This window comes from Candidatus Hydrogenedentota bacterium (genome assembly GCA_013359265.1).
Lineage (GTDB): Bacteria > Hydrogenedentota > Hydrogenedentia > Hydrogenedentales > SLHB01 > JABWCD01.
Genome location: JABWCD010000019.1, coordinates 1 through 57,671, shown reverse-complemented (window position 1 = coordinate 57,671; position 57,671 = coordinate 1). Strand labels below are relative to the sequence as shown.

General features: G+C 59.3%; 53 protein-coding genes (1 of these 53 running past the window's edge). 38 read left to right on the top strand and 15 right to left on the bottom strand.

The features are described from left to right. From leuC to HUU46_16610, 7 genes are all read left to right on the top strand, one after another. A protein-coding gene (leuC, locus tag HUU46_16640) for a 3-isopropylmalate dehydratase large subunit (GenBank protein ID NUM55275.1) crosses the window boundary here: on the top strand, positions 1–760 show its 3' portion. Its footprint begins 647 nt before the window's first position; only the last 760 of its 1,407 coding nucleotides appear in the window; the start codon falls outside the window, past its left edge; it ends in the stop codon at positions 758–760. Then, a complete protein-coding gene (locus tag HUU46_16635) occupies positions 732–1,127 on the top strand; it encodes a twin-arginine translocase TatA/TatE family subunit (GenBank protein NUM55274.1) in 396 nt (131 codons plus the stop codon). The genes leuC and HUU46_16635 overlap by 29 nt, the downstream gene beginning before the upstream one ends. A 189-nt stretch (positions 1,128–1,316) precedes the next feature. Beyond that, complete coding sequence (locus tag HUU46_16630) at positions 1,317–1,799, top strand: nucleotidyltransferase (protein ID NUM55273.1); 483 nt, start codon at positions 1,317–1,319, stop codon at positions 1,797–1,799. Beyond that, positions 1,796–2,110: a nucleotidyltransferase domain-containing protein gene (locus HUU46_16625; GenBank protein ID NUM55272.1), complete on the top strand. Its 315-nt coding sequence runs from the start codon at positions 1,796–1,798 to the stop codon at positions 2,108–2,110. The genes HUU46_16630 and HUU46_16625 overlap by 4 nt, the downstream gene beginning before the upstream one ends. Beyond that, the gene (locus HUU46_16620) at positions 2,107–2,424 is read left to right on the top strand and encodes a HEPN domain-containing protein (protein ID NUM55271.1); all 318 of its coding nucleotides are present in this window, start codon (positions 2,107–2,109) and stop codon (positions 2,422–2,424) included. Before HUU46_16625 ends, HUU46_16620 begins: the two co-directional genes overlap by 4 nt. Positions 2,425–2,526: 102 nt before the next feature. Beyond that, positions 2,527–3,120: a 3-isopropylmalate dehydratase small subunit gene (gene leuD, locus HUU46_16615; protein NUM55270.1), complete on the top strand. Its 594-nt coding sequence runs from the start codon at positions 2,527–2,529 to the stop codon at positions 3,118–3,120. Positions 3,121–3,185: 65 nt separating this feature from the next. Then, positions 3,186–3,521: a VOC family protein gene (locus tag HUU46_16610; GenBank protein NUM55269.1), complete on the top strand. Its 336-nt coding sequence runs from the start codon at positions 3,186–3,188 to the stop codon at positions 3,519–3,521. A gap of 7 nt (positions 3,522–3,528) precedes the next feature. On the opposite strand, the gene HUU46_16605 is transcribed toward HUU46_16610, so the two are convergent. The 3 genes from HUU46_16605 to HUU46_16595 are packed head-to-tail and all read right to left on the bottom strand — an operon-like array spanning position 3,529 to position 5,610. Continuing rightward, the gene (locus tag HUU46_16605; GenBank protein NUM55268.1) at positions 3,529–3,843 is read right to left on the bottom strand and encodes a hypothetical protein; all 315 of its coding nucleotides are present in this window, start codon (positions 3,841–3,843) and stop codon (positions 3,529–3,531) included. 51 nt (positions 3,844–3,894) lie between these two features. Then, the gene (locus HUU46_16600) at positions 3,895–4,524 is read right to left on the bottom strand and encodes a hypothetical protein (protein ID NUM55267.1); all 630 of its coding nucleotides are present in this window, start codon (positions 4,522–4,524) and stop codon (positions 3,895–3,897) included. Positions 4,525–4,536: 12 nt separating this feature from the next. Further along, the gene (locus HUU46_16595; GenBank protein ID NUM55266.1) at positions 4,537–5,610 is read right to left on the bottom strand and encodes a 3-deoxy-7-phosphoheptulonate synthase; all 1,074 of its coding nucleotides are present in this window, start codon (positions 5,608–5,610) and stop codon (positions 4,537–4,539) included. A 159-nt stretch (positions 5,611–5,769) separates the two neighbouring features. Here HUU46_16595 and HUU46_16590 point away from each other — a divergent pair, with 159 nt between their 5' ends. The 4 genes from HUU46_16590 to HUU46_16575 all read left to right on the top strand — a co-directional run bounded on the left by HUU46_16590 (position 5,770) and on the right by HUU46_16575 (position 12,759). After that, positions 5,770–7,425, top strand: coding sequence for a hypothetical protein (locus HUU46_16590; protein ID NUM55265.1), 1,656 nt, complete (start codon positions 5,770–5,772; stop codon positions 7,423–7,425). A 129-nt stretch (positions 7,426–7,554) separates the two neighbouring features. Next, positions 7,555–9,237 (top strand): exo-alpha-sialidase, encoded by a 1,683-nt coding sequence (locus HUU46_16585; protein NUM55264.1) that lies wholly within the window; start codon positions 7,555–7,557, stop codon positions 9,235–9,237. A gap of 227 nt (positions 9,238–9,464) precedes the next feature. Further along, positions 9,465–11,051 (top strand): hypothetical protein, encoded by a 1,587-nt coding sequence (locus tag HUU46_16580; protein NUM55263.1) that lies wholly within the window; start codon positions 9,465–9,467, stop codon positions 11,049–11,051. A gap of 31 nt (positions 11,052–11,082) precedes the next feature. Continuing rightward, entirely contained in the window at positions 11,083–12,759 is a 1,677-nt protein-coding gene (locus HUU46_16575) for an exo-alpha-sialidase (GenBank protein ID NUM55262.1), read from the top strand. Between the two features lie 97 nt (positions 12,760–12,856). Here the strand turns inward: HUU46_16575 and HUU46_16570 are convergent, their stop codons facing one another. After that, on the bottom strand, positions 12,857–13,420 hold the full coding sequence (locus HUU46_16570; protein NUM55261.1) for a hypothetical protein: 564 nt from the start codon (positions 13,418–13,420) through the stop codon (positions 12,857–12,859). 674 nt (positions 13,421–14,094) lie between these two features. Between HUU46_16570 and HUU46_16565 the strand changes: the two genes are divergently transcribed. From HUU46_16565 to HUU46_16490, 16 genes are all read left to right on the top strand, one after another. After that, entirely contained in the window at positions 14,095–15,051 is a 957-nt protein-coding gene (locus HUU46_16565; GenBank protein NUM55260.1) for a hypothetical protein, read from the top strand. Positions 15,052–15,123: 72 nt separating this feature from the next. Next, on the top strand, positions 15,124–16,131 hold the full coding sequence (locus HUU46_16560) for a PilZ domain-containing protein (protein ID NUM55259.1): 1,008 nt from the start codon (positions 15,124–15,126) through the stop codon (positions 16,129–16,131). 65 nt (positions 16,132–16,196) lie between these two features. Beyond that, positions 16,197–17,126 carry an HAD family phosphatase gene (locus HUU46_16555; GenBank protein NUM55258.1) on the top strand — a complete coding sequence of 310 codons (930 nt, stop codon included), beginning with the start codon at positions 16,197–16,199 and terminating at the stop codon, positions 17,124–17,126. 143 nt (positions 17,127–17,269) lie between these two features. Beyond that, a complete protein-coding gene (locus HUU46_16550) occupies positions 17,270–18,343 on the top strand; it encodes a PilT/PilU family type 4a pilus ATPase (GenBank protein ID NUM55257.1) in 1,074 nt (357 codons plus the stop codon). 277 nt (positions 18,344–18,620) lie between these two features. Further along, on the top strand, positions 18,621–18,857 hold the full coding sequence (locus HUU46_16545) for a DUF2283 domain-containing protein (GenBank protein NUM55256.1): 237 nt from the start codon (positions 18,621–18,623) through the stop codon (positions 18,855–18,857). A gap of 40 nt (positions 18,858–18,897) precedes the next feature. After that, positions 18,898–19,158: a hypothetical protein gene (locus HUU46_16540; protein NUM55255.1), complete on the top strand. Its 261-nt coding sequence runs from the start codon at positions 18,898–18,900 to the stop codon at positions 19,156–19,158. A gap of 118 nt (positions 19,159–19,276) precedes the next feature. Further along, complete coding sequence (gene ispG, locus HUU46_16535; protein NUM55254.1) at positions 19,277–20,521, top strand: flavodoxin-dependent (E)-4-hydroxy-3-methylbut-2-enyl-diphosphate synthase; 1,245 nt, start codon at positions 19,277–19,279, stop codon at positions 20,519–20,521. Between the two features lie 38 nt (positions 20,522–20,559). Next, positions 20,560–20,808 (top strand): type II toxin-antitoxin system prevent-host-death family antitoxin, encoded by a 249-nt coding sequence (locus HUU46_16530; GenBank protein ID NUM55253.1) that lies wholly within the window; start codon positions 20,560–20,562, stop codon positions 20,806–20,808. Continuing rightward, positions 20,805–21,257, top strand: a complete 453-nt coding sequence (locus HUU46_16525) for a type II toxin-antitoxin system VapC family toxin (GenBank protein NUM55252.1) — start codon at positions 20,805–20,807, stop codon at positions 21,255–21,257. The genes HUU46_16530 and HUU46_16525 overlap by 4 nt, the downstream gene beginning before the upstream one ends. Before the next feature lie 46 nt (positions 21,258–21,303). After that, positions 21,304–21,534, top strand: a complete 231-nt coding sequence (locus HUU46_16520) for a hypothetical protein (GenBank protein ID NUM55251.1) — start codon at positions 21,304–21,306, stop codon at positions 21,532–21,534. Between the two features lie 246 nt (positions 21,535–21,780). Beyond that, entirely contained in the window at positions 21,781–23,283 is a 1,503-nt protein-coding gene (locus HUU46_16515) for an aldehyde dehydrogenase family protein (protein ID NUM55250.1), read from the top strand. 144 nt (positions 23,284–23,427) lie between these two features. Beyond that, positions 23,428–24,180 carry a hypothetical protein gene (locus HUU46_16510; protein NUM55249.1) on the top strand — a complete coding sequence of 251 codons (753 nt, stop codon included), beginning with the start codon at positions 23,428–23,430 and terminating at the stop codon, positions 24,178–24,180. A 96-nt stretch (positions 24,181–24,276) separates the two neighbouring features. Next, complete coding sequence (locus tag HUU46_16505; GenBank protein ID NUM55248.1) at positions 24,277–24,558, top strand: hypothetical protein; 282 nt, start codon at positions 24,277–24,279, stop codon at positions 24,556–24,558. 3 nt (positions 24,559–24,561) lie between these two features. Next, on the top strand, positions 24,562–24,942 hold the full coding sequence (locus HUU46_16500) for a type II toxin-antitoxin system VapC family toxin (protein NUM55247.1): 381 nt from the start codon (positions 24,562–24,564) through the stop codon (positions 24,940–24,942). After that, entirely contained in the window at positions 24,942–26,297 is a 1,356-nt protein-coding gene (locus HUU46_16495; protein NUM55246.1) for an exodeoxyribonuclease VII large subunit, read from the top strand. Before HUU46_16500 ends, HUU46_16495 begins: the two co-directional genes overlap by 1 nt. Further along, positions 26,290–26,601: an exodeoxyribonuclease VII small subunit gene (locus tag HUU46_16490; protein ID NUM55245.1), complete on the top strand. Its 312-nt coding sequence runs from the start codon at positions 26,290–26,292 to the stop codon at positions 26,599–26,601. Before HUU46_16495 ends, HUU46_16490 begins: the two co-directional genes overlap by 8 nt. Before the next feature lie 192 nt (positions 26,602–26,793). Here HUU46_16490 and HUU46_16485 read toward each other — a convergent pair whose 3' ends face one another. Together HUU46_16485 and HUU46_16480 are read right to left on the bottom strand one after the other, a co-directional pair. Further along, complete coding sequence (locus HUU46_16485) at positions 26,794–27,561, bottom strand: DKNYY domain-containing protein (protein NUM55244.1); 768 nt, start codon at positions 27,559–27,561, stop codon at positions 26,794–26,796. Positions 27,562–27,808: 247 nt separating this feature from the next. Continuing rightward, a complete protein-coding gene (locus HUU46_16480) occupies positions 27,809–29,056 on the bottom strand; it encodes a glycosyltransferase family 4 protein (protein NUM55243.1) in 1,248 nt (415 codons plus the stop codon). 240 nt (positions 29,057–29,296) lie between these two features. On the opposite strand from HUU46_16480, the gene HUU46_16475 reads away from it, so the two are divergent. The 4 genes from HUU46_16475 to HUU46_16460 all read left to right on the top strand — a co-directional run bounded on the left by HUU46_16475 (position 29,297) and on the right by HUU46_16460 (position 37,717). Further along, complete coding sequence (locus tag HUU46_16475; protein NUM55242.1) at positions 29,297–33,589, top strand: hypothetical protein; 4,293 nt, start codon at positions 29,297–29,299, stop codon at positions 33,587–33,589. A 17-nt stretch (positions 33,590–33,606) separates the two neighbouring features. Further along, positions 33,607–34,356, top strand: a complete 750-nt coding sequence (locus HUU46_16470; GenBank protein NUM55241.1) for a hypothetical protein — start codon at positions 33,607–33,609, stop codon at positions 34,354–34,356. Between the two features lie 177 nt (positions 34,357–34,533). Further along, positions 34,534–35,685, top strand: a complete 1,152-nt coding sequence (locus HUU46_16465; GenBank protein NUM55240.1) for a glycosyltransferase family 4 protein — start codon at positions 34,534–34,536, stop codon at positions 35,683–35,685. A gap of 136 nt (positions 35,686–35,821) precedes the next feature. Further along, on the top strand, positions 35,822–37,717 hold the full coding sequence (locus tag HUU46_16460; GenBank protein NUM55239.1) for a DUF4914 family protein: 1,896 nt from the start codon (positions 35,822–35,824) through the stop codon (positions 37,715–37,717). Between the two features lie 20 nt (positions 37,718–37,737). Here HUU46_16460 and HUU46_16455 read toward each other — a convergent pair whose 3' ends face one another. Together HUU46_16455 and HUU46_16450 are read right to left on the bottom strand one after the other, a co-directional pair. Further along, entirely contained in the window at positions 37,738–37,980 is a 243-nt protein-coding gene (locus tag HUU46_16455; protein ID NUM55238.1) for a hypothetical protein, read from the bottom strand. 213 nt (positions 37,981–38,193) lie between these two features. After that, on the bottom strand, positions 38,194–41,364 hold the full coding sequence (locus tag HUU46_16450) for a carboxypeptidase regulatory-like domain-containing protein (GenBank protein ID NUM55237.1): 3,171 nt from the start codon (positions 41,362–41,364) through the stop codon (positions 38,194–38,196). A 665-nt stretch (positions 41,365–42,029) separates the two neighbouring features. On the opposite strand from HUU46_16450, the gene HUU46_16445 reads away from it, so the two are divergent. Continuing rightward, entirely contained in the window at positions 42,030–42,875 is an 846-nt protein-coding gene (locus HUU46_16445) for a tetratricopeptide repeat protein (protein NUM55236.1), read from the top strand. Positions 42,876–42,878: 3 nt separating this feature from the next. Continuing rightward, the gene (locus HUU46_16440) at positions 42,879–43,658 is read left to right on the top strand and encodes a class I SAM-dependent methyltransferase (GenBank protein ID NUM55235.1); all 780 of its coding nucleotides are present in this window, start codon (positions 42,879–42,881) and stop codon (positions 43,656–43,658) included. 107 nt (positions 43,659–43,765) lie between these two features. Here HUU46_16440 and HUU46_16435 read toward each other — a convergent pair whose 3' ends face one another. Further along, positions 43,766–44,419 carry a bifunctional 4-hydroxy-2-oxoglutarate aldolase/2-dehydro-3-deoxy-phosphogluconate aldolase gene (locus HUU46_16435; GenBank protein ID NUM55234.1) on the bottom strand — a complete coding sequence of 218 codons (654 nt, stop codon included), beginning with the start codon at positions 44,417–44,419 and terminating at the stop codon, positions 43,766–43,768. Positions 44,420–44,602: 183 nt separating this feature from the next. Then, complete coding sequence (locus HUU46_16430; GenBank protein ID NUM55233.1) at positions 44,603–46,273, bottom strand: SUMF1/EgtB/PvdO family nonheme iron enzyme; 1,671 nt, start codon at positions 46,271–46,273, stop codon at positions 44,603–44,605. Positions 46,274–46,493: 220 nt separating this feature from the next. Between HUU46_16430 and HUU46_16425 the strand changes: the two genes are divergently transcribed. Further along, positions 46,494–47,324 (top strand): DNA adenine methylase, encoded by an 831-nt coding sequence (locus tag HUU46_16425; GenBank protein ID NUM55232.1) that lies wholly within the window; start codon positions 46,494–46,496, stop codon positions 47,322–47,324. After that, positions 47,243–48,424 carry a restriction endonuclease, SacI family gene (locus HUU46_16420; protein NUM55231.1) on the top strand — a complete coding sequence of 394 codons (1,182 nt, stop codon included), beginning with the start codon at positions 47,243–47,245 and terminating at the stop codon, positions 48,422–48,424. Before HUU46_16425 ends, HUU46_16420 begins: the two co-directional genes overlap by 82 nt. Before the next feature lie 6 nt (positions 48,425–48,430). Here HUU46_16420 and HUU46_16415 read toward each other — a convergent pair whose 3' ends face one another. Beyond that, on the bottom strand, positions 48,431–49,519 hold the full coding sequence (locus tag HUU46_16415; protein ID NUM55230.1) for a type IV pilus twitching motility protein PilT: 1,089 nt from the start codon (positions 49,517–49,519) through the stop codon (positions 48,431–48,433). Positions 49,520–49,996: 477 nt separating this feature from the next. Here HUU46_16415 and HUU46_16410 point away from each other — a divergent pair, with 477 nt between their 5' ends. Next, entirely contained in the window at positions 49,997–50,911 is a 915-nt protein-coding gene (locus HUU46_16410; protein ID NUM55229.1) for a hypothetical protein, read from the top strand. A 32-nt stretch (positions 50,912–50,943) separates the two neighbouring features. On the opposite strand, the gene HUU46_16405 is transcribed toward HUU46_16410, so the two are convergent. The 3 genes from HUU46_16405 to HUU46_16395 form a co-directional block, all read right to left on the bottom strand. Further along, the gene (locus HUU46_16405; GenBank protein ID NUM55228.1) at positions 50,944–51,855 is read right to left on the bottom strand and encodes a sugar phosphate isomerase/epimerase; all 912 of its coding nucleotides are present in this window, start codon (positions 51,853–51,855) and stop codon (positions 50,944–50,946) included. Beyond that, on the bottom strand, positions 51,843–52,799 hold the full coding sequence (locus HUU46_16400) for a hypothetical protein (protein ID NUM55227.1): 957 nt from the start codon (positions 52,797–52,799) through the stop codon (positions 51,843–51,845). The genes HUU46_16405 and HUU46_16400 overlap by 13 nt, the downstream gene beginning before the upstream one ends. A 916-nt stretch (positions 52,800–53,715) precedes the next feature. Next, entirely contained in the window at positions 53,716–54,558 is an 843-nt protein-coding gene (locus HUU46_16395; GenBank protein NUM55226.1) for a sugar phosphate isomerase/epimerase, read from the bottom strand. A 256-nt stretch (positions 54,559–54,814) separates the two neighbouring features. Between HUU46_16395 and HUU46_16390 the strand changes: the two genes are divergently transcribed. Both HUU46_16390 and HUU46_16385 read left to right on the top strand, forming a co-directional pair. Beyond that, positions 54,815–55,054: a hypothetical protein gene (locus tag HUU46_16390; protein NUM55225.1), complete on the top strand. Its 240-nt coding sequence runs from the start codon at positions 54,815–54,817 to the stop codon at positions 55,052–55,054. Positions 55,055–55,359: 305 nt separating this feature from the next. Next, on the top strand, positions 55,360–56,889 hold the full coding sequence (locus HUU46_16385) for a hypothetical protein (protein ID NUM55224.1): 1,530 nt from the start codon (positions 55,360–55,362) through the stop codon (positions 56,887–56,889). A gap of 315 nt (positions 56,890–57,204) precedes the next feature. Here the strand turns inward: HUU46_16385 and HUU46_16380 are convergent, their stop codons facing one another. Beyond that, entirely contained in the window at positions 57,205–57,636 is a 432-nt protein-coding gene (locus HUU46_16380; protein NUM55223.1) for a methyltransferase domain-containing protein, read from the bottom strand. Between the last annotated feature and the right edge of the window lie 35 nt (positions 57,637–57,671).

Sequence of the window (57,671 nt, the reverse complement as noted above, 5' to 3'; positions counted from 1 at the left end):
GATGACGGTGTGCAACATGTCAATCGAAGGCGGCGCGCGCGCCGGGCTTATTTCGCCGGACGAGAAAACGTTCGCGTACCTGAAAGGGCGCGAGTACTTGAATGGCCGGCCGCATGAAAAGCTGGTCGAGAAATGGGCGCAATGGGCGTCCGATCCCGGATGCGCATACGACACAGTCATCGAACTGCACGCCAAAGACATCGAGCCGCAGGTCACGTGGGGCACATCGCCGGGTATGGTCGCGGGTGTGTCCGGCAAGACGCCGGTGTTGCACGAGATTAACGACGCGAACACGCGCCTGTCCGCTGAGAAGGCCCTTCAATACATGGGCCTCGATGAAGGCGTGCCGCTGACGGCGGTGACGATTAACAAGATGTTTTTCGGTTCGTGCACGAACGGGCGCTTGGAGGATCTGCGCGCGGCGGCGAAGGTGGTGAAGGGCTACAAGGTCGCGCCCAGCATCGATCAGGCGCTGGTCGTGCCCGGTTCGCATCAGGTGAAGGAAGAGGCAGAGAAGGAAGGCCTCGACCAGGTGTTCAAGGAAGCGGGATTCGAGTGGCGCGAGGCAGGCTGTTCGATGTGCCTCGCGATGAACGACGACCGATTGAACCCCGGCGACCGTTGCGCGTCTACGTCGAACCGCAACTTCGAAGGTAGACAGGGCAAGGGCGGGCGCACGCATCTGGTCAGTCCCGCCATGGCCGTCGCGGCGGCGATCACAGGGCATTTTGTTGACATTCGGAATTGGAAATATAACTAAGAAATTCTACACAGAAGACACCAATATCCTATCGACGGTGGAGAATGCGATGAACGTACGCAGAGCAATGGGCGCGTTGATTGGCGTCTTTTCCGGGCTGGTATTGGCAATCGTTGCAACTGGACCATGGCAAATATTGCCAGATCGGACGGAGCCGAAGTTACTCTACATACTTGCCGCAGTGCTCGTCGTTTTTGGCGGGAATCGATTACCCGATCTTGCGAGATCTATCTGGGAAGCGATTTATAATAACGTGCATGGCGATTCCGGCGGTTTTGGACCGCCAGGCGTGCCGGTTGAATCCGCGTTGTGTGTTCCGGTTCCGCCCAAGAGAGAAGCGCCGGACCCGCCGCTGCCGCCGTTGTAGGCGGGAGGCCATCAATGCCCAAAAACATTCAGCATATAGAACGAAATGGTCGAACGTGGACGATTCAACAAGTCTCATGGGACGAAATGGAAGAGGAAGACTTCCGTTATTGGTACTCCATGAGCCCGGACGATCGGCTCAAGGCAACAGAAGAAGCACTGGAAGTTTGCCTTAGAATTCGAGGGATGAATGGCATTCCGCGACTACGAAGAGTTCATCGCATCGTTAAACGCAAACGGCGTTCGGTATCTCATCGTGGGAGCGCACGCGCTGGCAAAGCACGTTCGTCCACGCGCAACAGAAGACCTTGATATTTGGATTGACCGCACCGAACCGAATGCACGAAAAGTTTTGGCGGCGCTGAGGCAATTCTACAAAGGAGTGGACGTATCGTATCCGGTTGAGAAGTTCATGGATCCGGAGAATATCCTGCGTTTAGGCTTCCGGCCGCGTTGTATCGAAGTATTCACCGATCTCGTAAGCCAATTGACGTTTAGACAAGCTTGGCGCAACCGAGTCGTCGGAAAACTAGATTCCGTGAACGCCAATTTCGTTGGACTTGAAGATTTGATTCAGTTGAAGACGGACAGCGGAAGGCCCCAGGACCTGGTGGACGTAGAGAAGCTTAATCGAGCACTTCGGGAAGTAAAGAAGAGCGAGAAAAGGAAATGACGCGCGAACAATTGCTGCAGCGTGTGAAGGACGCCGTGCTTGCCTTCGATGCGCATGCGAAGGTGGTCTTGTACGGCAGCCGCGCACGGGGCAATGCGGAGCCCGACTCGGATTGGGATTTCCTCGTTTTGTTGAGTGTTCCAGTGGACTGGCGGGTGAAGCGCGAGTTGCGGTGGCGCTTGTACGAACTTGAGCTAGAAGTGGGCGAAGTCATATCGACCGTGATCCATAACGAAAATGATTGGAACGACCCGCTTCGGCGCGCGATGCCGTTCCATGAGAACGTAACGCGGGAAGGCATCGCGATTTGACTGCCGAGAAGAAGGCCATTATCGAGTACCGGCTTGAGCGTGCACACGCGACGCTCGACGAAGCGCGTGTGCTCGTGGAGAACAAGAGTTGGGCAGGTTGTTTGAACCGTACTTACTATGCGTGCTTCTACGCGGTGAATGCTTTGCTGTTAGCGCACGGGCTTTCGTCCGCGAAGCACTCCGGCGTTCGCTCTTTGTTCAACAGAGATTTTGTCAATACGGGCATAGTGCCGAGAGAATGTGGCGCGCTTTACAACCATCTTTCTGCAAATCGTATGGATAGCGACTACGAAGATTTAATTGTGGTCGATTAAGAGAACGTAACAACAACCTTCCAGTCGGCGGCCGGGTTTCTTGAAGAGATTGAAAGGCTGACGCGACAAACGCTGGAAGCAGAATGAATCGGAGATAAGAGAATGCAGTCGCTTGTGAAATTAACCGGAATTGTCGCGCCGCTGGAGGCGCTGAACGTGGATACGGACCAGATCATTCCGAAGCAGTTTTTGAAGCGCATCGGACGGACGGGGTTTGACGACGCGCTGTTTTTCGATTGGCGGTTCAATGCGGACGGTTCATTGAATCCCGGCTTCGAGATGAACGCGCCGCGGTACAAGGGCGCGAGCATCTTGCTGGCGAAAGACAACTTCGGGTGCGGGTCGTCGCGCGAGCACGCGCCATGGGCGCTGCTCGACTATGGTATCCGTTGCATCCTGGCGCCGTCGTTCGCGGACATCTTCTACAACAATTGTTTCAACAACGGCATGCTGCCAATCCGGTTGCCGGAAGCGACGATCGAGCAGTTGTTCAAGGACGTGCGCGCCACGGAGGGATACCAACTCACGATCGATCTACCTAACAATAGGATCGTGACGCCGGACGGGGCGACGATTGCGTTTGAACTCGACGCGTTCAAGAAGGAATGCCTGTTGAACGGATGGGACACCGTCGGCCTCACGCTGCGCCACGAAGACAAAATCGCGGCGTATGAGAAGGAGCACGCGATCGCGTGAGCAACGCGCCGTCGAACCGCGCCGTTCTCGGCGTCGATCACGTCCAGATCACCATCCCAAAAGGTATGGAGGCGGATGGCATCGCGTTCTATTGCGGTATCCTGGGTTTGCCGCAAATTGAAAAGCCCGACGCGTTGAAGCCACGCGGCGGCTTCTGGCTCCGGGTTGGCGACCGGCAAGTTCACGTGGGGACAGAAAACGGCGTCGACCGTAGGGCGACCAAGGCGCACGTCGCCTATCGCGTCAGCAATCTGGATTACTGGCGAGAATACCTACCGAAGCACGGCGTCACGGTCGAGGAACAGGTTCCGATTCCCGGATGCAGGCGCTTCGAGTTTCGCGATCCGTTCGGGAACCGCGTTGAACTCATGCAACCCGAAGGTGCGTGTTCCACCCCATAGCGCCTGATCACGACTGAAGCGCGTGTTCCGCCATCATCGTCACGCGGAACGGAAACAACTCGCCCGTCATGATTCCCTGCCAGACGGCCGGGTCCTTGTTCATGATGTCGCGCGCAACGGGTTCCGACGGCGCTTCGATGACGCACAACGCGAACGCGCGCTCGTCCTCCAGCGTCGTGTGCCCCGCCAAAAGGACAATGCCGCGCCGGTTGAGTTCCTCCTGGTAGCGGAAGTGTTCCTCAATGACGGCTTCTTCCGCCGGTGTGGGACGGTGGAGCGCGATTTCCGCGCGGGCAGGCTTCAGTACATACACATACTGCATAGCAGCATCCCCCCAGACGCGTTACGCCACAATTGTACCATGCGCCGCCTGCTACTGGGGAGTCGTACCGGCCGTCGGCAGCAGACTGAAACGCTTCTGCCACAACGCTTCCGAATCGACCGGAAGCCAGTTATTTGCGCCCGGCGTTTTCGAGTTGCACCGCGCCAGGACGATAGTAACTTCGCCGTCATACAGAATCCCCGGCAGTTGCGTTTCGCACGTCAACGTGCCTATCCACTTTGGCTCGACCGTCCAAATGAAATGTGTCGTCGCCTGCTTCGGCGCGGCCTCGCCGGACTGCCCACTGCTCGTCGTGCACTGGATGCCGAGCAGTGCCGATTGATCGCCCGAGTTCTCCGCGTCCACCTCGATGCGTACCTGCTGCTGTTCCGGGTTCGGTACGCGCAAAGCGGTTACACGCAGCGTGCCGGACTTGTCCGCGATGCCGGACAATACCTCGTCAATAGGCGAAAATTGAGGAACAACATAGGGCCGAAAAAACGTCTGCATGCCAGCAAGCGCGACGATCAGCGCGCTGCACGTGACCCAAATCATCGGATAGCGCTTGTCCTTGGTTTTGACCCAAAGAATATATGCGGGAACGAAGGTGAGCGCACTCACGCATAGGATGAGTAGCGCAAAAAACGTAAGCAGTACAAGCAGGAGTCCGGGCGAGTACATCTCTACGGCTCGCTACTTGCTCAGCGCGGCGACTCCGCCCGCGGTGGCGAGGTTTGCGCAGGCATCGTCGAGAAGGGCTTCGGTTTGTTCCCAGCCGATGCACGAATCGGTAATGGACACGCCATATCTCAACGCGGACGGATCGCTGCCAAGCGGCTGGCTGCCCTCATTGAGGTTGCTCTCGATCATGAGACCGAGGATGTCGCCGTTTCCGTCGATGCGCTGCTGCACGACATCACGCATTACAGCGGGTTGGTTTCGATAATCCTTGTTCGAATTCGCATGGCTGCAATCCACAAGGATGTGCGGCTCGAGGTTCCGTTTCACCAGCATTGCGCGCGCCTCGGCGATGTGTTCGGGGCTGTAATTCGGACCGGAACGCCCGCCGCGCAGAATGAGTTGCCCATCCGGGTTACCCTTCGTGTTGACGATACATGTCTGCCCGTCGGCATCGATGCCCAGAAAAGCGTGCGGATGCCGCGCCGCTTCCATCGCGTCGATCGCGACCTGCAGGTTTCCATCCGTACCGTTCTTGAAGCCCACCGGCATCGAAAGACCGCTGGCCATCTGCCGGTGCGTTTGCGATTCCGTCGTGCGCGCGCCGAGCGATGCCCATGTCACTAGGTCCGCAGTGTATTGGGGCGTAATAGGGTCGAGCATTTCGGTGGCGCACGGCATGCCCATCTCGTTGATGCGCAACAGGATCTCCCGCGCCTTGTGGATGCCCGCGCTCACGTCGAATGTGCCGTCAAGATGGGGATCGTTGATGAGGCCCTTCCACCCGATTGTCGTGCGCGGCTTCTCGAAGTACACGCGCATCACAACAAGAATGCGTTCGCTGACGCGCTTCGCCACGGCCGCCAAGCGCATCGCGTACTCGATCGCGGCCTGCTCGTTGTGAATCGAACACGGTCCCACGACCGCCAACAGCCGCGTGTCTTCCCTCCGATGGATCGCGCGAATGGCCTCGCGCCCGCTCACAACGGTGTCGCACGCCTTCTCCGTCAGCGGCAGAAACTCCTTCATCTCCCGCGGCGAAATCAGGGGGGTCAGGTACCGTACATTGATGTCCTGTGTCCGTTCCATCTTGAATCCTTTTGTAAACCGTTATTATGCCATAACTTGGCGCTTTCGCTCAATTTCTGCGTGAATCCGGCTAGCCGTGCTGCCGTCGGTGCCGAGATTCACGAAATGCACAAAGGTGGTATAGTGTCGCGGGCACTGGACCGTATCTTGGAGTTTGTAATGCTGTTGTCGCGCCGTCTTGGCGTTTATGCGGGTTCCATCCTGGCTTTGATCACTCCCCCCTGTGCGCATGCCGGTCTCGGGTTCACTCCGCCGCTTCCAATCGAACTTGCGGACGACCGAGCCGACGGCGGTCCCCGGCTGGAGTACAGTCCGACCGGCACGTGGATCGCCTCCTGGCACAAGGGCGACCTCGCCGTCGAAACCGATGTGGTTCTTTCCCGATCCACGGACAACGGCGCAACCTGGTCTGAACCGCTTGCGCCGAACGCGAATCCCGATTCCGACTCGGTTGCGGATTACAGTATCCGCGTCGCCACGGATGGCGCTGGAAACTGGGTCGCCATTTGGGTGGTTGACCTCGGATTCGCGAACAACATCGCCGACGCATCCATTATGGTGTCCCGCTCGTCCGACGACGGCGTGACGTGGACCGCCCCCGCCGTGCTCAGCGCCAAGGCGGACATCTATTCGACCTTCGCATTGCTGTTCGCCGCGGGCACGCCCCTCCCCTGGCTCTCGACCGACAGAGCAGGCAACTGGCTTGCGACGTGGCGCGCTTCTGTTCCTGTGAGCGCGAGTGGCGACATCGACATCCTCGCATCCGTCTCGACGGACAACGGCGCGACGTGGAGCAATCCGGTTTCGGTCAGTCCCGCCGGAGACGATCAAGACGATGGCGGCCCGCGCGTCGCCAGCGTGGGCGTCGGAAAGTGGATGATCGTGTGGAATTATTGGGGCTTCCTTGTTTCCGAGGGGCTGGTCGCCGCGCGCTCGAACGACAACGGCGCAACCTGGGGCGCTCCGAAAACGATTATCGAGTACGACAACGCCGACGACGTCCGCCACAGCATTTCCCGCATCGAGACAGACGGCGACGGAACGTGGCTCGGAATCGGCGATTACACCTCGTGGGACTTCAGCGGCACTTTTCCGGTCAACACCACCGACAGCGACCTGTTCATCATCCGCTCGGAAGACAACGGAAAGACATGGACAGTTCCCAAGGCGCTTAATCCCGACGCGGCAATCGATACGCGCAACGACGCGTTACCCGTCCTCACGACCGACCAAAACGGCAATTGGCTCGCCGCGTGGACGTCCGGCGAACCCGCCAAAGCGGAACCGGACTCGGACATCACCGCGTGCTTCTCTACCGACAATGGGGAGACTTGGACTCCCGTCGTCGCGCTCAACACCAACGCGCACAAGGACAGCGTGAACGACGCGTTTCCCGGTATCAAAACAGACGGGAACGGCAATTGGGTCGCGGTTTGGCTGTCCAACTACGTTTTGCCGGGCGAACCCGGCGAAGAGAATTCGGACATCTACTTCGCGACAAGCACGCTCACCATCGGCGACAATATTATCGTGCTCTCACCCAATGGCGGCGAGCGGTACAACGCCGGCGACAACGTCCCCATCCATTGGCTCTCGATCGGGAACACCGGCGGCGCTGTCCACATTAACCTCGTTCAAGACGGCAAATCGGTCGCGAAAATAAAACGTAACGCCCTGAACGACGGATTGTACCGGTGGAACATTCCGTCAACTATCGACCCCGGCAAGGGTTACAAAATCAAGATCAAGTCGGTCGACACTCCATCGATGAAAGACTCGAGCGACAGTCGTTTCCGGGTAGACGCGCCCGAGTAGCTGCAAAAAGTACGGAACCCGCAACGCTATCCTATTGACGCGCCGCACCCACAATGCTATAAGGTACCCGCTGTCTTGGTGCGCGGCGGTTCATGCGGGGTTCGCGGATTCTCTTGGGGGGAGGTCAGCATGCTCGGTCGGCCCCGCAACGTGCACGTCCTTGTGCTCATCCCATTCGTCACATTCGGAGGATTCCCGCAACAGGCTCTCGCCGTGCTCGGTTTCTCCGAACCCGTGGCGCTCAACTCGACCGCTGGCGGCGATGGCACTGCCGCCGACAACACACCCGATATCGCATCCGACGGGAACGGGAATTGGGTCGCGGTGTGGAGTTCATTTAATTCGCTCGGCAACACAATCGGAACCGATTCGGATATTTTGGTGAGCACGTCAACCGACAACGGCTCGACTTGGTCCGCGACAGAGCCATTGAACTCGAACGCAGCCGATGACGCCGGCAGCGACAGCAATCCCGTTGTCGCAACCAATGGGGCCGGCGTGTGGATCGCAACCTGGGTGACAACGGACAGCTTTGAAGACACGATAGGCACCGACGGGAATATTCTATTCTCGCGTTCCCTGGACAACGGCGCCACCTGGAGCGAGGTCGAGTTCCTCAATTCGAACGCAGACTCCGACACCGGCGCGGACGCCATGCCGTGCATCGCAAACGATGGTGGCTTGAACTGGATCATTGCCTGGCATTCAAACGATACCCTGGGCAACACCGTCGGACCGGACAACGACATCCTCTTCTCGCGATCGTCCGACGGCGGCGTGACGTGGACAAACGTCGCCACGCTGAATTCCAACGCGGGTACGGACATCGGGCTCGACGCGAACGTAAGCGTCGCGACCGACAAGGCCGGCAATTGGATTGCCGTGTGGGAAACGAACGATCCCTTCGGCAACACTGTCGGCACCGACTACGACATCTTTTTCGCACGCTCGAGCAATAACGGCCAAACATGGAGCGCGATGGCGCCGCTGAACTCAAACGCGGCCGGCGATACGGGTAACGACCGGTCCCCGCGCGTCGCCGCCGACACGGCGGGAAACTGCGTCGCCGTGTGGCACTCGAACGACACACTCGGCGGAACCGTGGGCTCGGACAACGACATCTTTACCACGTCGTCGAGCGACAGCGGCGCGACCTGGGAGCCCGTCAAAGCGCTCAACCCGAACGCGGATGCCGACACCGTCGCCGACCTGAATGCAAGTGTAGTAAGCGATAATGCAGGCAACTGGCTTGTCGTGTGGCACGGACTACAAACCGCGCGCGGCGGCGATTACGATGTCTTCGCGTCGGCGTCATCGAATGATGGAGCGGCGTGGAGCGAAGTAGCGGTGCTCTACCAGGGCGCGGAAGCGGACATTGGAAACGACCGCTTTGCGCGCACCGCGACCGACGGCGCGGGCAATTGGGCCGTGGTTTGGGAGTCGACCAACTCCCTGGGCAACACCATCGGCGCGGACAACGACATCCTCATTTCGATTAGCGACGCCGTCTCCGTAAATGGCCTTACCCTGCTCGCGCCCAATGGCGGCGAACGATGGAAGCACGATACGAAGCGGAAGATCCTGTGGTCGACGACGGGAAACGTCGGCGAGCGGGTCCAACTCATTCTCCTCCGCAATGGACTCTTCGTGTCCCAAATCAAGGCAAAGACCAAGAACGACGGAAAACTGAACTGGCTGGTTCCCGCCAACGCCGCCCCGGGTAGTGGATACCAGATACGCATCGTCTCGAAGGACGACCCAAACATCTCCGACGAGAGCGACGCATCCTTCCGGATCAAATCCGCCGAATAGTTCCCGACAAGTACATCAATATAGACCATAGACACGACTCCGTCTGTGGCACAAATTGCGGGATTGTGTGTTAAACTCCCGGTGCGCCTTTCCCAAGGGGTTGGGGTGCGGCTGCAAGCTTCGCCGGGATGCACGGCAATCTGGTTGTAATCCGTAGTGCAACAAAGGAGTGGATATCCATGTGTCGTCGTTTCTCGCATTCTCAATGTGTGCTTTGGTGCCTGATAGTGATAGCCTTTTGCCCACCCGGCACACCCGCCTTCGCCGATTCCTCGTTTGGCGACCCCGCCCCGGTGAACACGAACGCCGACTCCGACGTTGAACTGGACGGAAACCCGTCCGTGGCGAGCGACGGCGCGGGCAACCTCGTCACTGTGTGGACGTCAGTCAACCTGCAGGATAACGGCATCGGAAACGATGGCGACATCTTTGCGGCGTACTCATCCGACGGCGGCGCGAATTGGAGCGACCCCATCGCCATTACCACGGACGATGCGGCCGACCAAGGCCCCGCTGTTGCAACCGACGGAGCGGGCAACTGGGTCGTCGCCTGGTCATCGGACAATGACCTGGGCGGAGTCATCGGAATCGACTACGATATTCTCTTTTCGCGATCGACTGATAACGGCCAGACGTGGTCCGCGCCCACGTTCCTGAACTCGCTCGCTCCAACCAGCAACGCGGGTGACTTCGATATCACCGTTGTAGCAGGCGGTCCCGACTTGTTCATCGCGGCGTGGAGTTCCAACGCAAATGTAGGCACAGGCACCGACAACGAAATTCACTACTCCCGCTCAAAAAACGGCGGCGGCTCGTGGAGCGACGAAGCTGCGCTCAATCCCGATGCCAGTTCCGACGCTACGAAATACGACCAAATGCCGGCCCTCGCATCGGATGGCGCCGGCAACTGGGTCGCGCTTTGGCTTGGCGATGGGCAGGACTCCATCTACGACGTGCTTTCGGCGCGTTCGACAAACGACGGCAAGTCATGGAAAAACCAGACAACTGCCGGTTCCGGCTCGGGCAAACCAAGTATCACCACTGACGAACTCGGAAACTGGGCCGCCGTGTGGCACCTGCTTGATCCGGCAAAAGGGCTCGCCGACGACGACAACGACATTGTCGTCGCGCGCTCCACGGACAACGGCGATTCGTGGTCTACACCGGACTTCGTCAACTCCGAAGCCGATTCCGACGCGCACAACGACTACAAGCCATCCATCGCGACGGACGCGAACGGCAGATGGATTGCCGTATGGGCATCGACGAATCCCTTGAACGGCGACCCCGCCGCAGACTTCGATATCCACACCGCCCGTTCCACGGACAACGGCGCGACCTGGACCAATACCAAGCAACTGCACAACAACGCGGCGACCGACCTCGGCTCTGACACCAACCCCGTTATCGTGAATAAGGGTGACGACGACTGGTTTGTCGGCTGGGAGTCGTACGAACCGTTCACCGATCTCGGCAGTGACGCGGACATCCTATCCGTACGCGCGTTCCCGTCCACCTACACCATTACAAACCCGAACGGCGGCGAAGAATGGAAGATCGGTAAGAAAGGCACCATCCAGTGGGATTCGTCGGAGAGCCTCGGCAAGGTGAAACTCATCCTGCTGAAGGGTGGCGTCGAGATCACGACCATCAAGAGCAAGACCAAGGATAAGGGCGAATTCAAGTGGGAAGTTCCCGCCGGAGTCGGCACGGGCAACAACTTCCGCGTCCGCATCGAGCAAAAAAACGATAGCAACAACGCAGACGAAAGTGATGCCAATTTCACTATCAAATCTGGCAAGTCAGCGAAATAGCGCGCTCATGCCACGAAGGAGTCCCAAAACTATGAAGGTACTATCCGGAAGGTTTCGGACATTATGTCTGATATCCGGCATTTGTGCGCTCCTCGCGCCGCACGCTATCGCCGCGTTCGGTTTCTCTCCTTCTGCGCCGCTCAATTCCGACGCCGCAACCGACGACAATGCCGCCGACGAGGAGGTGTCGATTGCCGCTGACGGTAGCGGCACGTGGATTGCCGTTTGGAATTCGAATCACACGCTGGGCGGCACAATCGATGACCTTTACCACATCTTCTTCGCGCGCTCGACGGACAACGGCGCCAACTGGAGCGACAATGCACTGCTCAACAGTGCGGATGGCGGCGCCCGAGTCGTCGGTTTTCAACCGCGGGTCGCCGGCGATGGCAAAGGCAACTGGGTGTGCGTGTGGTACGCCGGTAAGAACATTGCAGGCAACGGAACGGACAACGATATTTTTGCCGCCTATTCGACGGATGACGGACAGACCTGGTCCGATACCGTCATTGTCAACTCGAACGCGACGACCGACGGCAGTTCCAAAGACGAATACGTGTCCGTTGTCACGGACGGCAAGGGGCATTGGACTTGCGTTTGGCATTCCAACAACGATCTCGGCACGGACGAAATCGGTGATTACGACATCCTGACGTCCCGATCGTCCGACAACGGCGCGACATGGAGTGCTGTGCAGGCGCTCAACAGCGACGCCGCGACGGATACCACGTACGACCAGGATCCACGCATCGAAACCGATCGTGCAGGGACATGGATCGCCGTCTGGGAATCCGAAAACGAACTAGATGACAAGGTCGGCGGTGACGGCGACCTGCTCTACGCCATTTCCACGAACAATGGCCAGACGTGGACCGAAAACGCGGCCTTAAACGCCGATGCCGCAGTCGACTTTGGATACGAAACGTTCCCATCCATCGCAACCGACCGGCTCGGCAATTGGGTCGTCGTTTGGGAAGGCAACATTACGATCGGCGGTATGGCGAGTTCGGACTACGAGGCCATGTCCGCCTACTCAACCGATAATGGCGCCACGTGGTCCATGCCAACCGCCATCAATAACGACGCCCTCACTGACGACAACTACGACAGCGAGCCGAAAGTGCAAACCGACGGTTTCGGGACATGGATCGCTGTGTGGCGCAAGGACGGCGATGATGAAAGCCCCTTTGGAGACGACCAGGATATCGTTGCGTCCAAATCTACCGACAACGGCAAGACCTGGACTGACTTCGACGCGCTGAATGCGAGTATGACAACCGACACCGGTGGCGACGTCTTCAGCGTTCTGGATACCGACCGCGACGGTCATTGGATCGCGGCATGGCGCTCCAACGACTCCTTGGGCGATACGATCGGCACCGATTCCGACATTCTCACGGCCAACCTCACCATTGATGTCCCAACGATTATGGTCACCAAACCCAACGGCGGCGAAAGGTGGAATATCGGCGACAAAGAAACCGTCGAGTGGGAATCCACCGGCGACGCCGGCAACAAGGTCGTCATCGAGTTGCTCAAGGGATCGAACGTCGTCGAGACGATCGACAACAGCACGAAAAACGACGGCAAACAAAAGTGGACCGTGCCAAAATCGGTCGACACGGGCAACGGCTACAAGGTCCGCGTCTACTCGAAATCCAACTCGAATATCTCCGACGAAAGCGACGACAAATTCAAGATAAAATGACCGAAAAGCGCGGCAGGCGCGCCTCGCGCCCAAGATTGGGTCCGGGGCGCGCCTACATGCGACAACTACTGGTATCCGAAATTCGGCAGTCCAGTGCTCACGGTCCAGCGAAGACGTTCTGCTCGATATACGGCAGCAACAGCATCGGCGCGGAGGGATCCGACGGATCGACCTGCAAGGTCGCCAGTACCGAGCGAAATTCCGGCATTCGAATGTCCTGGACGGCAGGCAGCTTCAACTGGATGATGATCCCGAGCATCGCCATATTGCCCACTGGTTCCCCGATTATCTCGCGTCCCGCGCCGTCGTCGAAGACGATTTCCGTGTCAGTTATCGCAATGTCGAAGAACACATCAAAAAAGGAGCTTGCCTTGGCCGAGGCCGTGGTTGGGGCCTCGTAGTTCTTTCTAAAGAGCACCTTGCCGTCTCCGCCAACGATCGTGACGCGCGCCGCTGCCCGCTGCACGGCAGGAAGCAGCAACATCGACGATGCGGTGTCACCGGTCATCAATGTGATCGGGCCGTTGCTGATGACACGAACGCTTCCATCCCCAAATGCCGCCTCTGTTCGCTGGCCCGGCCAGAACAGCGGCAGCGCCGATGCCGCAACAACGACGCAAACCCCAAATCCCAGACTACTTCGCTTTGCGTACCCTGCCATGTTCACGTCCTCCCTAAGTTCACCCTTGCGGTTGCGCGTCACACCGCGCGGAAATCGAAAAACCTCGCATTGGCAATCGATACGAATTCCACCAGCAGACTACTTACCGACTCGAAGATTAGACATTTCTTGCGTAGATTCGTTACCCGGTTACAGCAGACCGGTTAAATCGCTCAACACGCCCAATTCGTACGAGAGGACTTGAAACGAGTAGTAGACCGTAAAAACAGTGTACACCAGTATTCCCGCTGTGTACGCGAATTTCATCGCTCGGTTCATTCTCGCCGAATACCAAACCAACGGAAGGGCGAAGGGGCCCAATACGAACAGGGCCAGGATCGCAACCCAGACCGGGTCGTGATACCAGGCGAGGCCGAGTTTCTGACGGTTTCCGCAATAGGGGCAGTACGCGAACGCAGGATCGATGTGCCGCCCGCATTTTCGGCATAGCGCGATTCTTGGCCTCGCCGCAGCCGATGGGACCGGGGGCGGTGAACTCCCGGTACTGGTGTTACCGTCCAAATTGGGTTTCCTCGAACGCCGGTGGTCTCGCGCACATTCTCGACACGCCGCAGTTCGTGTTCAAATGTTCGTGCGATCCGCCCGAAATATGACAAGGTCTTGTGTCCTTCAAACCCAGTGCGCTACACTCGCGGCGACGGAGGGAACACACGATGAAGAAGGCACTCGCCGTTGTTACGCTGGGGTTAATCGTTATGCCGGGTTGTGCTCGCCATGTGGGCCGCGTGCCCCACGGCGCCATTGCGGTCATCGGCCACCGCGGCGCCGCTGCCTATGCGCCGGAAAACACCATGGCCTCGTTCATGAAGGCGGAGGAGGCGAACGCCGACTGGTTCGAGCTTGACGTCCGCCTGTCGAACGACGGCGAAGTCGTCGTCATGCACGACGAAACCGTGAACCGCACCACGAACGGCACGGGCTATGTCCGCGACCTGAAACTCTACGATCTGAAACAACTCGACGCCGGCGCGTGGAAAGCGCCTGAGTTCGCGGGCGAACGGATTCCCACGCTCGGGCAATGCCTCGACTACGCAAAGTACAAAATCGGCGTCTACGTCGAAATCAAGAGCTGCGACGACGACTCGGAACTCCTCGCGAACGTGCTGCAACGCGCTGAAGGGTTGAAGGAGGCCGACGACGCATTCTACCGCGACCTTATCGAAATGGCGGAAAAGGACGAGACGCAAAATCTCGTCCTCGCGCGCAAGGTCATCAATCTCGTGCGGCGAAAGATCATGCGCAAGCACGTGACTATTCAATCGTTCTCGCCGCTCGTGTGCGGCTTTGTCCGCGCCGAAGCGCCGGAACTCCGCGTCGAACTCCTGGCCCACGTGGATCAGGACAGCGAGATGACCTGGGAAGAGTGCGAGCGTTGGGCCTTCCTGATGCGCGTCCACGGGTTCAACCCGAACTTCCAGGCGCTCACCGAAGGCCGCCTCGAATCGCTCCAGGAAGCCGGGCTTACCGTGAGCACCTACACCGTGAACGAACTCGAAGACATGAAACGGCTCGTCGCGTGGGGAGTCGACGGCATTATCTCCGACAAGCCCGACCTCGCGCTCAGCCAATCCAAAACGGTCAATCGCGCCGGCGGCCCAAAGAAACAGTAGTCGAACGAGGTGTCCCGTCGTCACACCGATGGGTTTACGTTCGCACGATGATTGGGACAAGTTTTGCCGGATTTGGACGACATAGAACGCTGCCTCGAAGTGGGCCGGCCCGCCGTCCTTTCCATCACTGCGTGGCGCGGCGGCGAACGGTCCGCCCGCGCGATTATCCGTGGATGGCAGCGTGGTTCCTATGTGCTGCTCGATATCCCGGACGAATCCGGACTGGGTGTCGGTCCACGCGTAGGCGATCCGTGCAAGCTGCGCTTCCTCGCTGACGGCGATGCCTGCGGCCTCGATGCGACAATGATCGACCTCGGCAGCGGCAGCCACTTCAGCTACGTGAAGGTCGCGTGGCCCCACGCTGTAACAATGACGCGCGTGCGCAAACACCAACGCGTCCACGTCCACATCCCATGCAAAGTGCAGGTTGAGACCGGACTCCCACTGGAAGGTGAAATCCACGACATGAGTGCGGGCGGCTGCCGTGTCGCGCTTGATCGGCCATTGCCGCAACACACGAACGTCACCATCGAGTTCGTTCTTCCCGGCAACGCGTCTCCGATCGCTGCAAAGGCGGAAACCTGCGCCGTCGGCGCCTTCCCTGGCGGCGCATGGCTCGGCTGCAAGTTCGTCGACATTGCGGATGATGTGCGCTACGCTATCGATTTCTTCGTCGCGACCTCCGCAGCGAACCTCCGCATTGGCTCACAGCTTTCGAATCGAATTCTGCTGATTTACCCCGACCTCGCGCAGGCGGCCCCGCTCAAACAGGCTCTGGCATCCCAGGGCTACGACGTGACCTCCGCTCCCAACTTGATTGACGGCTTCTTCTGGTTGCGCGCGAGTTCGCCGTCACTCCTTCTAATGCACGCGGAACCTATGCCGTTTCGCGGACTCGATGCAGTAAAGTCGATTCGCGCAATTCCCGCATTCGAAAACCTGCCCATAATCTTGTTCGGCGGTTCACAAAACGACCGGAACGAGGCAATGCACGCGGGCGTTACGCAATACCTGCCGTCCTCGGCACAGGTGCAAGAATTGGTGACCGCAGTGACCTCCGCACTGGCCGTCTCGACGTAAAGCGCTTCCACGTGTCGAACCCGATTGTGCTACCCGGTATCGGTCCGTGCGCCGCGGATTCCGGCATGGTCCCGTTACAGCGCTGCAGCGACGGATTGTTCGTCACTGGAAATGACGGTGTCACAACGATCGCCGCGACCGGCGATCGCAAGGTCGAATTCATTGCGTTCGCGGACCGGACCATCGCGTACGTAAAGTCCGCGCTCGGCTACCCCGCCTACTACCCCGTCTACCCCGTCCGCATCGATACGCCCGTCCGCGCGGTACTCATGGACCTCGACGGCACAAGCGTCCATAGCGAGTCGTTTTGGGTTTGGATTATCCAGCTCAGCATCGCCAGCTTGCTGGGAAACCCGCGGTTTGAACTGGAAGAATCCGATCTCCCCCACGTCTCCGGCCACAGTGTTTCCGAACACCTCCAGTACTGCATCGATAAGTACTGCCCGGGATTGACCGTGGAAAACGCGCGCCGGTTCTACTTCGAGCACACCGATCGCGAGATGCAAGCCATACTCGAAGGCCGCGGTAAAGAAGGCGCATTCACTCCGACCCCCGGACTGAAGGAATTCCTCCTCGAACTCAAAGCCCGCAACATCAAGATCGGCCTCGTCACCTCCGGTCTGTATCAAAAGGCGTGGCCGGAAATCGTCTCTGCGTTTCAAACACTTGACCTCGGTGACCCCAAGGAATTCTACGACGCGATAGTCACTGCCGGCTTCGCCATCCGCAAAGGCGAAGTAGGCACGCTCGGCGAATTGTCTCCCAAGCCGCATCCCTGGCTCTATGCCGAAGCCGCGCGCGTCGGACTCGGCATCGACTTCGCGCAGCGCCACCACGTCGTCGGAATCGAAGACAGCGGCGCGGGCGTATGCTCAATCCGTCTCGCGGGCTTCGCTCCCATCGGCGTCGCCGGCGGAAACATCAACGAAAGCGGTACCCGGGCCCTCTGCACACATTTCGCCGAACGCTTCGACGACGTTTTGTCCTTTCTCTAAATCGTACGGTACGCGTCCTGCGCCCGCACTTCCCAACGGCCTCGCTCCCACGTTGCCTCGTCATTCTTGCTCGCACACGCGCGACTCGTTAGGATTACCCACGACAGGAGATTTGACCAAGCTACAATCGCGGGGACCGATTCATGCACATCCACGAGCTGATGCACCAGGCCATCGAAAATCGGGCATCGGACATTCACCTGAAGACCGGCAACCCACCCGTGTTCCGAGTGGACGGCGACCTCGTGCGGCAATCCGGCGTCATTCTCAACGAAGACGACATCATGGGCATGCTCGTGAACATCGCCAAGCCCACCGACGTCGAAAAATACAAGAAGGTAATGGAACTCGACATCTCGTACATGTTCGAGGAAAAGGCGCGGTTTCGCGTGAACGTGTGCCGCGACGACGGCGACACGCGCATCGTGCTCCGTCTGATTCCCATGCAAATCAAGACCATCGACGAACTCGGCCTGCCGCAGGTGTTGCACAAAGTCTGTCTGAATATGAACGGTCTCGTGCTCGTCACCGGCGTCACCGGCAGCGGTAAATCCACGACCCTCGCCGCAATCATCAACGAGATCAACGAGAAGCGTCCCGTGCACGTTGTCACCGTCGAAGACCCCGTCGAATTCCTCCACCAGGACAAGACCGCCATCATCACGCAGCGCGAAGTTGGCCACGACACGCTCTCGTTCGCGAACGCGCTCCGCGGCGCGCTGCGCCAGGACCCCGATGTAATCCTCATCGGCGAAATGCGCGACGCCGAAACCGTGCGCACCGCTATCGCGTCCGCCGAGACCGGCCACCTCGTCTTCTCGACGCTGCACACCGTCGACGCGATCGAAACGCTCAACCGAATTCTCGACTTCTTCGAGCCGCACCAGCAACTTCAGATTCGCAAGCAACTCGCGAGCGTCCTTCGCGCCGTCATTTCTCAACGCCTGCTGCCCTTAAAGGAGGGGCAAGGCCGTTGCGTCGCCGCGGAAATCCTGATCGGCAACCGAACCGTGCGCGATTTTATCGATCAGGCAAAGAGCTTCAAGGAAATCACCAAACTCATCGAAGAAGGCCAGGAACAATACGGCATGCAGACCTTTGATCAGGCCCTCTTCGACCTTTGGAAATCCGGCCGCGTCTCCGCCGAAACCGCCATCTTCAACTCCACCAGCCCACGCGACCTAAAGCTGAAAATGCAGGGGTTGCGCTCAGGATAAGCACAACGCACGTACGCGATGATTACCTGGACCCGCTACATGCTTCGAAAGTCCCAGCTTCGCGGTTTCGCGCTTGCTGGAATCGAGGAAGTCGTGCGATACTCTGGGGAGCGATATAGGGACACAATTACAGGCCGTCGAATCGCAATCGGCCGAATCCGCGGTTTGTTGGTGCTCGTCGCCTACGAACGGCACGGTGAGGAAATGATACCGGTTACAGTCCACGAAACGACACGCCAACAAATAAATGAGCGGCTTCGTTTTGGGAGGTTCGTTCATGAGTGAATTTCATATGGAATACTTCGACAAGGAGGATGTTCTGCTCCTTGTATTGTCGGAAGATCCGGAGATGCAAAGTATCGAGCTATTCCCGAACGTCACCGCAGAACTCAACGAGAAAGGCGAGCTAATAGGAATCGAAATCCTGGAGGCTAGCAAATTCTTCCGCGATTACGTGCTGGAGTCCATGCAGGCGAAATTGCTGGGACTTCAAACTGCTGGCAAACCGGTCTAATGTCGAGTATCTTCCAGCACGTATGCCTAGAGGAGCCGAAATGTTGACCGCCGACCGAAAAGTGCCGAGCATGGTATGGTCGATGTTGCTGGCAAATCTTGTGCTGTTAATTGCATCGTTCTGTAGTCCGGTGCAAATGTGGACTGCTTCCTGCTCTGTTAGCGCGTCAGCGACGGTGATCGGGGTCGCTACATCATTTCGTAAGAATCCTGAAGACGTCTTGCCGCGCGCAGGCATGGTGACTCTCTTTGGATTGTTTGCGGCTTTCGCGCTATGCCCATTTCTGGCTTATTTTGATTGACCGCCGCCCGCTATCTGTAAAGTCCGCTTCGCACGGATGAATGTCAATTTGATATGATGGCGACGTGTCAAGATATGCCTTTGTAACGCTTCCATCGCACAATGTCAGAGTCCGTCAAATGATTCTCGCCCCTAGACGACATACGCGCGCCGTCATTGTCGGCGACGTACAGGTTGGCGGCGGCGCGCCCGTTGTTGTCCAGTCGATGACAAACACGGAGACTTCCGACGCGAAGGCGACCGCCGATCAGATCACCGCGCTCGCCAACGCCGGGTCGGAATTGGTTCGGATCACCGTCAACACCGATGAAGCCGCCGCGGCCGTCCCCGAAATTCGCCGGCGCGTGCGCGACGCGGGCGTAACCGCGCCGATTATCGGCGACTTCCATTTCAACGGCCACAAGCTGCTGACGGACCACCCCGATTGCGCCGCGGCGCTCGACAAGTACCGCATCAACCCTGGCAACGTGGGGCGCGGCTCAAAGCGGGACATCCAATTCTCAACCATCTGCAAAGTTGCCGTCGACAACAACAAGCCCGTCCGTATCGGCGTAAACGTCGGATCGCTCAATCAAGAACTCGTGATGCGGAAGATGCAAGAGAACACCGACCGCGATCTCGGCCTTGATTCAGAGGAAATCATCAACGAGTGCATGGTCATTTCCGCGCTGCAATCGACGGACCTCGCGCTGGAATGCGGCCTGCGGCAAGACCAGATCATCATTTCGTGCAAGAGCTCGACGCCACTGCACCTCATCGAGGTGTACCGCGACCTTTCGTCAAAGACTGACCAGCCGTTGCATCTCGGCCTTACCGAGGCCGGAATGGGTATCAAGGGCGTTGCGTGGTCCGCATCGGTATTGGGCGTGCTGCTATCCGAAGGCATCGGCGACACGATTCGCGTATCGCTCACGCCGCGGCCCGGCGGCGACCGGTGCGAAGAAGTATACGCGGCGTGCGAAATCCTCCAATCGCTTGGCCTGCGCTCGTTCGCGCCGAGCATCACGGCGTGCCCAGGCTGCGGCCGCACGACCAGCACGGTCTTCCAGGAGCTGGCTGAACAGACGCAAGCCTACGTCCGCGACAAGATGCCGGAGTGGAAACAGAAGTACCACGGCTTCGAAGAACTAAAACTCGCCGTGATGGGCTGCGTCGTCAACGGCCCCGGCGAATCCAAGGCCGCGAACATCGGCATCTCCTTGCCAGGTACCGGCGAGGCGCCAAGCTGCCCGGTCTACGTCGACGGCCAGAAATTCAAGACCCTGACCGGTACGCCCGACCAATTGGCCGTCGAGTTTCGGCAGATTATCGACGCGTATGTGGAAGCAAAGTACGCGAAGTCCGAGATGGCGACCGTGGTATGATCCCCTCGCACTGACGACGTGTAGCCGGAGGACGCCCCGTGATCGTTGTAAGCGCGACTGAGGCCCAATCCAACTTGCCGGAACTATTAGAGCGGGTTGCTCACGGAGAAGAGATTACGATCGAAGAAAAGGGCGCCGCCGTGGCAAAACTCGTTCGAGCTGACGTGAGCATCCAAAGTGCCGATGCCATTGCATCTGCCATCGCCGAATTGCGGGTTTTCTGCAGTCGACACACGACCGGCGGCAGCACTATCCGAGAGATGATCGAGGAAGGAAGGCGTCTGTGACGGGATTTGTTCTCGATTGTTCCGTCACGATGGCATGGTGTTTCAGCGACGAGTTCAATGACTACGCGTCCTCGGTACAGGATGCGCTTCAACACACTCAGGCGAGAGTACCTGCGATCTGGTATTTCGAAGTAGCGAATGTCTTAGTCGTAGGTGAACGGCGTGCCCGGTTGACGGCGGAGGACTCTGTCGCATTCTTATCCCTCGTGGCCAGGTTGCCAATCGAGATCGTCCCGCCCGAAACCGCCGATGGTATGTCCAATACTTTGGCTATAGCGAAACAGACTGGGTTTTCCGCTTACGATTCCGCCTACATCGACTTGGCAACGCGAGAAAACGTGCCTCTGGCTACGCTCGACAAATCGGTCGCCGCTGCTGCCCAAGCCTTCGGGGTTCAATTGTTCGACCCGATGCATAGGCCTGATCGTGCGAATGGCGGGAATGAATAGACGGAAAAGCATGTAGGTTACCGACAGGAAACAACTGGACTGTGGCATGACACCCAAAACGCTCATCAAAGTCATCGGCGTGCTGCTCATCGCCGCGGGTATACTGGGCCTTGTATATGACACCTTCAGCTACACCGAATCGACACACGAGGCGCAGCTTGGGCCGCTAGAGTTTCAGGTCAAGGAAAAGAAAACCGTCACCGTGCCCCAGTGGGTGGGCATCGCCGCCATCATCGTTGGCGCGGGATTATTGGTCGTGCCGATGAAGTCCGGCTAGTCAACCAAGCAAGCGCCCCATCCCGGTCGGCGCACCTCATTTGTCCGCCCTGTCGCGGGTCCGAATCATTGCACGTGTGCGCATTCACGCCTGCCATTCCGACAGTCCTGCTTGTTTTCCCCCTCCCCTTCCCTTTCACTTCTGCCCCGTCTTGCGTTAAACTGGATTCAGGAGTCTTGGTGCAAACGTCCTGGCGCAACGCCGGACACAGTCTCATGCGGCGCGAGCCGCTCCGGGAGATAGACAATGGCTACCGCAACACTTCCTACCATTCTTCCGACCGTCAAATCGTTCGTTGCCGAAAGGCGACAGATGCTCATCAACGGCAAATGGGTCGACGCTGTTTCCGACCGGACCTTCGAAGTCTTCAATCCTGCCACAGGCGAAGTCCTCGCCCACGTCGCATCGGGTGACGTTCAGGACATCGACGCCGCCGTGAAATCTGCGCGCGCCGCGTTTGAAAGCGGGCCGTGGCCGGCGATGACGCCGTCCGACCGCGGCAGACTGATATGGAAACTCGGCGACCTCATCGAACAGCACCTCGAAGAATTCGCGCAGCTCGAGTCGCTCGACAACGGCAAACCCCTTTCCGTCGCGCGCGTCGCCGATGTCCCGCTCGCGGCTGATCTGTTCCGGTATATGGCCGGCTGGGCGACGAAGATCGAGGGTAACACGATTCCCATCTCCGTCCCGTACGCGCCCGGCGCGAAGTTCTTTGCATACACCGCGCGCGAACCGGTTGGCGTCGTCGGCCAAATCATTCCGTGGAATTTCCCGCTCCTGATGGCCGCGTGGAAACTCGGCCCCGCGCTCGCCGCGGGCTGCACCGTCGTGCTCAAACCCGCCGAGCAAACGCCGCTCTCCGCGCTGCTGCTCGGCAAACTGATTTGCGAAGCGGGCTTTCCAGACGGCGTCGTCAACATCGTAACCGGCTTCGGAGAAACTGCGGGCGCCGCGCTCGCGCAACATCCGGGCATCGACAAGATCGCGTTCACCGGCTCGACCGAGGTCGGCAAACTTATCGTCGAAGCCGCCGCGAAAGACCTCAAAAAGGTCTCGCTGGAACTCGGCGGCAAATCGCCGAACATCGTATTCAGCGACTCGGACGTCGAACTCGCCATCCAGGGCGCGGCCAATGCCATCTTCTTCAACCACGGCCAATGCTGCTGCGCCGGCTCGCGTCTCTACGTCGAGGACGACATCTTCGACGACGTAGTCAATGGTGTCGCGGGCGCCGCGCGCAGCATCAAGGTCGGCGACGGCTTCTCGCCCGACACGCAGATGGGCCCGCTCGTGTCCGAAGAACAACTCAACCGCGTATCCGGCTATCTCGACTCCGGCATCGCTGAAGGCGCCAAGGCCGTTTGCGGCGGCAAGCGCATGGGCAATGGCGGCTACTTCGTCGAACCCACCGTGCTCGTGAACACCAACCAGAAAATGAAAATCGTCCAGGAAGAAATCTTCGGCCCCGTCGTCACCGCAATGCCGTTCAAAAGCGAAGACGACATCGCCCCCGTCGCCAACGACACGGTCTACGGCCTCGCCGGCGGCATCTGGACCCGCGACATCTCGAAGGCCCACCGCGCCGCCGCCAAACTCCGCGCCGGCACCGTCTGGATCAATTGCTACAACGTCTTCGACGCCGCGCTTCCGTTTGGCGGGTATAAACAGTCCGGCTGGGGCCGCGAAATGGGCCACGACGTCCTCGAGAACTACACGGAAACGAAAGCGGTCTGTATTGCGATATGATAGTGAGCGTCGCGAATTGACTTCGTAGCGCCCGGCCTCCGCGCCGGGCGAATCTGTACGTCCGTTTCTTTTTGGGGAGAGCGCGAGAGTACCTTTTTCTTTTTGCAAAGAAAAAGGTACTCTCGCAAATTAAAGGTTGTGCCAATGAACGTCACCCGCCGCGAATTCACCGGCAGTATGATCAACTCCGTCCTGGCCTATGGACTCCTCGACATGCTCTGGACCCAGAACCTCTTCGCCGAATCCGTCAAACCCATCATTGATCGATGGTTCAACGATCTATATGCCATTGGCGAAGACTTGCATGGACAGAAGCTCAAGGACACCGAGTTCCAGGCGAAAATGGAGGGACTCTTCCGCAAGGTTGACCTGACCGAACTCATGAAATGCGTTGACCTCTCCGGTATCAAGGAACGCGTAGACATCCCTGCAAACGGCGCGTTCAGCGCGTCCTTCGATCTCAGCCATGTCGAAGGTCTTCCGAAAGAACTCAACTTCGGCCGCCAAATCTTCTGTCTCAAAAAAGATCGCGCTATCGTCCCCCACGGCCACAGCAACATGTGCACCGGCTTCATCGTGCTCGAAGGCGCGTTCCACGGCCGCCACTACGACAAACTCGAGACTGCCGACGACCACTACGTCATTAAGCCGACGATTGACAATCAATTCGCGGCGGGCGGCGTCTCCACAATCTCTGACCACAAAGACAACGTCCACTGGTTCCGCTGCACGTCGGAGACCGGCTACATCTTCAATGCGCATTTCGACGGTTACGCCTCGGACATCACCATCCCCACCGGCCGCCTCTATCTCGATCCCGAAGGCGAAAAACTCGCCAGCGGCCTCATCAAAGCGCCGAAGATGACGTCGAAAGACTGCCACGCCAAGTATGGGTGAGATGATTTCAACCACTGGGCGCGACAAATGGGTGGAAATGTCGATCGTACTCTGCATAGTTTAGACACGCGCTGAACGTATGATAGGGTTACTTGTATGGAAACGATCAACGCCATTATCGAGCCAGACGAGGACGGCACCCTGCACGTCCCGCTGCCGGAGTCGTTGCGCCACGGCAAAGTCGCTATCACGGCCACATTGTGTGCGGCCATTGAGCCACGCCAGAAGATTCCGGTTCCAGCGCCTGAGATACTCGCGGTGCGCCGCGCCGCGCTCGATGAACTCCGGGAACTCGGGGAGGTCGCAAAGATTGTTCCTGATCCTGTCGCATGGCAGCGCAAGCAAAGACAGGACAGACCTCTGCCGGACATAGAATAGATTGTGCTCTGCGACAGCAACATCCTGATCTATGCGGTCCATCCATCCGATACCCTGTGCAAGGATTTCATTGCTTCAAGAGGCATCGCAATCGCAAGTGTGACCCGGATCGGGGTTCTGGGTTATCCCGGATTCCGCGATATGTCTGAGACCTCAAAGCAGCGATTGCGCGATCTATTGTTGTCACTCAAATCGCTGGACCTGACGGAGAGTGTCATCGATCGCGCCATTCAGATGCGGCAACAGCGACTCATGGGTTTGGCGGATGCCATCGTTGCGGGCACAGCCCTCGTACACGACATGGAACTCGCCACCCGCAATATCGCTGACTTCAAGAACATTCCGGGGCTCAGGCAGGTAAATCCGTACGCCGACCCGTCCTAATGTCTATCGAGAAACCCGAAATACTCTCCGTCGCGCAACTCACACGGCGAGTGAAGGACCTGCTGGAGACGCAGGTCGGCAACGTGTGGGTCTCCGGTGAAATCTCCAATTGGCGCGTGTCGCCGGCCGGGCACGCGTACTTCACGTTGAAGGACGCCGAGAGCCAGATTGACGCCGTCATGTTTCGCGGGCGGATGATGAAGCTGCAGTTCCGGCCCGATAGCGGGCTCGAAGTGGTGGTGATGGGTTTGGTCACCGTCTACGAAAAACGCGGCAACTATCAGATCGTCTGCGAGGAGATGCACCCCAAAGGGGTGGGCGCGCTGCAACTCGCGTTTGAGCAGCTCAAGAAAAAACTCGGTGAAGAAGGGCTGTTCGACGAGGAGCACAAGAAGCCGTTGCCCCTCCTCCCCCGCCGCATCGGGATCGTTACATCGCCGACGGGCGCGGCGATCCGCGACATCCTCAACGTCATCAACCGGCGGTTCGCGCACGTCCACATCCTCATCTATCCCGCGCGTGTGCAGGGCGAAGAGGCCGCGCAGGAGATTGTCGCGGGGATCAAAGCGCTTGACGGCTATGGTGTGGACGTGATGATTGTCGGGCGTGGCGGCGGCTCGCTCGAGGACCTGTGGCCGTTCAACGAGGAGATCGTCGTGCGCGCAATTTACAACGCGAAGACGCCAATCATCTCCGCCGTCGGACACGAGATCGATTTCACGCTCGCCGATTTCGCCGCCGACCTTCGCGCGCCGACGCCGTCTGCCGCGGCGGAACTGGTAGTGCAGGAACAGGAAGCGCTCGTCGAGCAAGTGCGCCTACTGGGCGCGCGCATGGGCAAGTCGCTCGCGCGCCAACTGGAGCGCACCAAGTCGCGTCTCTCGCTGGCCATGTCGAGCTACGTTTTTCGCCGTCCCGAAGAACTGGTCCGCCAGCGCCGGCAGCGGGTCGACGAACTCCGCATGCGCATCGAAGACCGCGTCGAAGACCGTATCCGCCTGTTGCGGCGGCGGCTCGATCGCGCGGCTCGCTCGCTCGTGCTGTTGTCCCCGGGACAACGTATCCACGCGGCACGGCTCGAACTGGGAACGAAGGTGCAGCGCATCGTCAACGCCGCCCACGTCGCCGTCTCGAACGCGCGCGGAAGGTTCCAGCCCCTAGTCGCGCAACTCGACGCGCTCAGCCCGCTCGCGGTCTTGTCGCGAGGCTACGCGCTCGCGTGGAAGCTTCCCAGCCGCAAACTGGTTCGCGACGTGCAACAGCTCGCGCCAAACGATAAACTGGAGGTCCGTTTCGGGCGCGGCAGCGCGAACGTCACCGTCGATCGCATCGCAGAGGAACCGTCGAATGGCTGAGCAGAAGTTTGAGAAGGACCTGGAAAAGCTCGAGGAAATCGTCGCCGCCCTCGAAGAAGGCGAACTCCCGCTCGACGATGCCCTCAAACGCTTCGAAGAAGGCATCAAACTCGCCAAGCGCTGCGAGAAGGCCCTCGCCGACGCAGAGAAGAAGATCGAAATCCTCACCAAGAATGCCGACGGTACTCTCGAAGCCCAACCCTTCGACGAAGACAACCCCGAGGGCGACACCGGTCCCAAAATCCGCAAGAGCAAGAAGCGCGAGACCGACGACGGCGGCGACGGCGGCGAACTGCCGTTCTAGGCAATTGTGGCCTGGCGTTCGGCCTCCGCGATTAAATCCTCGTAAAACCGGAATCGGCCGAGCCCGAGCGCAGAAAAGCGATCGCCCAGAAATCTCCTGCGCACGCCCAGAATATTCAGGGCAGCGTTTATTGGCCCATACGCCGACCATTTTCGTGCCGTTCGCCAAACCAGCCCGGCATGTTTCGCCTCCTTAAATCCCGTCAGGGTGTTGGCTTTTAATACGTTCGAACATGGCGCCGCTGTGTATTTGTTCGCGCTCCCACGCACATTTCTCATCGACAGACTTCAGCCATTCGAGATATTCTTCGGGTGTCACGGCGCGATTGCTGATGTAAATTCGGTGCCGGTCCATAAAGGAATCCGTCGCGGTGAGTAGCCAGATGGAGGGCCGGTCGACACCCTCAATTTTTTTGCTGGTGAAATACACGTTGTTCTTATCGATGCTCAATAGGCCTGCCCAATGCCGCCAGGTAACGCGATCCGCGCCATGAATGGGAGTCGCATAAAAGTAGACCCGCTCGCGATCGCAGCCGTAGTTGTTCCCAAGAGAAAAAAACGTCACGGGTTCCGCCTTTTTGATGCGCCGAATTCCCTGTGACGACGCATGCCAAACGGAATTCGCATCAGCCGCGTAACCCGAGGAAATAAACGATCCCATCGAGAAAAAAACCAGCGAAGAATCCAACACGCGAAATGTTTTCGGGTCGGCGTCTTTGATCGGCGTGACGACGAAAAACGCCTGTGTCGCATCGATACAGAAGTTGGCGTTCAGCGGACGGAAGGTATCGCGATCGATCTGTTTTGATTGAATCGAGTGGAAGAAAACGCTCTTCGCATCGCGCGCGTAGTTGCCCAGCAAGACTTCGAAGGTTTTCGGATCGGCCCCACGCACTGGCCGCCCGCGATGCAAGACTTTCTTGCCGTCGTTTTCCCAGACCGGTACGTCGATGTTTGCCATACGCGCACACTTCCGGTTGCACCCGTGAGGAAAGACACATGCACCTACTTCAACCGCGCACCGATTGTAGCGACGCTGCCCCAAACCGCGCAAGGGCAGAATATGGAGTGCGGTAGTAGAGTCCACCGCAGCATAGCGAAGGTGGACGGCACTACCGCTTCCACTCCCGGCGGAGCTGGAGTCGTGTATCAACGGACTCGAGCGCTTTCCAAATCGCCGTGCAAGGCGAGCCAAAGCGGTAGCGCTACTACCGCACTCCAAAATCGACCCGTTCCTGCTTCCCTGCAAGATGCCGCCGAAACACCTCGGCCATTCCCTCGCAATTCCGCTGCACGTCGTAATCCCGCTCCACGATTTCCCGTGCGGCGGCGCTCAGTTTTTTGCGCAACGCCGGGTCCTCGATCAGCCGTTGCAGCCGGTCGGCCAACGCTTCCCAATCCGATGCGGGCGCGAGTAACCCATTCACGCCATCGATCACCAGTTCCGGAATCCCGGTAATCGCTGTCGTCACGCACGGTATCCCCTTCCCCATTGCCTCCATCAACACGACCGGCAACCCCTCCGCGAAACTCGGCAACGCGAAAATGTCCGCTTTGTCGTAATACGAATGGATGTCACCTTGGCCCACCGGGCCAGCGAACGCCACACAATCCGCGATACCGAGCGACTTTGCCAGCGCCTCGATCGATTCCCGGTCCGGCCCCGCGCCGACAAGCGTCGCGTGAAACGCCACGCCCCGTTCCTTCAGCGCATGGCACGCCCTGACGAGCAAGTGTTGACCCTTCGCTGGCACTAGCCGCCCCACACATAGAATTTCGGCTACCGCATTACTCGGCTCCGGCCGCACCGCATACTTCGACACATCGATGCCGCAGCGCACGATGTGAAACTTGTCCCAATCCTTGTATTCGGTCACCCGTTCAAGCTGACTGCGGCAATAAAAACTAATGCACCGCGCGAACACCGCCTTGCGCACCTTCTCCGGAATTAGGTCCTGGTTGATGTTGTAAAACTCATCCGGACCATGAACGCTCAGGCTGAACTCAATCAACCCGCTCGACGCGCCGATCAGCGCCACCGTCGCGGCGGGATTCGCAAAATGCACGTGCACATGTCGTATCCCCTCCCGGCGCATCCAGTGCACCAGCACCCCCGCCTCCGCAAAATACGCCATCGCCTTGATTAACGGCACCGGCCCATTCGTCCACAACGACAGCGCATACGAAAACATCCGCATATACGCAAAAAATGCTGTTAACTTCAGCGCGGCATGCGCCGCCGCCAACCGAGCGATGCCGCAGTCCTTGATACACAACGTGCTCTTCGCGTCCGCCTGCTCTTCCGCGGTCATTATATCGACGTTTCCGGGCGCTCGAATCGATGCCGTCTTCACCGTGAAGCCGTGCCTGCGCAAGGACTCCACTTCACGGAAAATGAAAGTCTGCGAGATCGCGGGATACTCGCTCGAAAGATACGCAATTGGTGCGGTCTGCATCTGCCTGCAATATTCCTTATACCGGCGGATTTTCTACGCAATCGTATCGATAACCGGAGCGACAGTCGAATTCCTGGGCGACAACCCTCTATCTTGCGGCTAACGCATCCGATACGCCCATCGATTGTGGTGCGCCCCTCTCGCGACTTGAATGCGAAATGTGCGCCGTGGTGTTATACTGCCTGCGCAGCGTGTGCCTGCCAAGGGTTTGGGAAGGCAGTCCTTAGGATTGCGGTTGGCATGATCGTTTTCGAGTGCCCCAATTGCAGTAACTCCATCAGCGTGGAAGACGACCACGCGGGAAGAAGTGCGTGGTGCCGTAAATGCCGCCGAATCTCCACCGTTCCCCGCCCTCAGCCGCTCGCGAAGCCCGGTGTCTCCTCCGCTGCCACCGTCGCCATCAGCGCGCCGCTCGCCGGTCTTGGCGCGTCGTTGCACCCCTCCGGAGCCGCCGTGCCCGTTCGCGAACCCATTCCCGACATCACGGGCCGCCCCCTCGAGTGGAACTTGCGCCGTCCCGGCGAACCGATGGACCTCAAACACATTCAGCCCGCTGCCCGTGAGGAATTGCGCGCTTCGGTTGCGGAGGCCGCGGGCGAGGTCGAACGCCTCACCCAACAGCGCAGCGACGCCGTCAAGCTGCTGCAGGAAAGCGCGGCCGAAATCTCCCGTCTCATCGGCGAACTCAGCGCCGCGCGCCAGGAAAACGAATCGCTGCGAAAGACGCTCAACGATCTCGAATCGGAGCCGGCGTCGACAGCCGGACACGACGGGGCGTCGGCCGAAGCGATTCGCAAACTCCAGGGTCTGGTCTCGCAAAAAGACGGCGATATCGATCGGTTGACGTCCGAATGCTCCGCCGCGCGCGACGAAATCGCCGCGCTCAAGCAATCCGTCTTCCAGCAAGCGCCCAGTGCGGGTCGGGCAAACGAACTGCCGGAGGCGATGGCGCGCGATCTCGACGCCGCACTAACCGCCCTCGCCGAACGTGATCGCGAAGTGCAACTCTTGACCGAATCCCTTGCCGAAGCGCAACAACAAGCCAACGAAGCGGCCGCCGCTGCCGCAACTCAACATTTCGAATCCGCCATCGCAGAACGCGACCAGCGCATCGCCGATCTCCTCCAGCACGAACAAACCGCCCTGCAGGCCTCGGAACAATTGCGTAAGGCGCTCCGGGAGCGCGAAGCGGAATTCGAAGCCGCATATTTCGAGACCTCCACCCTGCGCAAAGCCGCCGAAGAGCGCGACCGGCTCGCGCACGACTACGCCGACATTTCCCAAACGCTCGTAGACAGTCGCCAGCGCCTTAAGGAACAAGAAGACAAGCGCGCCGCGATCGAGCAGGAACTTCATTTGCTCCAGTCTCAACTCGGGGAGCGCGACTCGGAATTGCAGCGCGTCCGATACGAGTTGGCTGACGTACGGCAGCGGGCCGAAGCAGTCCAGTCCGAATCGCCCGGCGCGCCCGTGCTCACGGAAATTGCACTGGACGAACATAGCCAGGAAATCGAGGGGCTCAAGGCGCAGGCCGAAGCCGCCAGCCAGCGCGCGTGGTCGCTCCATCGCGCGCTCGAAAAGGCCACCAATCGCGTCAAGGAGCGTGAAGCCGAGATTGACCGGCTCGCGGCAGAGCTCGCCGCCGCCAACACGATGCACGAAGCGCGCCTGACCGAAATCCGCGACCTCACCGCATCGCTCGAAGAAACCGTGACGCGCCAGGCCGGTCTGGCCTCCGAGTACGAAGCTGCCAAGCTCGCCGCCCAGTCCGCGCAGGCAACCGGCGAACAATTGAAGGTCGCGTTCGATGAAGCGCTGTCGCTCGTCGCGAAACGCGACGAGGAACTGGCCCTGCTGCGCGCCGAGTCCGGGCAATGGCAGACGCGCATCGACGAGACATCCGGGAACGTTCAACAACTTACCTTTGAGCGCGACCTCGCCTTGCAGCAATGCCGCGAGGCCGAAACGGAAGTCCAGGCCGAGCGGCAAAAGTTGCGCGGTCTGTTGGACGATCTGACCAAAGCGCAGGCGGAACTCGAAGAGACGCGCACCTATCTCATCCAACGCGAACAGCGCCTCGAGGCCGCTACCACCGAACTCGCGCAATGGCAGGCACGCGACGCGGATCGCGATTCCGAAATCCAGCGACTGAATGCGCGCCTCGACGAGGCCTCGCGCCAGGTCGAGGCCGCCGCGTTCGAATCCGAAGCGGAACGCGCCAAGTGGCAGCCTCTCGTTGCAAGCCACGAAGAAACAAAGGCCGCGCTCGACGACATCCGCACCCAACTCGCCGCGCGAGACGAACAGATCGCCTCGCTGCAGATGGAAGCTGCCAACCGCGATGGCGCGCTCGCGTCCATAAAGGCCGCGCTTGCTCAAGCGAGCAGCGCCCACGAACAGGCCAACGTCGCCGCCGACGAATTGCGCGCACAACTCGCTGCACGCGAAGCGCGCATCGAATCGCTATTGGACGACGTGTCGGCGCGCGCCAACGAAATCGAAGCACTGAAGACGTCGCTTGCCGGCCTGGAATCCGCACTGCAAGAAAAAGAAGACAAGTCGGACGATCTGGACTTCCAGGTCGCAGGCCTCAGCGCAACACTGCGAGACCGCGACGCCGCCCTCGCCGAAGCAGTACGCAAAGCCGATTCCGCGCAGGCGGAATTGGCCGCGACGCGTCAGGCCGAAGCCGAAACAAGGGCCGCGCTCGACGCGCTGCAAGGCGAACTCGACCAAATGCGCGAGGCAGCATCAGCGGCGCAGGAACGCCTCGGCCCCGCGGACGCCGAACTCGGCCACTTGCGAGATACCGTGGCCCGCCTCAACGCACGCGAACGGGAACTGCGCTCCGCGCTCGATCACCGCACGTCCGAAGTCGAGAGCTTGCTCGCGGACGTGAACGACTTCAGGGCGCGTGAAGGGCGATTGGACGGCGAACTCGAATCGCGCTCCCGCGCCATTCAGGAACTACAACTCGCCTTCGAATCCCGTACGGCCGAATGGGAACAGGCACTTGCCGCGAAACAGGAACTCGATCTCCGCGCGCAGCAGGGTGTCGCAACGTTCGAACAATTCCAAACCGACATCAATGAATTGCGCGCGCACTTGGCGGCCAAGGAAGCCGAGTCCGAACAACTACTCCGCGAGCGCACTGCGCTTCAGGACAGCCTGGGCAAGTCCTCCGCCGCCGCCGGCCTGCTCCAGCACGAACTCGACTCGCGCATGGCCGAACTTGCGCGCGCCACCGCCGAAAACGAAACACTGCGCAACAACGTCGAGTTGTATCGCGAGAACGCGGACGACTTCGAACGACAGGCCAACGCCCTTCGCGCGGAAGCCGAACTTCACAAAGCGGAAAAGGAATCGCTCCAGCTCGCCGCGAACGAAGCGAAACAAGTCGCCGCCCGCTACGACATCGAGCTTGCTTCGCTTCGCGCCGAACTGGAAAAAATGGCCGCGGACAAGGGCGAATTCGAATCGCTCGCAGTGGGCTCGCAGGAAGCCGCCGCCCGCTTCCAGGCGGAATTGGACGCATTGCGCGTCGAACTCACCTCCGCCGTGGACGAGCGCGACACACTTGCGGGCCGCGCCGAAGAAGCGCTTGCGGCGAAAGCGGCCACCGAGGCCGACATGGCCTCGCTGCTCACCGAACTCAATAAACATCTCGCGGAGAAAAACGAGATCGAGTCAGCGGCCGCCGCTGCGCGCGAACGCGCCGCTCGACTCGAAGCCGATGCCGCCGCGCTGCAAGCGCAGGTCGCGCAGACCGTGGAAGAGCGCGATTCGCTCGCGCGCACCATGCAGGACATTCAGGCGGCGAATGCAGCGAACGAATCGGAGGTCGCCTCCCTGCGCGCCGAACTCGAGAAGCGCGCGGCGGAAAAAGCGCAGGTTGAAACGTTTGCGCTTGACTCGAAGTCCGCGGCGGAGCGCATCCAAAGCGAATTGGCATCGCTTCGCGCCGAGGCCGCGCGCAAGCTCGAAGAAATCGAGGCGCTGCGCCGTGCGCTCGAGGACGCGCGGACTGCAAACTCCGCGGTGGAAGCGGACCTCGCCGCGGCACGCACGCAAGCGGGCCAGTACGAGCAAACAATTGCCGCGCTGCGCACCGAATCCGACAAAGCGGGCCGCACCGGGGCCGACATGCTCGCGGAAATCGAGTCCCTGCGCAATGAAGTTCAGCGTCTGAGGCGCGAATCCGACGAGTACAAGAGCGTGCGCGAACAGGAATCGCGCCAACTTACGCAGCAACTCGAACAGGCTGTCTCCGAAGTATCTCGCAGCGCGCAGGAAATCCAGCGGCTCAGCGGCGAGCTCGAAGCCGCGCGCGCGCACGGCGGTGGCGTAGGAACGCTGGAAGAAGCTCTCAAGCTTCAGCACACCATGGCGGCGACGCACGACGATTTGTGGAAACATGCGCCGGCGGTTGACGGCAATGGCGAACCGGTTACGCCGGAAGTCGTGAATGCCGATGAACAGGACGAACAGAAAATGCTCGTGGATGCGCTCTTGCGCTTCCTCGGACGGCGGTAGCGAATCGGAGCGATACTATGAGGCGGTTGGTCGTTCAATGTTCGTGCGGTGAACGCATTCAAGTGCCGCACTCCGCCCTCGGCAAGGCCGGCCTGTGCCCCTCCTGCGGCGCGACAATATACATCTCGAAGGACAACGCGGCCCCCTACCGGGGCACCAGCGCGACGTCCTCGCGCTCGGGATCGTCCGCGCCGTCGTCCGATCGCGGATGGTCAGGCGGCGGCTCCGCAAGCGACGCGCCGGAAGACATTCGCCGACGCTTCGCCGAAGGCGTCGACCTCTATTTCGCCAAGCGCTATTCGGAGGCGCTCGTCATCTTCAACAGTCTCGCCGCCGTGATGCCCCACGACGCCGACATTCAAATGGGCCAAACCATGTGTCTCGGCGCGCTGCGCAAAATCTCCCCGCTCGGCATCGCGCAGGACGGCCACTTCAGGGGCCTGCCCGCTCCGCACAACGGCAACGATCCAAACGATCGCCTGGAATCAATATTGCGCGGCCCCACGCCCGCCTTAGATCGCGATTTCTTCAAACGGTTTCTGTTCGACAAGATGATTTACGGCCACGGCGACGAAGTCCAAATGCGCGCCGCCGAACTGGCCGCGAAAATGTTCGGCTTTCTCGACGCCCCGCAACCGGACGAATCCGCATCCGCCGCAAGTGAACCGGACATCGAGGACGAAGAAGACGAAGACGAACCACCCGCGTACGATCTGCCCCGTCCAACGCCATTCCGCCGTGTCGCGCCCGATGACTCTGACCGCTAATCCATTAACCGAGCATCCGCACCAGACAGCCCTTCTACGTGCTCGTGCTCATGTTACTCTTGAAACTATCCAGCATACCCCTCGCCGCCTCAGCCCTACAGGTCCGTTTGGTCCTGTTCGTCCTTCAGGTCCTTTTATCCGCGCCAATCCCGATCACGTTCGCATCGGTCAATCCCCTTGCCTTCCCCTGCAATTGACATAGCCCTCGACGTCAGTTGCGCCGCGGAAAATCCCCTGACCGGCATCGGCTACGCCACGCTCTACCAGCTTCGCGCACTATTCACCCGCGACGATCCCGAACTGCGATTTCACCTCTTCGCCGCTGGCGCGCGCGGCGGTCGCGCGACACTCGAAAAGGAAATCGGCGACGCGCGTTCCTTGTCTTATGTTCCGTACGCGCGCCTCGCAAAGTATTACGCCTGGACCACGCTAAACTGGCCACCCATCGAGTGGTTTACCGGCCCCGCCCGGATCGCGCACAACTTTTGCCACCAGGCGCCCGCCACGTCCGGCGCCATCAAGCTCGTCACCGTCCACGACCTGTCCATGTTTCGCCATCCGGAAACCCACACGCCGCGCATGGTACACGTCCAGCAGACGCTCCTGCGCCACACCGCGAAATACGCGGACCACATCGTCGCGGTTTCGGAACACTGCAAGTCCGAACTGATCGAACTCCTGCGTATTCCTCCCGATCGCATCCATGTCATTCACAATGGCGTGAATACCGGCGAGTTCGATGTCGCGCTCGACGCGCGCCGGCTCAACGAATTGCGCCAGGCCCACCGAATCGAGGACGACTACATCATCCATCTCGGCACGATCGAGCCGCGAAAAAATCTCGTGCGGCTTTGCGAAGCCTACCGCCAACTGCGCGCATCGAAAAGCGGCATTCCCAAGCTCGTCATCGTCGGTGCGACCGGCTGGGGCTCCGCCCCCTCCATCGCCGCAATCGAATCGCTCGGCTCTTCCGTCGTTCGACCCGGCTATCTTTCGCGAGCGGATGCTGTGCTGCTCCTGCGCGGCGCGCGCGTTTGTGTATACCCCTCGCTCTATGAAGGCTTCGGCCTGCCCGTCCTCGAAGCGATGGCCGCGCGCACGCCCGTTATCACGAGTAACGCGTCCGCCCTGCCCGAGGTCGCCGGTGACACAGCAGTCTACGTCGATCCACTCGACTCCGCGTCAATCGCCGGCGCCATCGCGGGCGTACTCGAGGATCCCGCCGCCGCCGCGTCTCGCGTCGCAGCCGGCCGCGCGCGCGCCGAGACCTTCTCGTGGGCGGCCTCCGCCGAAAAGCTTGCCTCGCTCTACAAGACTCTGGCAAACTAACGCAATTTTTCGGATCGGCTGCACGCCGCACTTTTGCCCTTCTCCCATCTAAGGGGCCGATCCACCCAGCGCAGGCCGGGGGTCGATCCAATCGACGGCCACCCTTCACCCGCGCGCAATTCGGAAGGCCATACCGATGTCTTGGAAGAAACTTAATCCACCCACCGATGCCGCCGCCGTGCTCAGCCAATGCAAAACCGTGACGGTCGCGCGTTCCGCCACGGACCTGATCGATCTCGCATGCGGCGGACCCGGCAGCAATTACTACGAAGTTACATACGACGTACCGGGCAAAGGCCCCACGCTCGAGGCAGCAGTGTCCCGCGTACGCAACGGCATCTCCGCAAACTATCCCGAACCCTACATGCGCCGCCGCGACGGCGATAGCATGGTCCTCGGCGACGACCTGCCCACGGACAAGCCGACGTACAGGCAAATGTATGGCAAGGAATTCGGCCCCTTGCGCGAAGAAACGTTCGCGTGGCTGAAGCAACAGGACCTCATCACTTTCGCGTTCCACGCCGGCTCGCCCGAGATCGGACTCGAAGCAGTCGTCCTCGCGCCCGCGAACGCCGCGTTCTTTGCGTTCGGTCTCGCCCTGCTGCAGGGCATCGTCGATTTCGACGCACTCCCCGAGTCATTCGAACCCAGCCTCGTCATATATGTCGCGCCGCCGTTCCGCCACACGCATTTCGACGGCAAGCAAATCGTTGTCCACAACCGCCTCGAATCGCTCCACGAGATTTTCGCCTACAACCTCTACCCCGGCCCCAGCGCGAAAAAAGGCGTCTACGGCAGCCTGTTGAACCTCGGCGAGAAGGAAGGTTGGACCACCGCGCACTGTTCCACCGCGCAAATCATCACGCCCTACGACAACGTCGTCACCATCATGCACGAAGGCGCCAGCGGCGGCGGCAAGAGTGAAATGCTCGAACACGTCCACCGCGAAAGCGACGGCCGCCTCCTGCTCGGCAAGAACATCATCACCAAGGAACGCCGCCACATCTCCATTCCCCGCGCCTGCGAAATCCGGCCCGTCACCGACGACATGGCCATCTGCCACCCCTCGCTCCAGCGCGGTGACGGCAAGTTGCGCCTCATGGACGCCGAGAACGCGTGGTTCGTACGCGTCAACCACATTCGCGAATACGCCACCGACCCCGTGCTCGAACGGCTCACCGCGCAACCGTCCGAGCCGCTGCTCTTCCTCAACATCGATGCCGTCCCCAGGGGACGCGCGCTCATCTGGGAACACATCGAGGACAAACCCGGCGAACCCTGCCCCAATCCACGCGTCGTAATTCCACGACAGATCATCCCCGACATTGTCGACGGCGCGGTCACTGTCGACATTCGAAGTCTCGGCGTGCGGTGCCCCCCGTGCACGTTCCGCAAGCCCAGCTACGGCATTATCGGCCTGTTCCACCTGCTGCCGCCTGCGCTCGCGTGGTTGTGGCGGCTCGTCGCGCCGCGCGGCCATGCCAACCCCAGCATCATCGGCGGAGACAGCGGCATGTCCAGCGAAGGCGTCGGTTCCTACTGGCCCTTCGCCACGGGGCGGCAAGTCGATCACGCGAACATCCTGTTGCGCCAAATACAGGACACGCCCGCGACGCTCTATGTCCTATGCCCAAACCAGCACATCGGCAGTTGGGAAGTCAGCTTCATGCCGCAATGGGTCGCCCGCGAATACCTCGCGCGCCGCGGCATGGCCCGTTTCCGCTCGCACCAACTTATACGTTCGCGCACCCCGCTTCTCGGCTACGCCATGCACGAACTCACCGTCGAGGGCACAACGATCCCGCACTGGTTCCTGCAGGTCGAAACGCAACCCGAAGTCGGTGAAGACGCATACGACGAAGGCGTCCGCATCCTGCGCACCTTCTTCGAAAAGACCCTGCGCGAATACCTCGAACCCGATCTCGATCCACTCGGAAAACGGATCATCCAGTGCTGCCTCGACAATTCACGCGTCGACGACTACGAAACCCTCATGAAATCCGACTGGACCCCGTCGAAATTGGTCGAATAACCCGAGTGGATTCATAGACCCTATTCACCATTTGCTGATGGAATCGTTACCATCAGCGAATGGTCATCGGCCGCTTTCAGATGATGCCGCACGTCCCCCAGCCTGAGACGTACGAAGCATTGCTCCATCTCTTCGGACCATAACACCGATGCCATCTCATGTCCGCCCGACCCCATGAATTTTCCAGCTCCCCCTTCCGCATCGTTCAGGTCGTTTTCGTCCTTTACATCGATTCCGGCGAAGATATCCAAAGAATCTTGCACGTCTCGCGCAAGCCATTTGGCGTTAGTGCGTTGGATCTTTGAAATTCTGAGATTTCAAATCTGAAATTGATTGATAAAACTCTTTGGTCGTTGCCACAGACCACGCTACGTCCTTTGCGTTATTTATCTTCGCTTGCGCCTACGTCAGTCCCCCTCGGCCGAACCCCCCGCTAAAAAATCGCCTGCAACCGCACAGCGACAAACAGCTTGCCTCTACGGCGCGGCCTCCACCATCGGAAACTCAACGGCAACCGGCGTGTCGCCCACCGTGATCGGTAGCTTCACGACCTCTTTCGGCATGAACTGCCGCGACTGCTCCTGCATCTCCTCGATCGACATGTTCATGTACGCCTCGGGATCAATGTCCTCCATGTTAAAGTCCGACGCGTACACGCGCAGCTCGTACTCGCCCGGATCGATGCCGGGGAGCGCAAACGTTCCGTCTTCCCCGGCCGTCGCCATCCCCGCCGTGTACTGCATCATCTGCATGCCCATCTCCATCGCCGCCGTGGGATCGAACGATTCCGTGGATTCCATCTGCCCGAATAACGACGCCATGTCGGGCGCGCCCTTGCGCATCACGTACACCATCGTCATCTTTCCCCGATACTCCTCCGGCACACTGCCCGACACGGTCACCCCCGTCCCGAACGCAATCACCACGTCGCCGCCTTCGGTAATCTCGACCGATTTGAGATTCATCATCGGCATGGCGTCCTCTTCGCCGCCCCTGCCCATTGAACTCATGTCAATCGGGTTCACCATGTACGTGCCTGCGGGCAACCCCTTCACCTCGAAGCGTCCTTCCGAATCGGTCGTCGCCATCTGCATTCCATTTGGGCCCATGAACTGAATCATCACATTGCCCCGCGGCTTACCGTCCGCCGCGATAAATTGCCCGCGCGCCGAGCCGCCCTTGCCCAACGTCACGCGATGGGGCGGCGATGATGCGCTCACCTCGACGTTCTTCCCGACGTACGGCGCGTAGTCAGCGTGCTTCGCGCTCAATGTAAACGTCCCCGGCTTCAGCCCGCTCATCGAAAACGCCCCGTCCACCCCAGTCGTCGCAACCGCCGCCGGTGCCGGCCCCATCCCCGCCGGCACGAACGACATCGCGTCGTCCATGAATCCGCCGGTCGATTCAATCAGCGACACATTCGCCCCCTGAACCGGATTGCCTGCCCCGTCCACCACCATCCCCGCGAACGTCGCGCCCGCCTCCAGCACCACACGCACGCCACTCTTCTCCGTCCCCTTCGTCACCGAGAATTGATCCGACGCTCCGAATCCCCTTCCTGAACTCTTCGCTTCGACAATGTAGTTCCCCGCCTCCATGTGCCGGAACGTGAACTGCCCGAAGTCGTCCGACTTCTCGCCTTCCCCGCCTCCCGGCATGATCGAGTTGAACATCTGCTCCATCATCGCCGCCATCGATTCCGACTCGCCCGGCTCCTGCTTCACCAGCGAAACACTGCACCCCGCCACCGCATCGCCGTTCGCATCGACGACGACACCGGTCACTGCAGTCACAGGCCCAAGGCGCAGCGTGATCGTGTCGCCCAATTTCACGTTCTCCTGCACTGCCTCGCCATTCTCGCTCTCGGCATGTACCGTAAAGGTCGTGCCGTATAGGCGTTCCAGGGTGAACGCGCCATGTTCATCGGTCGTCTCGCCGGAATCGATCGCGCCGCCGCCGGCAAACTGTTCCTGTTCCTTCGAGGTCGCGCGGACCGAGACGTTTTGCGCGGGGCTACCCTCAATACCCAAGACCGTACCGGCGATCTTCCCTCTGCTCTCCCCAAAGGTCTCTTCTTTCGGGAGGACTATTTGAAGCCCCGTCACCGGCGTTGTGCCGTCCACCTGCACCGGTACTTTCGGCCTGCTCGCTTCTTGCCCTGCCATGCCCGGGTAATCAAACGGTTCGTTACTCAACACATATTCGCCCGCGGGTACATGCGTGAAGACAAACACCCCGGATCCCTCCTCCGTAAACGCGTGCATCGGAGAACGGCCCGGCTTGAAATCAAAGGGAGTGTTGGTTTCGCCGTTTGTTGGGACCGTCAGATAGAGCAACTCCTCAACGGCGGGCGAACCGTCTTCGTATTTCGCCGTGCCCGATACTTCCGTCCCCTTGACCAATACGAAATCAAGGACCTCCGGCGTCTCGCCAGCCACGACAGTCACATCCGCTGACGCTTCCGCGAAATCCGGATGACTAACCGCAATAGTGCTCTTGCCCGGTCTCAATCCCAACGCAACGTAGTGCCCGGCGTCGTCGCTCCTTGCGGACTTCGTTTGACTCATGATCTCGACGAAATCCATGATATCGTCGGACTCGGCGGACGACGAGGAGATCGCGGCGTCTGCGACTGGCTCGCCGTCTTCGTCGGCGATGGTTCCCTCCACACGCAGCCCCTGCGTAACAACAAGATCAACACCTGTCTTTGCTTCGGCTTCAGCGACCGATACGTTTGCCGTCCGCGCGTGGTCGAACAGCCAACCATGAACGTTGTCTTCGACAGAAAGTGCATTGTGGCCTTCGGGCAAACCATCGATCGTGTACGAGCCGTCGTCCGCCGTAACCGCGTAATACAGCGATACGGAGGGGCCGTCTTGCATCGCAAGCCATACCGGGCGCTGTGCCTCGTCACCCGATTTCGCGCGCACCACCACGCCCGCAACCGGCGCACCGTCTGCCGCATTCGTCACTGTCCCTGAAATCGACCCACCCTTCCGCAGTTGAAAATCGATGCGCACCTCGTCCGCACCGGCTTTGCCAATCGCGTGCGTCGCGCCCGCGAAGCCCTTCGCGCGGCAGTAAATCGCTTCGTTCGTCGGCACGCTCACCACAATTGAAAACGCGCCGGCATCGTCGGACTTCGCGTTCGCCGCGCCAAATTTGCCCTGGTATTGCTCCGGAAGCGTCTCACCCCCCTGAAGCAGCGTGCGGAACTGCTGTTCGGTTAGTCCTGACAACGCGAGCCGCTCATCCTCAATGGGTCCAGGGCTGCTCGCCGCATCGAGCATCATCGCGTATGCGTCCGTAAACACCAGCGCTCCCGAAATCGGTTCGCCCGTCGCCGCGTTCGTCACGGTCCCGTAAACCCGCACCGTACGCAGTTTGATATCCTCAGCGCCACGACTACCAAGCGCCTCGAACGCTTTCACCGCGTCGTCCATGCTCACGGGTGCCGTTTCGATTGCGCTTGGACTCGCTTCTTCCCGCGCGTTCACGCGTGCGTCCGGCTCTTTCGCGGCGGCAACTTCGGTCTCTTCGGCGCGCGATGGCCGTTCGACGACGGTGGGCGGGTTGAGCCAAAAGTACGTCACCGCTGCGGCCGCCACTACGATGACCACGACTACCGCTAACACTACATTGCGCATATGCAGCCCTCGCCCGTTGCTTATTCCCCTGCGGACCGGTACCCCAAAGAAACGAAAGACAAGTCCCGCCAAAGCGTCCCGCACCCAGCAACCGCTCTAACGCACAACCATCCTACTACCCAATTCGTATTTTGTCCACGGATTGTCCACTAGTACTCAAGCACTCGATGCACCCATGGAGGTCGGCGCCACTACCGCGGCAAACTGTTCAATCCACGGGAGCGCGGCAAGGTCGAGTGTTCCCTATCTCGCGCTCGTATTCGTTCCACTCCTGAAATGCCCGATCATGCCCCCCCATCCTTCAAGTCCTTTACGTCCCTTCGGTCCCTTGGGTCCTTTCGCCCGCGCCTATCTCGATTACGCTCGGGTTTCCGATTTTCCCGCTCGTATCGATGGCGCTCCAAAGCAGATTACCCAAACTGGAACCACTATAATCTCTTTTTACGACTTAGCGCATCGATCATAATTCGAAGTTATTTGATCATTCCGTCAATCAAATGGGGGTCGTTTCGCAGGACCCGTCTCGTCGATCCGGCCGTTTCCCACCTTCCGCGGTCCGTACCTTCCCCCACGCGCAGTGCAACAACCCGGGCCATAGAATTAGGAGGAACACTATGTCACACCCAAGGTTGCATACCGATGGGCTCCACCCTACGATTTCCCGTATGACAAACGATTTCGTTCGCGCGGGAATCGCGCTGGGGTTGACGTTCCTTGCCGGTTGCGCAACCAATCCGAAGAAGGAAGAACTGCCGCCGCCAAAGACCCCCAAGGAAGCGCTCGAACGCCGCATCGTTGAACTGCAACAGGCCGTCGCGGCAGACCCGGCGAATCCCGTCGCGCACTACGCCCTCGGCAACGCCCTCTTCGACGCGGCGCGGCACGTGGAAGCGAAAAACGCCTACCAAGCCGCAATTCGTTTGAAGCCCGACTATGCCGAGGCCTACTGCAACATGGGCCTGTGCCTTCGTCTGCTTGGGCAAGTCGACGACGCCATCGCCGCGTACGATCGCGCACTCGAGCTGCAGCCGGACGAGCAAACCACGCTAACCAACCTCATTGCTGCGTTGCGCACGAAAGGCGACATCCGCGCCGCCGAATCGCACCTGCGCAAACTCGCCGAACTGCGCCCGAACGATGTCCTCGTGCATTCGGAACTCGCGAACATTTTCTACCAACGCGGCGATTTCGCGGCTGCGGAGTCCGAATTCAAGCGTGTCATCGAACTCGACCCCGGCATGTCGAGCGACTACTACAACCTGGGAGCCTGTTACGTTGAACTCGGCGACTTGGATCAGGCGCTCAGAACGTGGCTCACCGCGCTCGCATACGATGAGAAGAATACATCCGTCCGCAAGGGCCTCGCCGTGCTCTACTGGCAGCGCGGCGAATTTGACAAGGCGTGGCAGGCCGTCGTCGATTGCCAGACCCACGGTGTTCCGCTCGACGCCGATTTCCTCGCATCCCTGCAACGCGACTCCGGCCGGTCCGGCCCTGAAGCGGCGAAGTAGACAATGCCCGCAAACGACAGCTTCGAGGGACTCGCGCGTTTCTACGACCCACTCATGCAGCACGTGAACTACGACCGCTGGTACCTCATTGCCAGCGCCGTCGCGCGCCTGCTGCCGCGTCCATTCGTCCACCTCGACGCAGCCTGCGGCACCGGCGTCCTCTTGGAAAAACTCCGCAACGACAGATGGCGTAGCTTCGGCCTCGATCTTTCCCCCGCCATGCTCCGTGCCGGCCGCCGCGGCAACGGCCCCGCGCGCGCCGTCTGTGCCGACCTGCGCGCAATCCCCGTGCACGGTTCGCTCGATTACGTCACGTGTCTCTTCGACAGCGTGAACTTTCTATTGACCGAACAGGACGTGTATGCAAGCATCGCGCAGCTCGCGGGCGCGCTCAAACCTAAAGGCATTCTCTATTTCGACGTCGTCACCGAACGCATGGTGCTCGATCACTTCGCGGACCAGAAATGGACGGAGAAAACCGATCGCTTCTCTTCGACGTGGTCCTGCAGTTACGATAGAAAAAACCAAACTGCCGCGACCACCATCCGCGTCAACAACGGCGATGCGTACACCCTCTACGAGCGCATGTATCCATTGGATTTGGTGTACGAGGCAGTCGAACGCGCGGGCTGTCAAATCCTCGGCGCGCACGACGCACAAACGTGGAAACGGCCCGGCCGCAAATCCATCCGCGTCGACATCATCGCCGTCCACGGCAACGCCCGCGACTACAAACGCCCTTACGGCGACATCCAGGCCTTCGTGCAAGACATGCTCAAATAACGGCGCCGGGTTCTCGTTCCCAAATTTCTATTGGTTCTCGTTCCCAAATTTCTATTTGGGAATGCCCTCTTGAAAAGCTCTGCTTTGGTTCCTCGCAGAGAAAACGACTACTTCGCCCGCGCCGCGGCCACAGCATCCGCAAACGCCTTCGCGTTCCTCGTCAGCCCCGCAAAATCCTTCGCATCCACCAATTTCTTACTCACCAGATTTCCGCCCACGCCCAACGCAAACGCGCCGGCCTTCAGGAACTCCGCGACATTCCCCACTTCGACGCCACCCGTCGGCAGCAACGGAATCTGCGGCAGCGGACCCTTGATCGCCTTGATGTAGTCCGGCCCGCCGACGCTCGACGGAAACACTTTCACCGCGTCCGAACCCGCTTCCCACGCAGCAAGAATCTCCGTCGGCGTGAACGCACCCAGCGCGACCGGCCTGCCGTACCGCCGCGCCATTCGCGCGACGTCCGGTGCGACCGTCGGCGTTACGATGAACTGCGCGCCCGACAATATGGCCACGCGGCACGTCTCCGCATCGAGGACCGTCCCCACGCCGAGCAGCACATCCGCGTCCGCCAGCTTCTTCGTCGCCAATTCTAACGCCGGCAACGCGCCCGGCGTCGTCATCGTCAGTTCGATGCAGCGCACCCCGCCCTCGGCCACCGCCTCGACAATGCGCACCAAATCCTCCCCGCCCGAATCCGCGCGCACCACCGCTACGATGCAATGCCTTTTGATGTACTCGATTGCTGCCTGCCGTTCCATCTCGTCCAGCGTCCTTTTGGTCCTTAACGTCCCTTAGGTCCTTTTCTCGTTACTAAGCTCTGCTTGGTAACGCACTCCAACGGCGGCTCGTCTTCGAACGCCGTCTGAAAAGCTCTGCTTTGTGCGCCTCGAAACTCCAACACCGATCACGCATGCGATCTCGCGCGCGCCGCGCCACTTCCTCTACCCCCGCTTCACCGGCAACACGCACCGGAACCCGACCGTGGTCAATTGCGACTCGCCGAACACGCCCTTGCGAAACGCGCACCGCAACTCCGCCGCCGGCGAATGCCACGATCCGCCCCGAATCGTACGAAGCGGCGGGCCATGTTGTGCCGCCGCCTCGCGCTTCACGGGATCGTAGGGCAGAAACATGTCCGACGTCCATTCGTACACGTTGCCCGCAAGATCGCAAACTCCCTCCGGTGTGCGCCCCTCGTCGTGCATTCCCACCAACGATGGAATGTTCAAGTTGTCGCCGTAGTTCGCGCGGTTCTTGTCAGGGTCCGTGTTGCCCCACGGATACTTCCGGTTCTCCCGCCCGCGTGCCGCAAACTCCCACTGTGCCTCCGTCGGCAACTGTTTGCCCGCCCACGCCGCGTACGCCGCCGCCTCGGACCACGTGACGCCAATCACCGGTTGATCGGGACCTACATATTGCGGCAATCCCCAGAACTTCGGCGCGGCCCGACCCGTGTCTTTCAGGAACTCCGCGTACTTCCGATTCGTCACCGGATAGATGTCGATGTAGAAGGGCTCGACAAAATACTCGAATTCCGGCGCCTCGTCCGGCACCGTTCGGTTTCCCATCACAAAATTGCCGCCATCGAGTAAGACCATGCCCTCGGTCGAAACTTCGCGCTGCGTGTCGGCCCTGACCTGCGCCGCCGCCGTCTGACGGTACGATTCGTCGTACGCCGTCATCAGCCGTGCGCGGAAGTCCGCCGCATTGCGCCACCGGTCCTCCTTCGGCTCCTGAATCGCTTTCTGCACGATGTCGATGATCGACGGCGCAACGTCGCCGCGCACTTTCTGAATCTCGACCTGCTCCTCGATTGGCGTGCGCAACGTCAGCATCTCGCGCAGGATCAGCCCGACTGCGTACAGGTCCGCGCGCAGATCGACTTCCACATGCCGCAACTGCTCCGGCGCCGCGTACGCCTCCGTGCCAATAACGCGCGACGGTTTCTTGTCGCCTTCCGTGGGCACGGCCTGCTCGTCAAGCACTTTCGCCAGCCCGAAATCCAGCACCTTCACCTGCTCGCCCACGAGTATCATTACGTTCTCGGGCTTCATATCGCGGTGCACCACAGACTTGTGCGCGTAGTCGAGCGCGGCGAGTATCTGCGCCGCAAAATTCACCGCCAGCCGCACGTCGATCAAACGGCGCTGTTCCCGGCAATGCCGCAGAAACGCGCGCAACGAACTCCCGTGCAGGAATTCCATCGACAAATAGAGGATGCCATCCGGCGTCGAGCTCACGTCGTGCACTGCCACGATGTTCTCGTGCCGCAACCGCCGCGCGATCTGCGCCTCCTGCACGAACAGCTTCATCCCGCGCTGTGACTGCAGAATTCCCGGATGCAGGAATTTCAACGCAACGCGCTCGTTCATCAGCACGTCCCGCGCGCGGTACACCACCCCCATGCCGCCCTTGCCAATCGGCGCCTCGATTACGTACCGATCCGCGATGCGGTGCCCCGCCTCGAAGTCGAGGTCAATCTCCTCCGCGTCACCGTTCTCCGACGGCACCATCAGCCGCGCGCCGCACCCAAAACACACGCCCCACCGGCCCTGCACGGTCGGCGGCACCAGAATCTCAATTCCGCAGTTGGAGCAGACAACGTGGATCATTGGACTGATAAGCTTACTGTATCACCAGTGCGGATGCCAGCACTGTCAAGAGTTAATTGCGAATCCGCTACAGCAATTGACGCCAGTAAAAATACCTGATATTCTAATCAGTATCAAAAGATACTAGGCAATCCGCTTGGAAACGTCGGGGAGTGTCAATGTGCCAAGAATCGCATCGAACATTGTCGTACAAGAGCGTGGCCAGATCGAATCGCAACTACTGACTGGTGAGCATTCGACGATACGTTCAAATGGGAAGAAAAGGATTGCATTCGGCTGGTACGGGGGAAAGTACAGTCACTTGGATTGGCTTTTGCCCCTCTTGCCGGCCTGTCATCACTATTGCGAACCCTACGCCGGATCCGCGGCCGTGTTGTTGAACCGGGTCCCTGCGCCAGTGGAAACATACAATGACCTTGATGGCGAAATCGTGAATTTCTTCAAAGCGCTCCGCGACAAGCAAGAAAAACTTGTTCGCGCCATTGGCTTGACCCCATTTTCTCGTGAAGAATTTTATCGGGCCTGTCAACCCCCAAAGGGGAGAATCTCCGACGTTGAGCGGGCGCGACGCTTCTTTGTTCGCGCACGCCAAGTACGTACCGGCCTCGCGCAAACAGCTTCGCTCGGCAGATGGGCCAACTGTAAGAACACCAGTCGAGCGGGAATGAGCGGCGTTGTTTCGCGATGGCTCGGAAGCGTCGAAAGCCTTCCGGAAATCGCGGAAAGACTGCTCCGCGTTCAAATTGAAAATCGCCCGGCGCTGGAGATATTGGATCTCTACGACGACAAAGAAACGCTCTTCTACTGCGACCCGCCCTACCACCACGAAGCGCGCGGCGACAACAAAGCCTACGGCTTCGAGATGAATGATATCGAGCACCGCGCCTTCCTAAAAAAAGTACTGTCACTCAAAGCCAAAGTCGCGATTTCCGGCTATTCGTGCGAACTCTACGATCGCGGGCTGCGCGATTGGCGGTGTATCTCCGCGCCAATCAAGCACTGCCATTCGGTAAAAAAGCCTCGGCAGGAAAAGCTCTGGGTCAATTACTGATGCCGAAGCCCGCTCCGGCCAGCATTGCCGAAGACGCACGTAGGGTTCTGGACAAGGCCTGGGCCCAGACGCTGCAATCAGAAGCCGAGGCTTCAGACAAGATTCCACGCGCCGTTATCGATTCAATCGGGGAAATCGTTTCGGGGAACGGACTCACCTACCGTTATATCCTGTTGACCCAGGCCTTGGCCAAAGCGACCGATCCTCATCTAAACGCGCTGTGTCTCCAGGCAAAGTCCAAACTGAAAGGCGCTTTCGACGCCCGCTCGCTGTGCAAGGACGTTGTTGTCGACTTCGATCGCGCTAACGAATCGGTTCTGGGCGGTTCTGGCGATCCGTACGTTAGCAAGCCGGCACGAATACCGGAACTCGCAGATCGATTTCGGAAGGACCAGAAAGACCGCAAAGGGTTCGATCGTTTGGTCGTGGCGCTGGAGTTCCTGGAAAGCAATAGTCCGTGTGTAGAGGACTTTCTGCTTTGTGTCTTGCGAGCGGTTCGCAAGCGTCTGGATGAAGTCCGGGTAGGCTATCCAATTCCCAAGCGCGTCAGCGCGCCGCGTTGCTACGGCGTTGTATCGGGTTTCCTGTCGGAACGCTCCGGCGGGCTACGTATGCAGGCAATCGCGGTCGCGCTGTTCCGAACGATTGGTTCACGGTTCCAACTCTTCGCGAATGTACATAGCGCGAACATTAATGCTGCTGACGCCGCTACGGGGCAAGTCGCTGATCTCGAATGCCGATGTGCGTCCGGTGACGTCGTTCTTGCGGTCGAAGTCAAAGATCGGCAACTGACACTGATTCAAGCGCAGGAGAAGGTGCCTGCCATTCGCGCCAAGGGTATCACCGAGTTCGTATTCCTGGTCCAGGGCGGAGTGCTGCAATGCGATTCGGAAAGCATTAGCGATCTCTCGGAAAGAGAGTTCGCGTCGGGCCAAAACTTTTACGTCTGCGAGTTCAACGGATTCCTTGAGACATGCCTCGTTCTGTTCGGTGAAGACGGTAGGCGGGATTTCCTGAAAGCCGCGGGAGAAGCGCTCGACGAAAGCAAAGCAGATGTGCAGCATCGCCGTGCGTGGCGAGATTGTCTTGCCTCGTTGTAGGACTTACTATTCCGCTGGCGGTTTGTAGTTGACGCCCACCGATTCCAGCGCCTTCAGGAAGCCTTCCTTGTCCACCGCCTTCCGCCATGCCTCTTCCGGCTCGACGGTATCCTCTTTCACGAACCGCGCCAGTTCCTCGTTCAGCAGGGTCATGCCTTCTTTCTTCGCGGTTTGCATGATGCTCATGATCTGATTGTTCTTTGCCTCGCGAATGAGCGACTGGACGGCCGCATTCACGACCATCACCTCGAGCGCCGCGACGCGCCCGCCGCCCTTCTTCTTCAGCAGGTTCTGCGCGACCACGCCTTTCAAGGTCCCCGCGAGCATCGTCCGAATTTGCTGCTGCTGTTCCGGTGGGAATTGATCGATGAGGCGGTCCACGGTGGAAATCGCCGTCGTCGTATGTAGCGTGCCGAACACCAGGTGCCCCGTCTCAGCAGTCTCGATCGCGATATGCGTCGTCTCGAGATCCCGCATTTCGCCCACCAGCACGATGTCAGGGTCCTCGCGCAACGCCGCGCGCAACGCCGCCTTGAAACTCTTCGTGTGGTTGTGCACCTCGCGCTGATTGATCAGGCAACTCTTGTTCGGGTGCACAAACTCGATCGGGTCCTCGATGGTAATTATGTGCTCGCTCCGGCCCGCGTTAATCAGATCGAGCATCGCCGCCAACGTCGTTGATTTGCCGCTACCCGTCGGCCCCGTCACCAACACCAGTCCTTTCGACAGCGAACAAAACTTCTTGACCGACTCCGGCAGCCCCAACTCCTCGCACGTCAGAATCTTCGTCGGAATGACGCGAAACACCGCGCCCATTCCCTTGTGGTCCATGAAGATGTTCACGCGAAACCGGCCGTATCCCTCCAACGCGTACGCAAAGTCCGTGTCATGCAGTTCGTTAAACTGCTTCTCGTTTGCCTCCGGCATAATTTCGTACAGCACCGTCCGCACCGCCTGCGCCTCGAGTTCTTCCTCGCTGCGCAGCGCCATCATCGACCCGTCCTTGCGGAAAATCGGCTTGCACCCCGTGCAATAGTGCAAATCCGACGCCCCGTGCTTAACCATCATCATCAGGTATTTGTCGATCTGGGCCATGGACTCCTCCCGCAAAAAAGTCGAACTACGTCTTAAGTTCCTCTGAATCCGATATTCTCCGGAGCCTCACCGTGCGGCTTCGGTTTGGGTTTGCGCCGCGTTTGCGGGGCAGTAGGAGAGTCCCACGAGGCCCTCCGGTTGCGCAAGAAACTCCTTTCCGCCGCAGGGCCGGCCCATCCGCGCGGCGCTGCGGATGCACGCGACATCGCCCTCGTTCTCCGTCCCGAGTCACGCCGCCCAATCCTCCACGACGGTGGTCGGCGGGAACTCCGTCGATAGTACGTCATCGGCTGTCCTCCCGCAATGCGCAGCCCACACGAACGGGGTTGCGCTCAATACTTCACGGCTATCCACCGCTTGCAGTTTCGGCCAGGTCAAGGATATGTTGGCGGGTGGAACAGGCCACCTCCCCCGGGCGCTTCGTGCCGTGGTCAACTCGCGTTTCGTTTTCCCCCGTTTGGCGAAAAGGATCCGCTTATGGATTTGACCAGAGTTCTCGAGTCGCCCCATGCGCTGCACGCGGCGTCCGTGCACCTGCCTATGAGTCTTGCCTTTCTCGGGCTGCCGTTGATCCTTGTTACGATCCTTACGTCCAAACGTTGGCACAGAGGGCGCACGTTCGTGGGTGCCTACTTCCTCGTTGCGGGTCTGATCGCCCTGGCAGCCACACTTACGGGCATGCGCGCGGCGTCGGAACTCGTGGCGTTGGCGAGCAGCGAAATCGAGACGGCGTTGACGCAACACAGGCTGCTTGGGTATTCGATCACCGTGCTGGCGTTCGCGACGTCGGTTCTGCTCGCCGCCAGCCACTTTCGCGGTGACGTGGGACGCAGGGTCCTCACTGCGTCCGCAATGCTTACTGCCCTGGCGCTCGCCGTGGCTGTGCTGTTTGCGGGATCGAGCGGCGGGCGACTGGTTTACGGATTCGGGATCGGCACACCGGTGGCGCGCGCCGACGGTACTTCCGGGGCGACTATAGTCGTTGGCGCGTATCCGAGCGTGGCGTCAGTTAGTGTTGTGCCCACGGTGGCAATTGCCGATAAATCCGTTGACGCGATGTATACGCCGAAAACGCTGGCGATCGATCCCGTGCAAGCCGCGGCGGTGACTTTCCAGCGTGATATCGTTCCTCTACTCGAGCGGCGCTGTTTCAAATGCCATAGCGGAAACGAACCGGAAGCCGGTCTCGACCTCACGACGCGGGCCGGAATCCTCGAGGGTGGCGATTACGCCGGCGCTGCTGTCATTCCCGGCGCGCCAGACCAGAGCCCCATGGTTCTTCACCTCCGCGGAATCTATGAACCGAAAATGCCGAAGGATGCGGAAGAACTGACCGAAAGCGAGCTTCATACTATCCGCATGTGGATTTTCGCGGGAGCGAAGGGTGAATAGAATCAAGTCATTCGCCCGCGTACTGGGCCCGACTATTCTTGGCGTGCCTTTGCGCCCGGAGAGGGGGCTTCAAGGCGTTCCAAAATCTGCCGCCAGGCGGCGATGGATCGTGTCAGATGATTCCGGGCGTCGCCGGGGATTCCGTAGCATTGGAGACCGATAGGGCCGCGGTAGCCGAGATCGTCGAGTGTTCGTAGCAGCGCGCCCACGTCAAACGATCCGCTGCCGAGGGGCTGAATCCAATTGCCCGTACCGGCGTGAATTTCCGCGGCGCGATCGGCGCCGTGAACGCTGACGGCGAAGAGATGGGGCATCGCCGACGTCAGCAGCGGCCTGATGTTTTCCTCCTGGTCGACTTTCAGAAAGTGGCAGAGATTGAACATGATGCCGACATCGGTGCGATTCACCTTTTGCACGATGCGCAGCGCATCTTCGACACGCTCAAGCCAGTCGCCGGAATGCGGATAAAGTACCACTCGAACATTGGATGGTGCGGCCATGTCGGCGATTTCGTTTACGAGTGCAATGGCGCGGGCGTCGCCGGATTGATCGGAGGGTGAGCCGCCCTTCATCAACAAGGCGAGCATTACGTCACGGTCTTTAAGCAGCGGCATTGCCTCTCTTAGGCGCGCATCGTAGGGAGTGGCGGCCGGTGCGATATAGACTTGCACGTACACTTGGAACAATTTGAGGCCGTGGGCGTCCAGCGTGTCGATGCGCTGTTGAAGATTATCGAGCCAGAGATGGCCGGCGCCGTCGTAACCAAGTTCTTCGAGTAATGCGGCCTGTTGTTCGAGCGTTCGCTTCTGGCTGTCATGGGTGTCCATGCAGAAGGCAAAAAACGTGTGCGCGCCTTCGGCCGCGAAAACCGGTTGTGCAAGCAGGCAACCCGCCGCGACGACGAGGGAGAGACGCGCACTGGTGAAAATGCTCAACTTCGCCACGGACGTGTCCTGGTGGTGTTGCTGGCGACGATGTCACAGGCGAGCTTGGCGTCCTGTGCGATTTCGAAATCGAACATGCCGGCAAGGACGTGGTCGGCCCCGTTCTTGAACGCGTACTGAAAAGCGCTTTCGGGAGGGATTGCGCCGGCGGCCATGACCTTAAACGCAATCCAGGGTTTTTCCACATTGGCCATGAAATCGATGGTTTCCTGCGGGTTCTTGCACCAATATCCGGGTATCTCGGCATGGGGCGCGGTGAGTTCGTGAGGCTTGGGGCCGGTGGCGTATTTGTGGTGATGAAGCGTCTTGATGTAGAAGTCCGCGTTGACGTTGTTTTTCTCGCACTCGACCACGACGTTCGTATCGTGAGAACCGACACCCGAGGGGATGTTGTGTTCCTTCGCCAAATCGACCAGCCGCCTGACCATGTCGATCTTGCCTTCTGCAACAAGGCGGTCGGCGTGGACGCCCCACAGGTAAATGGCGTTGCACTTGTCGTTCACGAGGCCTTGAATCTGTTTGGCGTATTCGCTGAGGTCGCTGCCTACGGGCGCCGTGGGGCAAACGATCCACTGCATTTTTCCGCCCATTTCGAAGCGGTATTTCCTCAACGTATCGAGTATGCGCGGAACAGTATGTATAACGAGCGTATTAATTCCGTGCTGTTCGGCAAGCGCCAACGTCTGCAGAATCTTGTCGTCGGTGTTGTAATGCGCCGCGAGGTTGTAGACGTATTTGAGTTCGCGGCTGTGCGTGAAGTGCGTCAGCAAGTTGCCGCCCAATAGAAGACGGCTGACCTGCATGTTTCCGATGCGTCCCTGAGGAAGGGCGGTAGGCGCCGGCGCTTCTTGCGCGTTGGCCCCGGCGTTCATGGACAGCGCCATGGCTGCGGGAGCTACCAGGGTGTTCTTCACGAAAGTGCGGCGATCGGTCTTCAATGCCATGACGTATATCCCCCTCTCTGGGCATTGCACCCAGGGCCAAAGCCGTGTCGGGACGCACGCGCGGAAGCACGTTGCCGGAAGGCACGCTCGCGCGTGACACGCACGGAGCGTCCACGCCTCAGCAGGCTTTGGCGAATAACTCCCCCATAGAGACCGCCGCATGAGCATCACGGGCAGGCTCTACCTGAAATCATAGAACTGTAAGCGGAGGGCGTCAAGACGATTGTCACCGGTCACTCCTTCAGGCTTTGGATAACTCCGGCGCCACCGTCGGGGCCGGCAACCGAGTCGTTCGACTCCCTCCATAAATTAGCCCAACGTGTTGCACTGAGCAGACCGGAGGCATCGGGTTCCGAGCGTCGGGTTCCGGGTTCCGCAGAAGATGGGGATCGGGTCTACCGGGCCTATCGGGTATATCGGGACTTTCGTTACCGTAGGCTTGGAATAGTGGTGGCGCAGCGGGCGTGGCTGTTTGGCGCTGGCTAATGATGACCGATCCGAATTCTCTTGAACGAATTGATGAAGTTGACAGTTAGTCGCACAAAAGTAGACTTGGCGAAACGAGGGTGATTTGGTTGACAGCGGAGACGCAGTGAGGATCGGGGTTGAGATGGCTCCTGCGCGAAATAACCTCTGTTTGATTGACGAAGCTTATGGCGAAATGCAAAGCGCCAGGAAAACTAGGTCAAATTGCGTTTTGCGAAACGAGGGGTTTTAATGGATAAACGTGGATTAGATGCAGATCTGTCAATTAAAGAGCGTTTAACCACAGATTTCACATATTGCATAGATTGAGGGCTGTAAGGTGGAGTTGTGATGGGGGTAATGGAGGGGTCGAAGTGGTGGCTCGCGATGCACGGCTCAGCGGTGCGCGGTGCGGCGCACGGACGAGAGGTTTCTGAGCAACCGCCGCGAGTCAGACGAGAGCCCGCAGGAACTCAACGCTCTGGCGAACATTCTCGTCGCTGCCGTAGCACTCGAGGGAGACGACGCCGTCCCAATTTGTCTGCTTGAGGAAGGCGAGGCAGTTCTTGATGTTGCCGGCGTTGACGCCGCCGCCGATGGCGACTTCGCTGCAGGCGATGCCGGTGTCTTCGCCTCGGGCCGCGGCGGCCAGGCCGGCGCTGACGTCCTTGATGTGGCAGTGGGAAACATATGGCCGCAGCGTTTTCAGGTACTCAAGCGGATCGTGGCCGGCGATGAAGGAGTTTCCGGTGTCGAAGTTGCACCGTAGCCATTCGGATTCGAAGTGTTTGAACAGCTTCAGCATGAACTCACCGTCATTGGTGTAGGGGCCGTGGGGTTCCACGTTGATGACGATCCGGTAGTCCTCCGCCCAGGAGAGGACCTGGCGGTAGTTGTCGCAGGTGATGCGGAACACTTCGTCGCGGCTGAGTCCTTCGATTTCGATTGCGCCGTCGGTGGTGTCCACCATCGGGCAGTCGAGCTCGGCCGCAAACCGGATGCATTGCCGGACGTACTGCACGCCGTAGGCGGAGCCGTCGGGACCCATGAGGGGATAGGCGCCGTCGATTTGCGAGATGGCCAGCCCGCGTTGGTCGCAGTAGCGTTTCAACGCGCGCGGATTCGATTCGAGCGAGATTCCCGGTTCGTAGCCCATGGCCTGGATGAAGTACTGGCCGTGAATAGCGGCAAACTCGAGATGTTTGATGCCGTAGGTGACCGCGGCTTCCGCCGCCTTTGCGAATCCCCCGCTGAGCGGCCGCCAATTGTCGGTGTGCATTCCAAGCTCAATCATGCGCGCATCCCCCTGCGTCCCACAGTATTCCCCCCGTCAGACCGCCGGCTTCCACAGGGCGAGGCGGTATCGCGCGCGATGCCGCGGGCTCGTGGTGGCGGGCACGTGCGCTGAATTTGTTGAACGCCCCCGTTCAGTGCCTCCTCGCGCTGCCGGACGCTTCCCCCGAGGTGGCGGAATCATGCTGGCTGAGGGGACGGCACGGAGTCAACCCCCCGAACCCGAATGGTCTAAGAAGATATAGGGACAAAGGAACTTGGCCGCGCAACCGGAACGCCATGACGAACTTCGCGTGGACCCGTATCGGCGTCGAACACTACGACACCCCCTCGCAACCAACAACGGCTGGCTCGACGACAAAGGCATCGCGCGACTCTCCAACGTCGACCGCTCGGCAGTGCTGTACCTCTTCGACGCCAGCAAAACCCGCCGCCAACACCTCAAATGGCTTACCGGCCCGGCGCCGGTGTTTGATGAGTCGGCTGCAAGTCGTTAGAGAGTACAAAGCGCACACGAGAACAGATAACCACGCAACGCGCGGATCGGGCGGCAAGCGAGCGGCTAAGAACATGACTTGGATGGTTCACTACAACGAACGTGGTCAGCGGACGTGTTAAGACATCCTGACCACGAGGCGACCCGGTTGAGAAAAAGAGATGATAAAGGACTCAAATCGTATCTTGTCCCAGATTCTTTTGTTGCAGATTTCGGCCAGAATTCGTGCTGAATTTTGCGCAGTCGATACTGATTTGCATTATTCCGTTGGACTGATCTAGCTTAACTCCTGCACGGAGTTGGAACTTGGCCTATCAGAACTCGACACTTCATCTTCTATTGGGTCAGTTTGACTTGGGATCTTCAATTGCCGAGCAGGACACCCTTCTTGAATCGGCGCGAGTGGAGACGTCTGTCTTTACGGATTTGCTCCAAGACCGAGTAGACATCATAGCTGGGACAAAGGGGTCAGGGAAAAGCGCTCTCTACCGGATTTTCGTCGAATTCTTGCCCAAGCACCTTTTACTCAGCAGAAAGGTCGTCATTGCTCATGGTGTAAGCAGCACCGGCGATCACGTATTTCACGCCTTCAAGGAGCAGTTCGAAACCTTGGACGAAGAGGATTTTGTGAGCTTCTGGTGTATCTATCTTATTTCTCTGGCCCACGAAAACTTCCTTAAGAACGAAATGTATCGTGTCCACTTGCTCGCCGCGCAGGCCGAGGTTGCCGCCTTTCGATCGGCTAGCCAGCAGGCAGGAATCCCTGAGCTTAAGAAGCGCAAGTCGCTGCGGGAAGTACTGGCATGGACACTGGCCACTTTGCACATGATAGTTCCAAAGGTCAAGTTCAAGCTGCCGGAGAATTGTGGCGAGTTTGAGATCGACTTGTTTGGAAATTCCGCCAATCAGCCTTCCGTCTCGGCATCCGACGAGACAAACAAGCTACCCCTATATACAGAGAAGCTGAAGTCTTGCCTCGATCGCATTCTCACAGCTTGCGACCTCAGGCTATGGATGATGATAGACCGGCTTGACGAGATTTTCCCTCGCAGGTCCGAACTCGAGCGACGGGCACTCCGTGGACTGCTTCGAGCCACAAGAGTGTTCGGTTCGGATCGGATTCGAATCAAAGTATTCCTGCGAGACGACATGCTGCATCAAGTTGTCCGTGGAGGAGAGGGCTTCGTGGCGCTTTCGCACATAACAAGTAGACAATCGGAGATTCTTCGCTGGTCAGAGGAACAAATACTGACCATGGTAGTGAAGCGCATTTTTGCGTCATACCAAATGATAGATTTCTTCGGCGTAGACAAAGATGCCCTCGACACAAGTCATTCGTACAGGACGGACCTATTTTATAGAGTTTTCCCAGATAGCGTTAACAAAGGTAGTAGACAGAGCAAGACCTTGCGATGGATATACAACCACACAGCAGATAGTAATGGCGTAGTGACTCCTCGAGACGTCATCGACTTACTAACAAAGGCGAAACAACATCAACAAAGTATTCTCCAAAGCAACAAAGCTGGAAAATCGCTGGACTTCTTTGACTCTAACTCTATTCAATATGGTCTTGCAGAGCTATCGAAGCGAAAACGTACGACCTATCTTGAGGCCGAGTTCCCGCACTTATGGGAGCACATGGAGAAATTCGCTGGTGGCCCAGTACGGTTCTCAGAGGAGCACGTCCGCAAGTACTTAGGGCGAGACTGGTCGGATGTGGTTAAAGACCTTAAATCGATTGGTTTCCTTGCGGAAAGTCATAGCAAGACCGGACGGCATTTTAGCATTCCCTATCTCTACCGAAAGGGCTTAGAACTCCCGAACTGGAGCTAATTAGGCGGTAATCGTTCTCGATAAAATGCAAATTATTATGTTTCAACTAGTTACAAGATCGCAGCCGAAAACGTACCGATTTGGCGGGCCGATCTGTTTTTGTATTGTGAATGCGGCCTACGTCTCATTTAGCAGCATTGTCTTGAGAACGAGTACTGGCTGTTTAGTATGGTCATAGCGACAATTTCGAACAACGAACCTTAACAGTTTTAGATGTCTATGCTGTGTTTGGCAGCAAAAGCTGGGTGTCACAGCGAGGGGGGTACCGCACGCAAAAGTCATCTATCTTCGATGCCCCAGCTCTGCGGAAAATGTTTACACCGTTCGACGCGCAAACGCGTATATCTCAGTCGGTCCCGAATGGATCCCAACGTCTTCGAACCTCAAAATCGTCAACTGACGCCGAATCTTCTCGGCGAGCTCGAATGGCCTGTCGCGGTCCACAATGCTCGTGTGTGGTATCACCAAGCCAGGTACAATCGCATCCCCATCGCCAATAAAAGCATTGGCGACGGAGACCAGGAATACGCCTCCTGGACGCAAGACTCGGTAGGCCTCTCTAATGCTAGTAATCACATCAAAATACGATGACTGGAATGTACGCAGCGACAAATACACGTCCTGGGAAGCGGTTCTAATTGGTGTAAGTCTCTCCGCATCGGCAACGAACCCTCTGGCGCGAGGTTGGGCGGCCCCCGTTTTGTAGACCAAGTGAAATGTTAGGGAACCGGGGTTGGTTGATTGCATGTTAGCCGATTCCTGGTGCGTGTGCTACTGTAGGT

Bases quoted from the DNA above. Each gene is read 5' to 3' on its own strand.
- HUU46_16605 (NUM55268.1), bottom strand. From the start codon at position 3,843: ATGCAGTATGTGTATGTACTGAAGCCTGCCCGCGCGGAAATCGCGCTC.
- HUU46_16460 (NUM55239.1), top strand. From the start codon at position 35,822: ATGTCTTGGAAGAAACTTAATCCACCCACCGATGCCGCCGCCGTGCTC.
- HUU46_16595 (NUM55266.1), bottom strand. From the start codon at position 5,610: ATGGAACGGACACAGGACATCAATGTACGGTACCTGACCCCCCTGATT.
- HUU46_16490 (NUM55245.1), top strand. From the start codon at position 26,290: ATGGCTGAGCAGAAGTTTGAGAAGGACCTGGAAAAGCTCGAGGAAATC.
- HUU46_16520 (NUM55251.1), top strand. From the start codon at position 21,304: ATGACACCCAAAACGCTCATCAAAGTCATCGGCGTGCTGCTCATCGCC.
- HUU46_16515 (NUM55250.1), top strand. From the start codon at position 21,781: ATGGCTACCGCAACACTTCCTACCATTCTTCCGACCGTCAAATCGTTC.
- HUU46_16485 (NUM55244.1), bottom strand. From the start codon at position 27,561: ATGGCAAACATCGACGTACCGGTCTGGGAAAACGACGGCAAGAAAGTC.
- HUU46_16475 (NUM55242.1), top strand. From the start codon at position 29,297: ATGATCGTTTTCGAGTGCCCCAATTGCAGTAACTCCATCAGCGTGGAA.
- HUU46_16505 (NUM55248.1), top strand. From the start codon at position 24,277: ATGGAAACGATCAACGCCATTATCGAGCCAGACGAGGACGGCACCCTG.
- HUU46_16555 (NUM55258.1), top strand. From the start codon at position 16,197: ATGGTCCCGTTACAGCGCTGCAGCGACGGATTGTTCGTCACTGGAAAT.
- HUU46_16450 (NUM55237.1), bottom strand. From the start codon at position 41,364: ATGCGCAATGTAGTGTTAGCGGTAGTCGTGGTCATCGTAGTGGCGGCC.
- HUU46_16440 (NUM55235.1), top strand. From the start codon at position 42,879: ATGCCCGCAAACGACAGCTTCGAGGGACTCGCGCGTTTCTACGACCCA.
- HUU46_16445 (NUM55236.1), top strand. From the start codon at position 42,030: ATGACAAACGATTTCGTTCGCGCGGGAATCGCGCTGGGGTTGACGTTC.
- HUU46_16380 (NUM55223.1), bottom strand. From the start codon at position 57,636: ATGCAATCAACCAACCCCGGTTCCCTAACATTTCACTTGGTCTACAAA.
- HUU46_16470 (NUM55241.1), top strand. From the start codon at position 33,607: ATGAGGCGGTTGGTCGTTCAATGTTCGTGCGGTGAACGCATTCAAGTG.
- HUU46_16410 (NUM55229.1), top strand. From the start codon at position 49,997: ATGGATTTGACCAGAGTTCTCGAGTCGCCCCATGCGCTGCACGCGGCG.
- ispG (NUM55254.1), top strand. From the start codon at position 19,277: ATGATTCTCGCCCCTAGACGACATACGCGCGCCGTCATTGTCGGCGAC.
- HUU46_16480 (NUM55243.1), bottom strand. From the start codon at position 29,056: ATGCAGACCGCACCAATTGCGTATCTTTCGAGCGAGTATCCCGCGATC.
- HUU46_16600 (NUM55267.1), bottom strand. From the start codon at position 4,524: ATGTACTCGCCCGGACTCCTGCTTGTACTGCTTACGTTTTTTGCGCTA.
- HUU46_16395 (NUM55226.1), bottom strand. From the start codon at position 54,558: ATGATTGAGCTTGGAATGCACACCGACAATTGGCGGCCGCTCAGCGGG.
- HUU46_16430 (NUM55233.1), bottom strand. From the start codon at position 46,273: ATGATCCACGTTGTCTGCTCCAACTGCGGAATTGAGATTCTGGTGCCG.
- HUU46_16415 (NUM55230.1), bottom strand. From the start codon at position 49,519: ATGGCCCAGATCGACAAATACCTGATGATGATGGTTAAGCACGGGGCG.
- HUU46_16610 (NUM55269.1), top strand. From the start codon at position 3,186: ATGGAGGCGGATGGCATCGCGTTCTATTGCGGTATCCTGGGTTTGCCG.
- HUU46_16625 (NUM55272.1), top strand. From the start codon at position 1,796: ATGACGCGCGAACAATTGCTGCAGCGTGTGAAGGACGCCGTGCTTGCC.
- HUU46_16495 (NUM55246.1), top strand. From the start codon at position 24,942: ATGTCTATCGAGAAACCCGAAATACTCTCCGTCGCGCAACTCACACGG.
- HUU46_16575 (NUM55262.1), top strand. From the start codon at position 11,083: ATGAAGGTACTATCCGGAAGGTTTCGGACATTATGTCTGATATCCGGC.
- HUU46_16565 (NUM55260.1), top strand. From the start codon at position 14,095: ATGAAGAAGGCACTCGCCGTTGTTACGCTGGGGTTAATCGTTATGCCG.
- leuD (NUM55270.1), top strand. From the start codon at position 2,527: ATGCAGTCGCTTGTGAAATTAACCGGAATTGTCGCGCCGCTGGAGGCG.
- HUU46_16510 (NUM55249.1), top strand. From the start codon at position 23,428: ATGAACGTCACCCGCCGCGAATTCACCGGCAGTATGATCAACTCCGTC.
- HUU46_16630 (NUM55273.1), top strand. From the start codon at position 1,317: ATGGCATTCCGCGACTACGAAGAGTTCATCGCATCGTTAAACGCAAAC.
- HUU46_16540 (NUM55255.1), top strand. From the start codon at position 18,898: ATGTTGACCGCCGACCGAAAAGTGCCGAGCATGGTATGGTCGATGTTG.
- HUU46_16545 (NUM55256.1), top strand. From the start codon at position 18,621: ATGAGTGAATTTCATATGGAATACTTCGACAAGGAGGATGTTCTGCTC.
- HUU46_16435 (NUM55234.1), bottom strand. From the start codon at position 44,419: ATGGAACGGCAGGCAGCAATCGAGTACATCAAAAGGCATTGCATCGTA.
- HUU46_16550 (NUM55257.1), top strand. From the start codon at position 17,270: ATGCACATCCACGAGCTGATGCACCAGGCCATCGAAAATCGGGCATCG.
- HUU46_16570 (NUM55261.1), bottom strand. From the start codon at position 13,420: ATGGCAGGGTACGCAAAGCGAAGTAGTCTGGGATTTGGGGTTTGCGTC.
- HUU46_16585 (NUM55264.1), top strand. From the start codon at position 7,555: ATGCTCGGTCGGCCCCGCAACGTGCACGTCCTTGTGCTCATCCCATTC.
- HUU46_16400 (NUM55227.1), bottom strand. From the start codon at position 52,799: ATGGCATTGAAGACCGATCGCCGCACTTTCGTGAAGAACACCCTGGTA.
- HUU46_16590 (NUM55265.1), top strand. From the start codon at position 5,770: ATGCTGTTGTCGCGCCGTCTTGGCGTTTATGCGGGTTCCATCCTGGCT.